At 60.1% G+C, this 54730-nt stretch carries 44 protein-coding genes and 4 tRNA genes (1 of these 48 running past the window's edge); 31 read left to right on the top strand and 17 right to left on the bottom strand.

Annotated features, from left to right (window positions below; translation table 11 throughout):
* The first annotated feature begins 373 nt into the window (after positions 1-373).
* The 5 genes from rpmH to murI all read left to right on the top strand — a co-directional run bounded on the left by rpmH (position 374) and on the right by murI (position 4879).
* Positions 374-508 (top strand): 50S ribosomal protein L34, encoded by a 135-nt coding sequence (gene rpmH, locus B1781_RS22680; protein ID WP_078121847.1) that lies wholly within the window; start codon positions 374-376, stop codon positions 506-508.
* A gap of 55 nt (positions 509-563) precedes the next feature.
* Positions 564-899, top strand: a complete 336-nt coding sequence (gene rnpA / locus B1781_RS22675) for a ribonuclease P protein component (protein ID WP_334223829.1) — start codon at positions 564-566, stop codon at positions 897-899.
* Positions 900-1011: 112 nt separating this feature from the next.
* Complete coding sequence (yidC, locus tag B1781_RS22670) at positions 1012-2667, top strand: membrane protein insertase YidC (RefSeq protein ID WP_078121845.1); 1656 nt, start codon at positions 1012-1014, stop codon at positions 2665-2667.
* Between the two features lie 77 nt (positions 2668-2744).
* Positions 2745-4097, top strand: a complete 1353-nt coding sequence (mnmE, locus tag B1781_RS22665) for a tRNA uridine-5-carboxymethylaminomethyl(34) synthesis GTPase MnmE (protein WP_078121844.1) — start codon at positions 2745-2747, stop codon at positions 4095-4097.
* A complete protein-coding gene (murI, locus tag B1781_RS22660) occupies positions 4094-4879 on the top strand; it encodes a glutamate racemase (protein WP_078121843.1) in 786 nt (261 codons plus the stop codon). The genes mnmE and murI overlap by 4 nt, the downstream gene beginning before the upstream one ends.
* Positions 4880-4914: 35 nt before the next feature.
* On the opposite strand, the gene B1781_RS22655 is transcribed toward murI, so the two are convergent.
* The 4 genes from B1781_RS22655 to B1781_RS22640 form a co-directional block, all read right to left on the bottom strand.
* Positions 4915-6882: a transglutaminase TgpA family protein gene (locus tag B1781_RS22655; RefSeq protein WP_164513515.1), complete on the bottom strand. Its 1968-nt coding sequence runs from the start codon at positions 6880-6882 to the stop codon at positions 4915-4917.
* Entirely contained in the window at positions 6875-7813 is a 939-nt protein-coding gene (locus B1781_RS22650) for a DUF58 domain-containing protein (protein WP_078121841.1), read from the bottom strand. The genes B1781_RS22655 and B1781_RS22650 overlap by 8 nt, the downstream gene beginning before the upstream one ends.
* Before the next feature lie 49 nt (positions 7814-7862).
* A complete protein-coding gene (locus B1781_RS22645; protein WP_078121840.1) occupies positions 7863-8807 on the bottom strand; it encodes an AAA family ATPase in 945 nt (314 codons plus the stop codon).
* A 130-nt stretch (positions 8808-8937) separates the two neighbouring features.
* Positions 8938-9462 (bottom strand): redoxin family protein, encoded by a 525-nt coding sequence (locus B1781_RS22640; RefSeq protein ID WP_078121839.1) that lies wholly within the window; start codon positions 9460-9462, stop codon positions 8938-8940.
* A gap of 112 nt (positions 9463-9574) precedes the next feature.
* Between B1781_RS22640 and mnmG the strand changes: the two genes are divergently transcribed.
* Positions 9575-11449, top strand: coding sequence for a tRNA uridine-5-carboxymethylaminomethyl(34) synthesis enzyme MnmG (mnmG, locus tag B1781_RS22635; RefSeq protein ID WP_078121838.1), 1875 nt, complete (start codon positions 9575-9577; stop codon positions 11447-11449).
* A 28-nt stretch (positions 11450-11477) separates the two neighbouring features.
* Here mnmG and B1781_RS22630 read toward each other — a convergent pair whose 3' ends face one another.
* The 3 genes from B1781_RS22630 to B1781_RS22620 form a co-directional block, all read right to left on the bottom strand.
* Positions 11478-14630 (bottom strand): EAL domain-containing protein, encoded by a 3153-nt coding sequence (locus tag B1781_RS22630; RefSeq protein WP_078121837.1) that lies wholly within the window; start codon positions 14628-14630, stop codon positions 11478-11480.
* Between the two features lie 270 nt (positions 14631-14900).
* Positions 14901-16139, bottom strand: coding sequence for an MFS transporter (locus B1781_RS22625; RefSeq protein ID WP_174575424.1), 1239 nt, complete (start codon positions 16137-16139; stop codon positions 14901-14903).
* Positions 16136-16747, bottom strand: coding sequence for a glutathione S-transferase family protein (locus tag B1781_RS22620; RefSeq protein WP_078121836.1), 612 nt, complete (start codon positions 16745-16747; stop codon positions 16136-16138). The genes B1781_RS22625 and B1781_RS22620 overlap by 4 nt, the downstream gene beginning before the upstream one ends.
* Before the next feature lie 73 nt (positions 16748-16820).
* On the opposite strand from B1781_RS22620, the gene rsmG reads away from it, so the two are divergent.
* From rsmG to B1781_RS22525, 19 genes are all read left to right on the top strand, one after another.
* Positions 16821-17477 (top strand): 16S rRNA (guanine(527)-N(7))-methyltransferase RsmG, encoded by a 657-nt coding sequence (gene rsmG, locus B1781_RS22615; RefSeq protein ID WP_078121835.1) that lies wholly within the window; start codon positions 16821-16823, stop codon positions 17475-17477.
* A gap of 86 nt (positions 17478-17563) precedes the next feature.
* A complete protein-coding gene (locus B1781_RS22610) occupies positions 17564-18349 on the top strand; it encodes a ParA family protein (RefSeq protein WP_078121834.1) in 786 nt (261 codons plus the stop codon).
* A gap of 2 nt (positions 18350-18351) precedes the next feature.
* Positions 18352-19242, top strand: a complete 891-nt coding sequence (locus B1781_RS22605; RefSeq protein ID WP_078121833.1) for a ParB/RepB/Spo0J family partition protein — start codon at positions 18352-18354, stop codon at positions 19240-19242.
* 143 nt (positions 19243-19385) lie between these two features.
* The gene (locus B1781_RS22600) at positions 19386-19763 is read left to right on the top strand and encodes an ATP synthase subunit I (protein ID WP_078121832.1); all 378 of its coding nucleotides are present in this window, start codon (positions 19386-19388) and stop codon (positions 19761-19763) included.
* A 21-nt stretch (positions 19764-19784) separates the two neighbouring features.
* Entirely contained in the window at positions 19785-20651 is an 867-nt protein-coding gene (atpB, locus tag B1781_RS22595; RefSeq protein WP_078121831.1) for a F0F1 ATP synthase subunit A, read from the top strand.
* A 46-nt stretch (positions 20652-20697) separates the two neighbouring features.
* Complete coding sequence (atpE, locus tag B1781_RS22590; protein WP_078121830.1) at positions 20698-20931, top strand: F0F1 ATP synthase subunit C; 234 nt, start codon at positions 20698-20700, stop codon at positions 20929-20931.
* 41 nt (positions 20932-20972) lie between these two features.
* On the top strand, positions 20973-21443 hold the full coding sequence (locus B1781_RS22585; protein ID WP_078121829.1) for a F0F1 ATP synthase subunit B: 471 nt from the start codon (positions 20973-20975) through the stop codon (positions 21441-21443).
* 9 nt (positions 21444-21452) lie between these two features.
* A complete protein-coding gene (locus tag B1781_RS22580; RefSeq protein ID WP_078121828.1) occupies positions 21453-21992 on the top strand; it encodes a F0F1 ATP synthase subunit delta in 540 nt (179 codons plus the stop codon).
* Positions 21993-22006: 14 nt separating this feature from the next.
* Positions 22007-23548 carry a F0F1 ATP synthase subunit alpha gene (atpA, locus tag B1781_RS22575; RefSeq protein WP_078121827.1) on the top strand — a complete coding sequence of 514 codons (1542 nt, stop codon included), beginning with the start codon at positions 22007-22009 and terminating at the stop codon, positions 23546-23548.
* Positions 23549-23619: 71 nt separating this feature from the next.
* On the top strand, positions 23620-24489 hold the full coding sequence (gene atpG, locus B1781_RS22570) for a F0F1 ATP synthase subunit gamma (protein ID WP_078121826.1): 870 nt from the start codon (positions 23620-23622) through the stop codon (positions 24487-24489).
* Between the two features lie 72 nt (positions 24490-24561).
* Complete coding sequence (atpD, locus tag B1781_RS22565; RefSeq protein ID WP_078121825.1) at positions 24562-25938, top strand: F0F1 ATP synthase subunit beta; 1377 nt, start codon at positions 24562-24564, stop codon at positions 25936-25938.
* Positions 25939-25972: 34 nt separating this feature from the next.
* Positions 25973-26395 (top strand): F0F1 ATP synthase subunit epsilon, encoded by a 423-nt coding sequence (locus B1781_RS22560; protein WP_078121824.1) that lies wholly within the window; start codon positions 25973-25975, stop codon positions 26393-26395.
* A 194-nt stretch (positions 26396-26589) separates the two neighbouring features.
* Positions 26590-27090, top strand: a complete 501-nt coding sequence (locus tag B1781_RS22555) for an FKBP-type peptidyl-prolyl cis-trans isomerase (protein WP_078121823.1) — start codon at positions 26590-26592, stop codon at positions 27088-27090.
* A gap of 15 nt (positions 27091-27105) precedes the next feature.
* Positions 27106-28470, top strand: a complete 1365-nt coding sequence (gene glmU, locus B1781_RS22550) for a bifunctional UDP-N-acetylglucosamine diphosphorylase/glucosamine-1-phosphate N-acetyltransferase GlmU (RefSeq protein WP_078121822.1) — start codon at positions 27106-27108, stop codon at positions 28468-28470.
* A 105-nt stretch (positions 28471-28575) separates the two neighbouring features.
* Complete coding sequence (gene glmS / locus B1781_RS22545; RefSeq protein ID WP_078121821.1) at positions 28576-30402, top strand: glutamine--fructose-6-phosphate transaminase (isomerizing); 1827 nt, start codon at positions 28576-28578, stop codon at positions 30400-30402.
* A 412-nt stretch (positions 30403-30814) separates the two neighbouring features.
* Complete coding sequence (locus tag B1781_RS22540) at positions 30815-31876, top strand: bifunctional nicotinamide-nucleotide adenylyltransferase/Nudix hydroxylase (protein WP_078121820.1); 1062 nt, start codon at positions 30815-30817, stop codon at positions 31874-31876.
* 91 nt (positions 31877-31967) lie between these two features.
* Positions 31968-32984 carry an SPFH domain-containing protein gene (locus tag B1781_RS22535; protein WP_078121819.1) on the top strand — a complete coding sequence of 339 codons (1017 nt, stop codon included), beginning with the start codon at positions 31968-31970 and terminating at the stop codon, positions 32982-32984.
* Between the two features lies 1 nt (position 32985).
* Positions 32986-33921 (top strand): diacylglycerol kinase catalytic domain-containing protein, encoded by a 936-nt coding sequence (locus B1781_RS22530; protein ID WP_078121818.1) that lies wholly within the window; start codon positions 32986-32988, stop codon positions 33919-33921.
* Positions 33922-34099: 178 nt separating this feature from the next.
* Complete coding sequence (locus tag B1781_RS22525; RefSeq protein WP_078121817.1) at positions 34100-35704, top strand: cation:proton antiporter domain-containing protein; 1605 nt, start codon at positions 34100-34102, stop codon at positions 35702-35704.
* Positions 35705-35869: 165 nt separating this feature from the next.
* On the opposite strand, the gene B1781_RS22520 is transcribed toward B1781_RS22525, so the two are convergent.
* Positions 35870-37156 (bottom strand): Npt1/Npt2 family nucleotide transporter, encoded by a 1287-nt coding sequence (locus B1781_RS22520; RefSeq protein ID WP_078121816.1) that lies wholly within the window; start codon positions 37154-37156, stop codon positions 35870-35872.
* A 61-nt stretch (positions 37157-37217) separates the two neighbouring features.
* Between B1781_RS22520 and B1781_RS22515 the strand changes: the two genes are divergently transcribed.
* Complete coding sequence (locus B1781_RS22515) at positions 37218-38132, top strand: serine hydrolase (protein ID WP_078121815.1); 915 nt, start codon at positions 37218-37220, stop codon at positions 38130-38132.
* Here the strand turns inward: B1781_RS22515 and B1781_RS22510 are convergent.
* On the bottom strand, positions 38074-39363 hold the full coding sequence (locus B1781_RS22510; RefSeq protein ID WP_334223828.1) for a serine hydrolase: 1290 nt from the start codon (positions 39361-39363) through the stop codon (positions 38074-38076). The two genes, B1781_RS22515 and B1781_RS22510, sit on opposite strands and share 59 nt — an antisense overlap.
* 53 nt (positions 39364-39416) lie before the next feature.
* Complete coding sequence (locus B1781_RS22505; RefSeq protein ID WP_334223827.1) at positions 39417-42302, bottom strand: PEP/pyruvate-binding domain-containing protein; 2886 nt, start codon at positions 42300-42302, stop codon at positions 39417-39419.
* Between the two features lie 426 nt (positions 42303-42728).
* On the opposite strand from B1781_RS22505, the gene B1781_RS22500 reads away from it, so the two are divergent.
* A complete protein-coding gene (locus B1781_RS22500; RefSeq protein WP_078121813.1) occupies positions 42729-43274 on the top strand; it encodes a J domain-containing protein in 546 nt (181 codons plus the stop codon).
* 109 nt (positions 43275-43383) lie between these two features.
* Here the strand turns inward: B1781_RS22500 and B1781_RS22495 are convergent, their stop codons facing one another.
* Positions 43384-43890, bottom strand: a complete 507-nt coding sequence (locus B1781_RS22495; RefSeq protein WP_078121812.1) for a GNAT family N-acetyltransferase — start codon at positions 43888-43890, stop codon at positions 43384-43386.
* Between the two features lie 465 nt (positions 43891-44355).
* Here B1781_RS22495 and B1781_RS22490 point away from each other — a divergent pair, with 465 nt between their 5' ends.
* From B1781_RS22490 to B1781_RS22475, 4 genes are all read left to right on the top strand, one after another.
* Positions 44356-47358, top strand: a complete 3003-nt coding sequence (locus B1781_RS22490) for a type VI secretion system Vgr family protein (RefSeq protein WP_078121811.1) — start codon at positions 44356-44358, stop codon at positions 47356-47358.
* Positions 47359-47378: 20 nt separating this feature from the next.
* Positions 47379-49544, top strand: coding sequence for a T6SS effector phospholipase Tle3 domain-containing protein (locus B1781_RS22485; protein WP_078121810.1), 2166 nt, complete (start codon positions 47379-47381; stop codon positions 49542-49544).
* 10 nt (positions 49545-49554) lie between these two features.
* A complete protein-coding gene (locus B1781_RS22480) occupies positions 49555-50370 on the top strand; it encodes a T6SS immunity protein Tli3 family protein (RefSeq protein WP_078121809.1) in 816 nt (271 codons plus the stop codon).
* Between the two features lie 153 nt (positions 50371-50523).
* On the top strand, positions 50524-52821 hold the full coding sequence (locus tag B1781_RS22475; protein WP_334224005.1) for a Tex family protein: 2298 nt from the start codon (positions 50524-50526) through the stop codon (positions 52819-52821).
* Positions 52822-52857: 36 nt separating this feature from the next.
* Here the strand turns inward: B1781_RS22475 and B1781_RS22470 are convergent, their stop codons facing one another.
* The 6 genes from B1781_RS22470 to B1781_RS22445 all read right to left on the bottom strand — a co-directional run.
* Positions 52858-53490, bottom strand: coding sequence for an ankyrin repeat domain-containing protein (locus tag B1781_RS22470; RefSeq protein WP_078121807.1), 633 nt, complete (start codon positions 53488-53490; stop codon positions 52858-52860).
* Positions 53491-53703: 213 nt separating this feature from the next.
* The gene (locus tag B1781_RS22465; RefSeq protein ID WP_078121806.1) at positions 53704-54282 is read right to left on the bottom strand and encodes an HNH endonuclease; all 579 of its coding nucleotides are present in this window, start codon (positions 54280-54282) and stop codon (positions 53704-53706) included.
* A 71-nt stretch (positions 54283-54353) separates the two neighbouring features.
* Positions 54354-54440 (bottom strand) — tRNA-Thr (locus B1781_RS22460).
* A gap of 5 nt (positions 54441-54445) precedes the next feature.
* Positions 54446-54534 (bottom strand) — tRNA-Leu (locus B1781_RS22455).
* A gap of 48 nt (positions 54535-54582) precedes the next feature.
* Positions 54583-54672: transfer RNA gene (locus tag B1781_RS22450), tRNA-Leu, on the bottom strand.
* A 13-nt stretch (positions 54673-54685) separates the two neighbouring features.
* A tRNA-Leu gene (locus B1781_RS22445) sits at positions 54686-54730 on the bottom strand (it continues 43 nt past the right edge of the window).

Raw genomic sequence — 54730 nt, 5'->3', positions numbered from 1 at the left:
TGCGTCCTCAATCTCGCGAGCGGCGTATTTGATCGTTATACGCTCGACGAGAAGATTCCTGGGAGGATGCTCGTGTAACGCGGCTTAGTTTAGCCTCGTCGCTTCAAGTTATCCACAGGCCAAAACAAAAAAAATCTCACCATTTATCAAGTATTTTTCGACAAGTAAGCATTTACTTACAGCAACCAGGTTCCAGCCTGTACCCGAGTCTGATTAACCCGGTGGAAAGCTGCGTTATACCAACCAGAAATTGACAGCCCTAATCATTTGCTGTAACTTTCCGGCCCCTTTGCACCGGCGGCAATTTCATGGCCGAACTGCTGCAAAACGACACTGTAGAACGCATTACACTGATTAAAATTGGTATTCGGTCATGAAACGTACTTTTCAACCCAGCCGCCTGAAACGTGCCCGTACCCACGGATTCCGTGCCCGCATGGCAACCCGCGGTGGTCGTAAGGTTCTGAGCGCTCGCCGCGCTAAGGGCCGCGCCCGCCTGACTCCCTGATCGGCTGATCAGCCACCGGATCTGAGCGATTTCGGACCGTCGCTTTCCGCGCACGGTGCGCTTGTTGACGCCTACCGACTTCAAGCGCGTCTTTCAGAAACCCTCGCGCGTCGCCGATCGTCAATTCACTGTGCTGGCCAGGGCATCGGTGTCGGACAGCCCTGCCCGTCTCGGTTTGGCGATCGCCAAGAAGCAGGCGCGCCGTGCGGTTGATCGTAATCGGCTGAAACGGCTCATCCGGGAAACGTTTCGTCATCAACAAGCCGCGTTGGCTGGCTACGATTTCGTCGTGATGACGCGAACCACGGGACGCGGCGCTGACAACGAACGGCTTCGTGCATCTCTGCAGCGACTCTTTATGAAAGCCATTGAGGCAAACCAGCGCGGCTGACCCGCCGCAAGATTCCCGGCGCCGGCGTCCCATTGCAATGCGTCAGCCTTTCATCCGGGTTACACTGCCGCCCTTTCCGCGCTGACGTTGCTCGCTAACCAAACTTCATCTTATGGATAACATTCGACTCTTTCTGTTCATGGCCTTGGCCTTCCTCGGCATGTTGTTGTACCAGTCGTGGCAAGAAGACTATGGCCCGAAGCCCGCTGAATACGTAGAGCAACCTGCTTCGACCGCGCCGGGTTCGACGGATGTTCCGACGGCGCCGGCTCCCGGTCTTGATGACAGCGCGGTACCGAACGTTCCCGGTGTGACGAATACTGGTGAGCAGGCGAATGGCAGCCGACTCGTCAAGATCAAGACAGATATGCTCGATCTGCTTGTCGACACGCGCGGCGGTACGATTGTCGAAGCCCGGCTGCAAGACTACCCGGTCTCCGTCGATAAACCCGAGCAGAAGTTTCGTTTGTTGAGTCGCAGCCCCGGTGATTTCTTTATCGCCCAATCGGGACTGCTGGCGAATGACAAATCACGCGGACCGACCCATCAGTCGATCTTCTCGACGACGGCCGACGAATTCGTCATGACGCCTGATCAACCGTCGATGGACGTCGATTTCACTTGGCAGTCGCCAGACGGTGTTGTCATTACCAAACGTTATATCTTCACGCGCGGCCAACATTCCGTTGCCCTTCAGCATCTGGTCAGCAACGGTTCCTCTTCACCGTGGGTAGCACGCGACTACCGTCAATTGCAGCGTGGTGAACCGGCGGATACCGGCAATGCGTTCATGTATACCTTCACTGGCGGCGCCATCTACAGCCAGGAAGAGAAGTATCAGAAGTACGATCTGGAGGATCTTGGCAAAGGCAAACTGGATCGCGACGTGACCGACGGTTGGATCTCAATGATCCAACACTATTTCCTGGCCGCGTTTGTACCGCCGCGTGGCGAGCAGCAGCACTTCTACAGTCAGTCGGCAGGCAACGGTCGCTCGGTTATCGGTACCTATTCGCCCGCTCAATCCGTGGCACCCGGAGCGACTGCTGCGTTCGGCGGCACGATGTTCATCGGCCCGAAACTGCAGGAAGAACTTGCCGGTATCGCCGAAGGTCTCGACCTCACCGTCGATTACGGCTGGTTGGTGTTCATCGCCAAACCTATGTATTGGGTGCTCGAGAAGATCCAGTCGTTTGTGCATAACTGGGGATGGACCATCATCATCTTCACCATCCTGATCAAGCTGGCGTTCTTCAAGCTTTCAGAGACCAGTTATCGCTCGATGGCCAACATGCGCAAGCTGACACCGCGTATTCAGGCGTTGAAGGATCGCTACGGCGACGACAAGCAGCGTATGCAGCAAGCAATGATGGAGATGTACAAGACGGAGAAGATAAATCCACTCGGCGGCTGTCTGCCGATGTTGGTGCAGATCCCATTCTTCATTGCCTTGTACTGGGTGCTGCTCGAGAGTGTCGAGCTGCGTCAGGCGCCTTGGATTCTGTGGATCGACGACCTGTCGATCAAAGACCCGTATTTCGTGCTGCCGTTGATCATGGGCGCATCGATGTTCGTGCAGCAGAAACTCAACCCGCCGCCGCCCGACCCGATGCAGGCAAAGATCATGTTGGCCTTGCCTGTGGTCTTCACGGCGATGTTCGCATTCTTCCCGTCGGGTCTGGTGCTCTACTGGGTGGTCAACAACCTCCTGTCGATTGCGCAGCAATGGGTGATCACCAAACGCATCGAAGAAGGTGCGAAGAGCTGAGGCGCTAACGACGCTCCTTGCCGCCGAGATTGCAGCGGCGGCAAACTTGTCCAACCGCATTTGTTTGGACCGTTAACGTGGCCGATCCCGCCAACGACACGATTGCTGCGATAGCCACCCCGCCTGGTCGGGGTGGCGTCGGCATCGTGCGCGTCTCCGGCAAGAAGGTGGGGGATATCGCGCGCGGTCTGATCGGGCGCCTGCCACAACGCCGTGTCGCTACCTTCTCCCGGTTCCTCGACAGCACTGGCCAATCGATCGACGAAGGCATCCTGTTGTACTTCGCCGCTCCGGCATCCTTTACCGGTGAAGACATCCTCGAACTTCAAGGCCATGGCGGACCTGTGGTCATGGATATGCTGCTGCAACGTGTTGTCGAGCTCGGCGCCCGCCTAGCGCAGCCGGGCGAGTTCTCTCGCCGCGCTTTTCTCAACGACAAACTCGACCTTGCGCAAGCAGAAGCGATCGCCGATCTGATCGATAGCCAGACAGCCGCAGCGGCACGCTCTGCCGTGCGAACGATGAGTGGTCGTTTTTCCGACGAGGTTCATGAACTCGTCGATGAGATCACCGGTCTGCGGATGTATGTCGAAGCGGCGATCGATTTCCCCGAAGAAGAGATCGACTTTCTCGCCGACAGCCATATCACCGAGAAGCTTGATGCCATCGCCCGGCAAATCGATACCCTGCAGAAACGCGCGCGTACCGGCACCCTGTTGCGCGACGGCATGACGCTTGTGATCGCCGGCCTGCCGAATGCAGGCAAGTCGAGTCTGATGAATGCCCTGACCGGCGAGGATAGCGCGATCGTGACCCACATCCCGGGCACCACACGCGATGTACTGCGCGAGCGTATCGATCTCGACGGCCTGCCGGTGCACCTTATCGATACGGCCGGGCTGCGGGATACCGAAGACGAAGTGGAAAAGGAAGGCGTGCGCCGTGCGCGCGAACAGATCGCGCGAGCCGACCATGCGCTGTGGGTGTTCGACGATGAGACCGACCCGGAGGCGAAAGGCCTGGCACACGCCGATCTACCTGCCGAGCTGCCGTTGACCCTGGTGCGCAACAAAACCGATCTCACGGGCATTGCGTCCGGTATCGATCTGAGCAGCCAACCGCCGCAGATCCGCTTGTCGGCAAAGACCGGCGAAGGTATGGCCGAGCTGCGCGACTATCTGAAAAGCCTGGTGCATTTTGAAGGCGCCGACGAAGGCGATTTTAGCGCCCGCCGCCGTCACCTGAATGCCATCGCGCGCGCGGCCGAGTTGATCATGTGCGGCCAGGCAGCGTTGCTCGATGGTCGTGCCGGCGAACTGTTGGCCGAAGATCTCCGCCAGGCGCAGCTTGCACTATCGGAGATTACCGGCGAGTTCACCGCCGATGATCTGCTCGGCGAGATCTTCAGCAGCTTTTGCATCGGTAAATGAACACACCGGCAGCGATCGGCTTTTTCGACTCGGGTGTGGGCGGCCTGAGTGTGTTGCGACATGCGCTCGACAAGGTCTGCGCGATACCGCTGGTATATGTCGCTGATTCAGGCTATGCGCCGTACGGCGACCGCAGCACCGATGCCATCATCGCCCGCAGCAGGCACATCACACGTTTCCTGATTGAGCAGGGCGCAGGTGCCGTTGTCGTTGCATGCAACACGGCAACGGCGGCAGCGATCGACGTGCTGCGCAACGAATTCCCGGTGCCCATTGTCGGCATGGAACCGGCGTTGAAACCGGCCGCTGCGGCAACAGGTAGTGGACACGTCGCGGTACTTGCTACCCAGGGCACCTTCGGCAGCGCGCGCTACGCCAAACTCCGTTCTAACCACGACAAGCAGGTGCATGTACACGAACAGGTCTGTCCGCACTGGGTGGAGGTCGTCGAACAAGGCGATCTGAACAACCCGCGTGTACTCGACGTGATCAACGCCAGTCTTGCCCCGCTGACTTCGACTGCGGTCGATACCTACGTACTCGGTTGTACGCATTTCCCCTTTCTCGAAGCATCGATACGTCGTGTTGTGGGTGAACAGATAACCATCATCGAGCCCGGTACCGCGGTGGTCGAGCAGCTTCGGCGGCGTTTGAATCTGCAGCACTGCGAGAATCAGCGCTCGCCACTGCGCGCATTCACCAGTGGTGAAACCGACCGACTCAATCGTCAATTCGAGACATTGATCGGCGTCGCTATCGAGGCAGACAGGCTACCGGATTAGCCGGCCGGATCCGCCAGCGAATAGCGCCTTACTACCTAGCGAAGTTTGAGCTGCGCCACCCGCTTGTACAGCGCACTGACAAGGCTGCGGTCTGATTGCCTGCCGTAGCGGAGCTTCACATACATCCGATTGATCGCCGCCAATTGATCGGCCGCATCCGGAAACCGCACAATTGCGTTGCTGCATACCGTATCCGGTCCCTGCCAATCGTCGACGGTCAGGCCGGCGCGCCGCAGTTTTCTGACCAGGCGTTGCCAGATTGCGGGCAATGGATCACCGCGCCTTGGCCGCGGCAGTTTGCTGATCAGGTACACGCTACCGACGGCGACCAGTCCGCCGATCAGTAGCGCGATACCGAGCCCTATGCCTTGCAGATCGCTCAAACCGTACTGTCTGAGCAGACTCTGCTGCCGCTCGGCGGTGAAACCTACCACCCAGCGGTGCCAGTTGAGATCCACCGCGTCGGCCATCCAGCGTGCGTTCAGCCATACCACCCGCAGCAAACCGCTGTTGTCACCGCTGAATACAATCTCATCGCCATCCTGCGACAGCCCCGGATCAATTGAACGCTCGACGCGTTCCGGTGCGATCGCCGCGGTCGGGTCTACGCGCCACCAGCCGCGGCCCGGCACCCATACCTCGCTCCACGCATGGGCATCCGATTGCCGTACCACCCAGTGTTCCGCATGTGGATTCTTCTCGCCCCCCTGGTAGCCGACGACCACTCTCGCCGGGATACCGGCCATGCGCATGAGCTGGGTGAAACTACCGGCATAGTGCTCACAGAAACCGCGGCGTGTCTCGAACAGAAAGGTATCGAGCGGATCACCCTCGATCACGCCGGGCGACAAGGTATAAACGAAAGGTTGCTGGCGGAAATACCGCAAGGCCTTTTCCACAACCTGCAACGGCTGATCGGGATCGGACTCGGCCATCCACTGTTTGACCAGTTGCGACACGCGCGGCGCGATCTCATCCGGCAACTGCAATCCACGCAGCCGTTCACCTTGAGTCATAGTCGCAACCCGGTAATCCGGGTCAGATGCCGCGCGGTAGGTGAAGCGTTTGTTGACACGTTGATCGCCGACCAGCGAGAAATCCCTGTTCAGAAAGGTCGACGGTGGTGTGCTGGTGACGATATCCAGACCGAACAGCCAATACTCGCCGGTCGGTTCGAGTGTTACCTCGTAGACGATTGCGTTCGGTGATACCCCTTCGACCTGCTCCGGTCTGACCGGGCGGCGACCAGCGGTCCAACGTCGGCCGTCGGTATGCCACAGTACAGGCCCGCGCCAGTAGCGCGCTGCGGGGGGTGGCACGTCGCCATCAAAGCGTACGCGAAACGCGGTCGCATCCGACTGGCTCAACTCGCCGATGTTGCCCAAGGTCATCTCGCCGCTGATCCCGGTGACGGCACTCGCGGTGTTGATACCCCACAAGGGTGTCTCCAGGCGCGGAAACAACACGAAGATCACCAACGCCAGCGGTAGCGCGCCCCCGGCAACCCTCAGCGTGTAGACGAGTTGCTGACGACTGTCGATGTGCACGCGATTGAGGCCGATCTGCACCGCGAGCAAACCGATCACGCCGCAGAACATATAGATCGCCAGGCCCAGCGTCTGGTTGTAGAGGAACTGCGTGAGCACCAGGAAGTAGCCGAGAAAAATGGTGACATGCATGTCACGCCGCGCCTTCAGCTCGAGCAGCTTCAGCCCCACCATGACCACCAGCAGCGCGGTGCCGGTCAATCGCCCGTCGCGAATGCCGGTGGAGAACACCACCGTCGCCATACCGCCGAGCATCAACAACAGCAACACCCAACGGCCGGGAATCAATGTCGGCCGCGACAGGGCCAGCAAACGCCACAGGGCTGCGCAGTAAAAAGCGCCGACGACCATGGGGCTCAGGTTTGCCGAGTGCGGCGCCACCAGGGCACCGAGCAAGATCACCAGCGTCGCCAACAGGCGCGACGGTATCGGCAGGTTGGCCATCGCATCACGCATCGGCGTAACCATAGGTGGCCAGATGTGAAAGACACTGATGCCGATGAGCCGGTCCGAGCCCCGGACTGATCTTGCCCTCCGGCGTGCTGAGCCCGTAGACATTGCCCTTGCGTTCGGCATCGACGACCGCACGCGTCAGGGCCGAGATACGAGACTCGTTGTCACCGCCCGGTGCGTCTTTCCAGTTGAACCACAGGGGTGCGGCGGCCTGTCCGCTGAACAGGCGCGTGTTCAAACCGCGATCGCGGGCGAAACTCTTCCAATCGATCTGCGAAGGCTGGTCACCCGGGTGATAACCGCGCAAACCGGCAAAGTCGTCGCTACCGCTACCCTGCTCACCGCCTTGGGTATCTTCACCCTGCGTGCCGGGGGGATCCCAGGCATGTCCCGGCTTTGGGTAGATCAGCACCGAGCGATCGCAATCGATATAGCACCAGGCGCGAAACAGGCCGAACGGATATCGCGTGCTGACCACCAGCCGCCCGGGCAGATGGCGACCGCGCGGCAATGTCGGTAAAGGCACGCGTACGTCCGTTCCCCGGCTATCGGCATTGAGATCGACCACGATGGGTTCGCCGTCTTCGAACATCAATTGCAGTGCCGGTCGTGCACGCAGCTGTGTTGTCAGTTCGATGCTGAACAGTGCTTCTTCACCGGCGAACACCGGATTTGCGCCTTTGCATTGCAACTGCAATGCACGCAGGTTGCGCCAGGTGAGATAGATGGCGTTGCTGCCGAGGCCGACCAAGAGAAACGTCAACAGGTGGGCCGGGTTGTTGCCGTAATTGACTGCCCCAAGCAACATCAGAAACAGCAAAAAGCCGAAGATCACGCCGTACTTGGTCGGCAGGATGTAGATCCGCCGACCGCCGATCTCGGCCTTGCCGTTGTCTGATATTCGTTCGATCCGCACCCAGTCGGAAAAATTCATGCCTCTGACTTCCTGCGCAGTGCGCGTCCGCTGGCCGGCGGCGCGACCGTCACGGAACCGCGACGCCCCGGATGAGTTCCTGCACGGGGTTTTTCAAGGTCGGGTCGAGGTTGTTCAAACGATGCTCCGCGACGTTCGGCAATACGGCCTGCACGTCTTCGGGTACCACCTGTGGTCTGCCGTCGATCATGGCCCAGGCGCGTGCAGCGCGCAGCAGCGCGAGACCGGCGCGCGGTGACAGTCCCAGCTCCCAGTGCGGCGCATTGCGCGTGGCCGCCAACAGGGCTTGCACGTAATCGAGCAACGCAGGTGCCACGTGGATCTGATCGACATGGTTCTGCCAGGCCAACAGCGTGGGCACATCGATACGCGGGGTGATGTGCTTCAGCATCACCCGCCGGTCGCCGCCGTCCAGCAGTTGGCGTTCGGCTGCCGCATCCGGATATCCCAGGCTCACCCGCATCAGAAAACGGTCGAGCTGCGACTCGGGCAGACCGAAGGTGCCAATCTGGTTGCGCGGATTCTGGGTCGCGATCACGAAGAACGGGTCCGGCAGTTCGCGCGTTTCGCCATCGGCGGTGACCTGGCGTTCTTCCATCGCCTCGAGCAGGGCACTCTGTGTTTTCGGCGTAGCGCGGTTAATCTCGTCGGCCAATACCAGCTGCGAGAACACCGGGCCCGGGTGAAAGTGGAAACGGCCTTCTTCGCGATCATAGATCGACACGCCGACAATGTCGGCCGGCAGCAGGTCGGCGGTGAACTGAATGCGTTGAAAATCCAGCCCCAGCAGACGTGCCATGACATGGGCGAGTGTTGTTTTGCCGACACCCGGCACGTCTTCGATCAGCAAATGACCACGGGCAAGGACGCAGGCCAAGGCCAGCCGCAGTGCATGGTCTTTGCCGACGATCAGCCGGCCGGCGTCATCGAGAATCTGGCGGAGCAAGGCACCGTCGCCCGGCGGCGCTACAGCGCCAAGAGCAGCGTTCGACATCAGGCTACCTGTGAATGGGTTGATTAGCCTACTATCGGCCGCCGGGCACGAAAATCCAATCGTGCAATCCCCTGCCCGCCGCCCCCGAAACCCTGCAGCTTGCGCTGAATTTATCGTGGAACCCAGCGTTCTACTCGGCGAGCAGGGCCTCGATCTGCGATTCGATCTGCGTGGCCCGGCGGTCGCCGGCGTGGGTCTCGCCGACGAAGACATTGCGAATCACGCCCTGCTTGTCGACCAGGTAGAACGCCGGCCAGTAGCGGTTGTTCAGCGCCCGCCAGTAGGCGAAATCGTTATCCATCATCACCGGGTGATGCAGATCGAACTCCTTGATCTTATCCGCGACTCGTTCAGGGTCTTTCTCGTGTTCGAACTCAGGTGTGTGGATGCCGATCACCTGCAGGGGCTTGTCGGCAAACCGCGCCTCCAGCGAATTCAACCAGGGAAAGGAGCGATAGCAATTCCAGCAGCCGAAGGTCCAGACATCCACCAGCACGACCTTGCCATGCAGGCTTTCGACCGTGAGGGGCTCGCTGTTGAACCACTCTGATGGATTGGGGTTGGTGAACGCCGGCAACGGCAGTCGGTCGACTGCCTGCGCACAGGCCGAGAGCATCAGCACGGCAGCCAGCAGCCACCCGCGTTTGTAAGGCATAGCGAATCTCCTGTCTCAGCAACAAGACCGCCCGCCGATGGGAAACATTGCGCCGGTGACGAAAAACACCGCCACGTCTACAATAAGCGACCGGAATTCAGAGGTTTAAGTCATGTTTCACAGCGAGGCCTACGATGTCATCGTGGTCGGCGGCGGTCATGCCGGTACCGAGGCGGCGCTGGCGGCTGCGCGTATGGGCGTCAAGACGTTGTTGTTGTCGCACAGCATCGAAACGCTGGGAACCATGAGCTGCAACCCGGCCATCGGCGGTATCGGCAAAGGTCACCTGGTCAAAGAGATCGATGCCCTGGGCGGACTGATGGCGCATGCGGCCGACCTCGGCGGCATCCAGTTTCGTACCCTGAACTCGCGCAAGGGGCCGGCCGTACGCGCCACCCGGGCCCAGGCCGACCGCGTTCTGTACAAGGCCGCGGTGCGCACCGCGTTGCAGGATCAGGCCAATCTCGATCTGTTCCAGCAGGCGGTCGACGATCTGATCGTGGAGAACGATCGTGTCACGGGTGTTGTTACCCAGATGGGGTTGAAGTTTCATGCCCGCGCTGTGGTGCTGACGGTTGGGACCTTTCTCGGCGGTCGGATTCACGTCGGCCTCGAAAACTACGAAGGTGGCCGTGCCGGTGACCCGCCGAGTAATGCCTTGTCGCGCCGATTGCGCGAGCTGCCGTTCAACGTCGAGCGCCTGAAGACCGGCACGCCGCCGCGTATCGACAGTCGTTCGATCGATTACTCGGTGTTGGAAGAGCAGCCGGGGGACGATCCGGAACCGGTGTTCTCGTTTCTCGGCGATCGCAGCCAGCATCCGCAGCAGGTGCCTTGCCATATCACGCGCACCAACGAGCGCACGCACGAGGTGATCCGTGGTGGCATGTCGCGCTCGCCGATGTATACCGGCATCATCGAAGGCGTTGGCCCGCGGTATTGTCCGTCGATCGAAGACAAGGTGGTGCGCTTTGCCGACAAGGACTCGCACCAGATATTCATCGAGCCGGAAGGATTGACCAGCACCGAGGTGTATCCGAACGGCATATCCACCTCCCTGCCTTTCGACGTGCAATGGGAGCTGGTGCGCTCGATGCGCGGTTTCGAAAACGCCCGCATCACCCGCCCCGGCTACGCCATCGAATACGACTTCTTCGATCCGCGCGATCTCAAGAGCTCGTTGGAGACCAAGTTCGTCGACAGCCTGTTCTTCGCCGGCCAGATCAACGGCACCACCGGTTATGAAGAGGCTGCGGCGCAAGGTTTGCTCGCCGGACTGAATGCGGCCTTGCAGGTTACGCAGCAGGACGCATGGAGCCCGCGCCGCGACGAGGCCTACCTCGGCGTACTGGTCGACGACCTGATCACGCGTGGCACAGCCGAGCCCTATCGCATGTTCACGTCGCGCGCCGAGTATCGTCTGCTGCTACGTGAAGACAATGCTGACCTGCGGTTGACCGAAACCGGCCGCAGACTCGGCCTGGTCGACGAGCATCGTTGGCAGATATTTGAACGCAAGCGCGAGGCGATCGTGCGCGAGCAACAACGTCTGCGTGATATCTGGGTGCGGCCTGCGCAGATCGACGAGGCAACGGCGACCGCTGTGCTCGGCGATCCTTTGCGCAAAGAGGCGCGTGCGCTCGATCTGATTGCCCGCCCGCAGGCGAGCTATGCCGGTGTGACGGGTCTGCCCGGCGTCGGTAGCGGTTGCGACGATGCTGCGGTACAGGAGCAGATCGAAATCCAGGCCAAGTACGCCGGCTATATCGATCGGCAGTGTGACGAGATCGAGCGCTCGCGCAACAATGAAGCGCTCAAACTACCGCGCGATATCGATTTTGCACACGTCAAAGGCTTGTCGTCGGAGGTGCGTGAGAAACTGGCGCGGCATCGTCCCGAGACCATCGGGCAGGCCGGCCGGATACCCGGAGTGACACCGGCGGCCGTGTCGTTGTTGCTGATTCACTTGAAAAAGAAGTCCGCCTGAGGCGAACTTGGCGGCGCCCGGTGGCCCGTCAGCCGGTACCTGACTTGCGCTGCTCGCCGTCGTGCAACAGGCCCTTGAGTTTGCCGGTGAGTGATTCCCGAATTGCGCGGATCTCGCACAGCAAGCGGTCGACCTCGTCGGTCTGACCGTCGACGTGGCGATCGATCACGCGGCGCGCCAGGTGATGCACGTTCTCGTGCATCTGGCGGATCTCCGGATAGTCGTTGTGTGCGCCGAAGCGCGTACGGCCGTCTTTGTTGAACCACTGGCCGAAACGGCATTCGCTGTGGTCGAGTTGCGGCACGCTGGATGTCTTGCCGGCAAGGTAGTTTTCCAGCTGGCTGACCCAGGCCCGGTGCTCGACCATGGAGAACACCAGCGGCAGATCGGCACGCTGGATCGGCTGTTGATTCTGCCACGATGGATTCGGCACCCAGGTGCCGGCCCAGGCGACGAAATCGTCGGCGGGCATCGGCCGGCCGATACAGTAACCCTGCGCCAGGTCGCAGCCGAGTTGCAGCAGGATCTCGCCGTGCTCGATCGTCTCGACGCCTTCGGCGATCGCCTCGCGGCTGAAGGCCGCGGCCAGCCCCATGATGCCTTCCAGTATCGCGAGATCCTCGCGATCGTCGAGCATGCCGCGCACAAAGGTCTGGTCGATCTTCAATTGATGGGCCGGCAGGCTCTTCAAGTAGCTCAATGACGAGTAACCGGTGCCGAAGTCATCCAGAGCGAATACCACCCCGAGGTTTTGGCCGGCGCGGATCACTTCGGAGATTCGGGCCAGGTCCATCAGCGCCGTGGTTTCGAGGATCTCGACCACGAGGTCGCCGGGGTCGACGCTCGGATGCGCATCCAGCAGTCGTTTGAGCCGGTCGATAAAGTCGGTCTGTTGCAGATGGTAGGCACTGACGTTGACGCTGACCGACACGTCGAAGCCATCAGTCTGCCACGTCTCCATCTGTTGCAGCGCGTGGTCGATAACCCACTCGTCGAGTTCGACGGCCAAGGGATGATTCTCGATCAGCGGCAGGAACTCGTTCGGATAGCGGTATTTGCCGTCACCCAGTGGCCAGCGGATCAGGGCCTCGGCGCCGACGATCTCGCCGCTGCGCATGTTGACCTTGGGCTGGTAGTGCAACGCAAACTGCTCGTGTTTGAGTGCATGGCGGATTTGTTCGAGGCGTTCGACCTGACCGCGCAGACTGCGGTCCTGTTCGGCATCGAACAGGTGATAGCGGTTCTTGCCCTCGAGCTTGGCCTGATACATCGCCTGGTCGGCCTGGCGGAGCAGTTGGTCGGCGTCGACCTTCTCGGTCTGCGGATAGAAGGTGACGCCGAGGCTGGCCGACACCGAACGCACCTCGTCGGCGACGTGCAGCGGCTGCGACGCGGCCTGCAGCAGGCGCGGCAGGATCTCGATACAGGCGTTGGTGTTGTCCAGCCCGGTCAATACAGCCACGAACTCGTCGCCACCGAGGCGCGCAACGGTATCGTCGCCGCGCAGCGCTGTCTTCAGGCGATTCGCGATATCGATCAGCAGGCGGTCGCCGATGTCGTGGCCGAACTCGTCGTTGATCTCTTTGAAGCCGTCGAGGTCGAGATAGGCCACGGCCACCATGCCGCCATGTCGCGCCGAGTGCGCAATCGCCTGGTGCAGGCGATCGCTGAGCAGGATGCGGTTGGGCAGGTTGGTCAGCGAGTCGTGGTAGGCGATGTGTTCGAGCTGTTCCTGGTGCGTCTTGTGTTCGGTAACGTCCGAGGCCAATGCGACATAGTTCTGCACATTGCCGTCATCATCGAGAATGGCGCTGATCGACATCAGCTCCGCAAAAAGTTCGCCGTTCTTGCGCCGGTTCCAGATCTCGCCGAACCAGCGTCCGGTCTGACCGATGGTCTTCCACATGCGGTCGTAGAACTGCACGTCTTGCCGGCCAGAGTTGAGAAAACGCGGATTGCGCCCGATCACCTCGTCACGGCCAAAGCCGGTGATGGTGCTGAACGCCTCATTGACGTCGACGATGTTGCGTTGCGCGTCGGCGATGATGATGCTTTCCTGGGCGTGCTGGAACACGGCGGCGGCCAGTCGAAGGTCATCGTCGGCCTTCTTGCGCTCGGTAATATCGGTACATACGCCTACCCATTTGTAAGCGCGGCCGTTTTCATCGAGCAGGGCCGACGACTTGTCCAGCCACGAGCGGTATTCGCCGGCCTGGGTCGCGATCCGGTATTCGACGACACAGGTTTCGGTATTCCTCTGCCGACAGGCCATGGCGTCTTCAATCGCCTTTTTGTCTTCAGGGTGAACCAGCGTCTGCCATTGATTGTCGCGACGTATCTCGCCGTAGGCGAAACCGAGCATCGTATCGATGTCGCCGAACCAGGTGAGTTTGCCGCTGACCGGATCCCATTCGTAGATGACATCGTAGCTTGCACGCCCGGCGATGCGTAGGCGTTGCTCACTCTCGCGCAGCGCACGTTGCGCATGTTTGTGGGCCGACACGTCGTGAATGATCGACAGCAGCAGATCGCGGCCTTCGCTCTCGATCGGCTTGACGAATACTTCGACGTCACGAATCTCACCGTTCGCCAGGCGATGGGGAAACTCAAAGAAAGAACGCGACTGGCGCAGTGCATCACGCCGTGCCTCGGCAACGCGCGGTGCAGACAGTACGTTGATGTCGTCGATCGTCATGGCGACCAACGCTTCGCGCGGGTAGCCGTAAAACAATACCGCTGCATTGTTGGCCGCCACGATGCGACCGCTGTGCGGCTCGATCAACAGTGTGACGCTCGGGTTGTCGTCGAACAGCCCGCGTATGAATTCCTGGTTCTCGCGCAGTACGTGATTTTTCTCGGCCAGAGCCTTTTCAACGCGATCCCGATAGCGCCGCAACTGCAGGCCCAGTGCGACGCTGGTGGCGACCGCCATAGCACTGAGCAACATCCATACAACCGGAGAGCGGAGATCACCGCTATCACTCACGCTCAACGCACTCTCGTTGCTCGAGATCAGGTTAACCCCGAGGCTGGCAGCCAGCATCAGTAATAAAGCCACGATGAGCGTGACCGCCGGGATGTAGCTGCGCGCAGACGCCAGCCCCGATTCTGCGAGCCCGTCTCTGCGCCCGGACGGATACTGCGGCTCGGCGTCGTTGCTTTTTGGGTGTCGATCGATCATCGCAGAACGGCAGGGTCGGCGTGGCGGCCGGTGGTCGCCCAGGGGGTTGCAAGCCGGTACGGATAGCTCTCTGCCACCTTTTCTACAGGCGACAAGAGGCAGCGACCGCGGCCTTCCGGATTGATGACGTGTCCATGCATGCGTTTCCCCTTGGGTCGATAGGACCCCGCATCCTGAAATATGGCGGCCGCGGAAGCGCGACCTTGAAATCAAATCGCGTTTGCAGGGAATTTTGTTCCTGTCCGCCGACTGACAGGGAGACGGAGAGGATTAATCGGCCGGAGGTACTTCGCGGGCGAGCGAGGTGGTTTCCGCCACCCGTCGACTGCGCAACCTGTTTGCAATCGGCACGGCAACAGCTTCAGGGCCGGGATCGGCAGGTACCCGTCGGGCGAGTGCCAAAGAGCCCGCTGCCATGGCCGCACCCAACAGAAACACCGCCGCGTGAGACTGCAGCCAGATCACGCCGAACACCACCGGGATGACCACGGCTGCGATGTGGTTGATCGTGAACGAGACGCCGGCGGTCGATGCCATGTCCTGCGGGTCGGCGATCTTTTTAAAGTAGCTCTCGATCGCTATCGCCATCGCGAACAACAGGTGGTCGAGCACGAACAGTCCCGCGGCCCACCACGCCGACTCGACGAACGCGTATGACGTAAAGATCACGATCAGTCCAAGGTACTCGATCGACAGTGCGCTGCGTTCACCCCAGCGTTCCACGAAACGGCCGATACGCGGCGCCGCCCAGGTGTTGATCAGGTGATTGATCAGGAACAGCGCGGCGATGTCCGAGGCTGAAAAGCCGAACTTTTCGACCATAAGGAAACCGGCAAAGACAATGAAGATCTGACGCCGCGCACCGCTCATGAAGGTCAGTGCGTAATACAGCCAATAACGCCGGCGCATAACCAGGTGTTTGTGCTGTGGCACGGCGTGCGAGAACCGCGGAAAGGCGCGCCAGCACCAAACGGCCAGGGCGACAGTGCCGGCACCGGCGAGCAGGTAGAGCCAGCGATAGTCGATCGCCCACAGTTCGATACCGACCCAGATCACAGCGAACGCACAGATCGCGGCATACGAGCGCGCTGCAGATATCCGCCCCAACGTGAGCGGTGTTCGCTCGACCGAAACCCACTGCAGCACCAGCGATTTCTGTACGGTGAAGAAGTAGTGGAAGCCCACCGACATCAACACGGTGGTGGCATAGAACGCATACTCTTGCGGAAAGAACCCGGTTAACGCGACACCAATGCCAAGTACGGCGATTGCCAGCACTGCGAAGGTTTGTTCGCGCAGCACAAGCAACACGAACACCGTGGTGAACGCGAGAAACCCGGGCACTTCACGCAGGCTCTGCAGGATGCCGATCTCCACGCCGGTGAAAGCAGCCCGTTCGACCGCAAAGTTGTTCAGCAGGGTCTGCCATGCGGCGAACGACAGGGCCGCGGCGAAACTCAGCAGCCACAGAAAACGTTCGGCGGTCGGTTTCTTGTCGCGATCGTTCACGTCTTCTGCGCGGCTTTTCGCGCAGGCCGCGCCAGGCAGCGTTTCAGCCAGTCATCCAGGTTCGGGTAGTCGCGGGTTACGACGCGTGCCGGCTTGCACCATGACATCACCGCTGCCACGTTCAGGTCGGCAATGCTGAACGCCTCGCCGAGCAGGTAGTCGCGGTCGTGCAGCGATTTCTCGAGAACACTGAATGGCGCCTTCAGCAAGCCGAGGTCGCGTTTTGCTTTCTCCGGCTTGCGCTTTTCCTCCGGTAACACGCGGGTGTGCATCAGCACGCTCAGGAGCGGCGCTTCGACCTCGGTCATGACCCAGAATGACCATTGCCACGCGCGAGCCTCGCCCTCGACCGAGCTCGGCCACAGCAGTCCGGTGTTGTCGTATTTGCGGGCCAGATAGAGCGTGATCGCCATCGATTCCCACAAAACGAAATCGTCGTCGACCAGCGTTGGAATACGACCGTTCGGGTTTAGCGCCAGGTAGTCGGCAGCGCGCAGATCATCGCCGCGAAAATCCAGCGGCACCTGCTCAAAATCGAGCCCCAGCTCATGCATTACCCACAGTGGCCGAAATGCCCGCGATTGAGTGACACCGTAGAGTTTGCGCATGCGCCTTTCTCCGAATCGGATCGATTACGCATCTTAACAGCGGGGGCCCCCTCGGTTTGGTTAGAATTCGCCCATGCGTACACAAGTGAATTATCAGGTTGCCTGGCTGCGCCAGCTGGCCGAAGGGCTCGACGTCATGCATCTGCCGATCGAGAGCGGCCGGCAGGAAACCTTGCTGGCGTTTCTCGGTTTGCTGGAAAAATGGAACCGCACCTACAACCTGACCGCCGTTCGTGATCCACGCCAGATGGTGCCCAAGCACCTGTTGGACAGCCTGTCGATCTTGCCGTGGGTGGACAAAGGCCCGCTGCTCGATGTCGGCACCGGGGCGGGGCTGCCTGGCATACCGCTGGCCATCGTGCGACCGGATATCGAATGCACGTTGCTTGATAGCAACGGCAAGAAGACCCGCTTCGTGCGCCAGGTCGTCACCGACCTGGGTCTGCCGAACGTCGAAGTCGTGCATTCCCGCGCCGAGGCGTTGCAGCGTCCGGGCCACTACGCCTGCATCACGGCCAGGGCGGTCGCGACGCTGGCCGATGTGGTCGCCTGCACCCGAGCGCTGTTGGCGGGCGATGGCAAGTGGCTGGTCATGAAAGGCGCCCGGCCGAACGCCGAGGTTGCCGAACTGCCTTCGCAATACCAAGCGGAGATCCATCCGTTGACCGTGCCGGGCGAGGTAGGGCGGCGCCACCTCGTGGTCGCCTCGCGCGTCCGGTCTACCGGTTGAGTGGCTGTCTTTTTTCCGCTGCGTGGTTATGATTGTCGGTCCGGCCACACGGCGGGCGGCAGAAGACACATCCGAGCGTGACCACCATGGGACGAATAATCGCAGTTGCCAACCAGAAAGGCGGCGTGGGCAAAACCACGACGGCCGTGAATACGGCTGCCGCACTGGCGGCGATGAAACAGCGCGTGCTGCTCGTCGATATCGATCCGCAAGGCAACGCGACGACCGGCAGTGGCATCGACAAGCATGCGTCGGAGAACACCACCCTCGAAGCCTTGATGGGCGAAGTGCCGTTGGCCGATTGCCTGGCACGCAGTGAAGCGGGCTACGATGTGTTGCCATCTAACGGCGACCTGACTGCCGCCGAGGTACAACTGCTCGATGCGCCAATGCGCGAGAAGCACCTCGAGCAGGCACTTGCGCCAGTCAAGGACAGCTACGATTACATCCTCATCGACTGCCCGCCTTCGCTGAACATGCTGACCTTGAATGCCTTGGTTGCTGCCGACGGCGTACTGGTCCCCTTGCAGACCGAGTATTACGCACTGGAAGGCCTGTCGGCACTGCGCTCGACCGTGCAGCAGATCAAGGAACACCGCAATCCGCGGCTCGAGATCGAAGGCATCCTGCGCACCATGCACGACCCGCGCAACAACCTCGATAACCAGGTTTCAGCGCAGCTGATTCAGCATTTCGGCGACAAGGTGTTCCGTACGATCATCCCGCGCAACGTGCGCGTCGCCGAGGCACCCAGTCATGGCTTGCCGGTGATGCTGTATGATAGAGCCTCGCGCGGCGCGATCAGCTACATGGCATTGGCCAGCGAAATGACTCGTCGACACATTCCCCAACCGACCAATACGCCGGCCTGATCATGGTAAAAAAAAGAGGTCTCGGACGCGGACTCGACGCCTTGTTGGGTGCCTCGCAACCTGCCGCTGCTGCGCAGAATGACGTAGCCGCCAACGAAAGCCCGGCAGCGTCAGCTGCAACGAATTCTCTCGCCGTCGATCTGATCCAGCGCGGTCGTTATCAACCGCGGCGCAACTTCGACGAAGACAAGCTGCGCGAACTCGCCGACTCGATCACCGCGCAGGGATTGGTGCAACCGATCGTCGTGCGTCCGATTGGTGAGAAAAAATACGAGATCATTGCCGGCGAACGGCGTTGGCGTGCGGCCCAACTCGCCGGCCTGTCCGAGATACCTGTCGTCATCCGCGAGGTCGACGACCAAGCCGCGATGGCCATGGCGCTGATTGAGAACATCCAGCGCGACGACCTCAATCCGCTGGAAGAAGCCACAGCGTTACATCGCTTGCTCAATGAGTTCGAACTGACCCACCAGCAGGTCGCGCAGGCCGTCGGCAAGTCGCGCACCACGGTGACCAACCTGATCCGGCTGCTCGACCTCGAGGGCGAGGTAAAGGCAATGGTCGAGGGCGGACAACTCGAGATGGGACATGCGCGCGCCCTGCTCGCACTCAGCGGCAAGATGCAGCTGGATGCCGCCAAGCAGGTCGCGGCCAAGGGCTTGTCGGTACGCGAAACCGAAGCGCTGGTGCGCCGTCTTTCCCAACCCAAGCCGGCTGCGGCGGCCGCCGCCCCGGCCGAAGAAGATCCCGATGTGCGTCGCCTGCTGGCCGATCTCACCGACAAACTCGGTGCCAAGGTGGCCCTGCAGCAGGGTGCCGGCGGCAAAGGCCGGCTGGTGATCAGCTACAACACCCTCGAAGAGCTCGAGGGGATTCTCGATCACATCCGCTGATTCCTGAGTAAAAAAATCAGGTAAAAAACGTTAAAAACCGCGGGATTACCCTTTAGGTTTTTTATCAGACGATCGTTTGACCTTATACCGCGGAATTCTTATACTGCGCGCGCTTTCGGTGGCTCGGTCAATAGCACGATCTCATGCAGCAGATGCAGAACCTCGATGCGCATCGAGCCAGACGGATCCTGGTCGCACAGGCGGTTGCCACAATAATCGTCACTCTCGTTGGCCTACTTTTCGGCCTGCGAGCGGGCTTTTTTGCGCTCCTCGGCGGAGCTACAGCGACCATCGCCAACGCCCTGTTCGCTTACTGGGTGTTTGGTCGCTACCGCGCCGGCGAACCCGGCAAGCTGGTTTCCCAGTTTTACGGTGGCGAGTTTATTAAGCTGGCGTTTATCGCCGCGGTGTTTGCGGTCGTGATCATCTGGTTTGATCCGCTAAGTCCGCTGGCTCTGTTTGGGGCCTTTTTTGTAGTACAGGTTTTACCTCCGTTACTGGCGAACCGCATCGCCGGTTGAACGCAAAAGAGAAAAGACAAGATGGCTGGCTCTGAGACGATTACCTCCGGTGAATACATCAAGCACCACTTGACCAACCTGACGTTTGGCAAGTTCCCCGATGGCCACTGGGGTGTCGCGCACAGCGCCGAAGAAGCCAAAGAGATGGGCTTCTGGGCCATCCATCTGGATTCGATGTTCTGGTCGGTCATTCTCGCGGTCGTGTTCGGTTATTTCTTCATGAAGGCCGCCAGCAAGGCGACCGCCGGTGTCCCTGCCGGCCTGCAGAATTTCGTCGAGATGATCATCGATTTCGTCAACGACAGCGTCCGCGGATCGTTTTCGGGCAAGAACGACATGGTCGCACCGCTGGCCCTGACCATTTTCGCCTGGGTCTTCCTGATGAACCTGATGGACCTGGTGCCGGTGGATGTGATTCCGTGGTTGAGTGGCCTGCTGGGTATCCACTTCATGAAGGTCGTGCCGACAACCGATCCCAATATCACCTTCGCGCTGGCGATCGGCGTGTTCATGCTGATCCTCTTCTACAGCATCAAGATCAAGGGTGTCGGTGGTTTTGTCGGTGAACTGACCGGCATGCCGTTCGAAACCAAGAACCCGCTGCTCAAGCCGTTTTTCATGGTTATCAACCTGGTGCTCGAAGGCGTCAACCTGATCGCCAAGCCCGTCTCTCTCGCCCTGCGTCTGTTCGGCAACATGTACGCCGGCGAGATGATCTTCATTCTGATCGCGGTCATGTACAGCGCCGGTTGGGCGCTCGGAATCTTCGGTGGATTCCTGCAGCTTGGCTGGGCGATCTTCCATATCCTGATCATCACGTTGCAGGCGTTCATCTTCATGACGCTGACCATCGTTTATCTGGATATGGCGCATTCTGAACATCACTGATTTCTTTTTTCTTTTAACTACCTGATTGAATTAACGGGAGACAATCATGGAAATGGCACAAGCTCTGCTGGTCATCGCTGCGGCGCTCATGTTGGGCCTGGGCGCGGTCGGTGCCGCCATCGGTATCGGCGTCCTCGGTGGTCGCTTCTTGGAAGGTGCTGCTCGTCAGCCGGAACTCATCCCCATGCTGCGTACCCAGTTCTTCATCGTTATGGGTCTGACCGACGCCGTGCCGATGATCGCTGTGGGTCTTGGCATGTACGTACTGTTCGCCCTTTAACGGATACGAACTGTTTCAACTCGTCTTAACGAGGTTTCGGGATGAATATCAACCTGACACTTATTGCCCAGCTGGTGTCCTTCGCGGTGTTCGTTTGGTTCACCATGAAGTATGTCTGGCCCCCGCTGGTCAAAGCGATGGACGAGCGTAAAGCCAAGATCGCTGAAGGCCTGGCTGCCGCAGAACGCGGTCAGCACGAGCAACAGCTCGCGCAGGAACGTGCCACTGAAGAGTTGCACAAAGCCAAACAACAGGCCGCCGAAATCAAAGCCAATGCCGAAAAGCAGGCTGCGATGATCGTCGAAGAGGCTCGTGACAAAGCCAAAGAAGAAGGCAAACGTCAGCTGGCCGCCGCTCAGGCAGAGATCGAACAGGAAACCAACAAGGCCCGCGAGGTCTTGCGTTCCAAGGTTGCCGAACTGGCAGTCATGGGTGCGGAGAAAATCCTGCGTAAAGAGATCAACGCCGATGCGCATAAAGACATCGTCGAATCTGTGGCTAACCAGATCTAAGGCAAGCTCATGGCTGGAGACGCTACAACCATCGCCAGACCCTACGCCGAAGCCATCTTCGCGCGTGCGGTCGAAACCGACAAACTGGACCTCTGGTCGGACATGCTCGAGCTACTCGCGCTTGCCGCTAAAGATCCGGCGCTATCCGGACTGATCGCCAGTCCGAAACTTGACAAGTCGCAAATGGCCGAGCTGATGCTCGACATCGGCGGTGCCCGCCTCAGTGACGAAGGCCAGAACTTCGTGAAGCTGTTGGTCGAGAACCGTCGTCTTTCGGTGCTACCCGAAATTGCGGCCTTGTACGAGCAGCGCAAAGCCGAGCACGAAGGCACACTCGATGTGCACGTGACCTCCGCTTTCGCGCTTCAGCCGGCGCAGGAAAAGCAGCTCGCCGAGGCACTGAAGAAAAAGCTCGGCCGCGAGATCCGCATCACCAGCGAACAGGACCCCGAGCTCATCGGTGGCTTCCGCCTCACTGCTGGTGACATGGTGATCGACGGCTCGGTGTCCGGACAGCTCGGCCAACTGGCTAACGAATTAGGAATCTAATTGGGTAAGCAACCATGCAACTGAATCCCTCCGAGATCAGCGAGCTGATCAAGAGCAAGATCGAGAAATTCGATCTCACTTCTGAAGCTCACAACGAAGGCACCGTGGTTTCCGTAACCGACGGTATCGTCCGCATCCACGGCCTGGCAGATGTCATGTCTTACGAGATGCTGGAATTCCCCGGCAACACCTACGGCCTGGCGCTCAACCTCGAGCGTGACTCGGTCGGTGCGGTTGTTCTGGGTGACTACAAACACATCTCGGAAGGCGATTCGGTCAAGTGTACCGGTCGCGTACTCGAAGTGCCGATCGGCCCGCAGCTGCTCGGCCGCGTCGTCGACGCGCTGGGTCGTCCAATGGACGGCAAAGGCCCGATCAATGCCGACCTGTCGGCGCCGATCGAAGCCATCGCGCCTGGCGTTATCGAGCGTAAATCGGTCGACCAGCCGGTGCAGACCGGTATCAAGGCTATCGACGCCATGGTGCCGATCGGCCGCGGCCAGCGCGAGCTGATCATCGGCGACCGTCAGACCGGTAAGTCGGCCATCGCAATCGACGCGATCATCAACCAGAAAGGCACCGGCGTTAAGTGTATCTACGTCGCCGTCGGTCAGAAGAACTCGACCGTTGCCGCGCTGGTACGCAAGCTCGAAGAGCACGATGCGATGGATCACACCATCATCGTTTCGGCGCCGGCTGCCGACTCGGCCGCGATGCAGTTCATCGCGCCGTACTCCGGTTGCACCATGGGTGAGTACTTCCGCGACCGCGGCGAAGATGCTCTGATCATCTATGATGACTTGACCAAGCAGGCCTGGGCCTACCGCCAGGTATCGCTGCTGCTGCGTCGTCCGCCGGGTCGTGAAGCCTACCCGGGTGACGTCTTCTACCTGCACTCGCGTCTGCTTGAGCGTGCAGCTCGCGTCAACGCCGACTATGTCGAGAAGTTCACCAACGGTGAAGTCAAAGGCCAGACCGGTTCATTGACCGCGCTGCCGATCATCGAGACCCAGGCTGGTGACGTATCGGCGTTCGTACCGACCAACGTTATCTCGATCACCGACGGTCAGATCTTCCTCGAATCGGATCTGTTCGCTGCAGGTCTGCGTCCGGCCATCAACGCCGGTTTGTCGGTCTCGCGTGTCGGTGGTTCGGCCCAGACCAAGATCATCAAGAAGCTGGGTGGCGGTGTACGTCTGGCACTCGCTCAGTACCGCGAACTGGCAGCGTTCTCGCAGTTCGCGTCTGACCTTGACGAAGCTACCCGTAAGCAGCTCGAGCGCGGTCAGCGTGTAACCGAGCTGATGAAGCAGCAGCAGTATTCGCCGCTGTCGATTGCCGACATGGCGATCTCGCTGTTCGCCGCCAACGAGGGTTACCTCGATGATGTTGACGTCAACAAGGTCGTCGATTTCGAAGCGGCGCTGCACAGCTACATGGCAGCACACCAGGCCGACCTGGTTGCCAAGGTGAATGCTGAAGGTGACTGGAATGACGACCTTGAGTCGGCTTTCCACGACGCTTTGAAAGACTTCAAGGCCAACAACACCTGGTAACAGCATGTTGTCCAGGTGCGAAACGGCAACGTTTCGCACCTTGAACAACCCAACGGGAAGATAGGTTAAACATGGCAGGCGCTAAAGAAATCCGCACAAAGATTGCCTCCGTCAAAAGTACTCAGAAGATCACGAGTGCGATGGAGATGGTCGCGGCGTCCAAGATGCGCAAGGCGCAGGATCGGATGCAGGCTACCCGCCCGTATGCCGAAAAGATGCGTCAGGTTATCGGCCACGTTGCGCTGGCGAATCCGGAATACAAGCACCCGTTCATGCATGCGCGTGAGGTCAAGCGGATCGGTTTCATTATCGTTTCGTCCGACCGCGGACTGTGTGGTGGTCTGAACAGCAACCTGTTCCGTCGCCTGTTGCGCGAGATCCGTACCTTGCGTGATGCCGGCACCGAGATCGAGTTCTGCACCATCGGTACCAAGGCGCTGGGCTTCTTCCGTCGCGTCGGCGGCAAGGTTGCGGCGCAGATCACCCATCTGGGCGACGCACCGCACATCGACGACCTGGTCGGTACGGTCAAGGTCATGCTCGATGCCTACATGGCCGGCGAAATCGACGAGATCCGTATCGCGTACAACGACTTCGTCAACACGATGACGCAGAAGCCGACCATCGAACAGCTGGTTCCGTTGGCAGCGGGTGACGACGCCGAACAGCTCAAGCACCACTGGGACTACATCTACGAGCCGGGCTCGAAAGAAGTCCTCGACGGTCTGCTGACCCGTTACATCGAATCGCTGGTTTACCAGGCGGTTGTCGAGAACAGCGCCAGTGAACAGGCAGCGCGAATGGTGGCGATGAAGTCCGCAACCGACAACGCCGGCAACCTGATCGATGAACTGCAGCTGATTTACAACAAGGCCCGTCAGGCAGCCATCACCCAGGAGATCTCCGAGATCGTGGGCGGCGCCGCGGCTGTATCGTCGTAAGCCAGCGCTTTTGACAACGAATTTAGACTTTAACGATTGTGACGCTGCCCCAGCAGCGAAGAGGAAATGCCAATGAGCACGGGTAATGTCGTGGAAATTATCGGCGCCGTTGTGGACGTTCAGTTCCCGCGCGGTGAAATGCCGAAGGTTTACGATGCACTGAAGATCGATTCGGTCGGCCTTACGCTGGAAGTGCAGCAGCAGCTGGGTGACGGCGTTGTACGAACCATCGCGATGGGTTCCACCGATGGTCTGAAGCGTGGTGTCGAAGTGGCCAACACCGGTGCCGCCATCTCGGTGCCCGTCGGTCAGGCAACCCTGGGTCGCATCATGGACGTTCTCGGCAACCCGGTTGACGAGGCCGGCCCGATCGGCACTGAAGATCGCATGCCGATCCACCGCAAGGCGCCTGAACTTGAAGACCAGGCAGCGACCACCGAGATCCTCGAAACCGGCATCAAGGTCATCGACCTGATCATGCCGATCTCCAAAGGCGGTAAGGTTGGCCTGTTCGGGGGTGCTGGTGTAGGTAAGACCGTAACCCTGATGGAGCTGATCCGTAACATCGCGGTCGAGCACTCGGGCTTCTCGGTATTCGCCGGTGTCGGTGAGCGTACTCGTGAAGGTAACGACTTCTACCACGAGATGTCCGAAGGTGGCGTACTCGATAAGGTAGCCCTGGTTTACGGCCAGATGAACGAGCCGCCCGGCAACCGTCTGCGCGTCGCACTGACCGGCCTGACCATGGCGGAATACTTCCGTGATGAAGGCCGCGACGTTCTGATGTTCGTCGACAACATCTACCGTTACACCCTCGCCGGTACCGAGGTATCCGCACTGCTCGGTCGTATGCCGTCGGCAGTAGGCTACCAGCCGACCCTGGCTGAAGAGATGGGTGTACTGCAGGAGCGCATCACCTCGACCAAGACCGGCTCGATCACGTCATTCCAGGCCGTATACGTTCCCGCGGATGACTTGACCGACCCGTCGCCGGCAACCACCTTCGCTCACTTGGACGCCACCCTCGTACTGTCGCGTCAGGTCGCGGAACTGGGTATCTACCCCGCGGTAGACCCGCTCGACTCGACCTCGCGTATCCTCGACCCGCACGTTGTTGGTCAGGAGCATTACGAAGTGGCTCGTGGCGTACAGGGTGTACTGCAGCGCTATAAGGAACTGAAGGACATCATCGCGATTCTGGGTATGGACGAACTGTCGGAAGACGACAAACTGGTCGTTCAGCGCGCTCGTAAGATCCAGCGCTTCCTGTCGCAGCCGTTCTTCGTTGCTGAAGTGTTCACCGGCGCGCCCGGCAAGTACGTCACGCTGAAAGAGACCATCGCCAACTTCAAGGCGATCCTGGCCGGCGAATACGACCACCTGCCGGAACAGGCCTTCTACATGTGCGGCAACGTCGACGAAGCCGTCGCCAAAGCCGAGAAGAGCTGATCAGCGGGTCTAGACAGAGTTTGGGAGAATCCCGATGGCAATGACCATTCACGTCGACATCGTAAGCGCCGAAGGCCATCTCTTTTCCGGACAGGGAGAGATGATCTACGCGCCGGCCGTGATGGGCGAAATCGGTATCGCGCCTCGCCACGCGCCGCTCGTCACCCAATTGAAGCCGGGTGAAGTGCGGGTCGATCCGGGCAGCGGCAAACCGCAGGAACATTTCTATGTCTCTGGCGGGATGATCGAGGTACAGCCGTTCAAGGTCACGGTACTGGCTGACACCGGTATCCGGGCTGCAGACCTGGACGAGGCCGCGGCCCAGGACGCCAAGCGTCGCGCCGAGGACGCCCTCGCCAACAATGCGGCGGATATCGATCTGGCCAAGGCGCAGGTCGAACTGGCAGAGGCGGTGGCCCAGCTGCGCGCCATCGAGCGGTTGCGCAAGACCCGGTAAGCGCCAACGAGCGATGTTAAGATAGACGGCCCTGGCGGTGCAGATCGCCAGGGCCGTTTTGTTTGCGGTGCCCGTCCGGGCCGCGTTGGCCGATTGACTGCAATCACGCAAACGGGTGAAAAAATCGGCCAGAATTCACCGACATCGACGGCGACACCGGCGTCGCCATCACGACCAGCGAAGATCAGACCACCATGAGCGACGACATCATCAAGCCCGGCAAATATGTAGCTTTGACCTACGGCATCGAAGATGAGGCGGGGCAAGTCATCGAACAGCACGATATCCCGCTGGGATTCGTGTACGGCAGCGACACCGAGCTGATCGGCGACATGGACAAAGCGGTCGCCGGTAAGCGTGCAGGTGACGAGGTTGTAGTCCATGTGCCGCCGGAAAAGGGTTTCGGAGAACACGATCCAAGCCTGACCTTCACCGACGAGATCGATAACGTCCCTCCGCAGTTTCGCGAGCTCGGCGCCGAGGTGCAGATGCAGAACGAGGAAGGTGAGATGAAGACCTTCTTCGTCACGCGTATCGAGGACGGCTATCTGACCGTCGATGGCAATCATCCGTTGGCCGGTAAGGATCTTACGGTTCGCGTGAAGATCACCGAGGTACGGGATGCCAAGCCAGGCGAAGAACAGGTTTCAGGCATCCATGCGGTCGAGATGCCGGGCCACCCCACTCTCAACTAAAGCCAGAGTAGCGCGATGAGTCTTGGCGTTGTGATTCTCGCGGCCGGTCAGGGTACGCGGATGAAGTCCGCCCTGCCGAAGGTGTTGCACCGTCTCGCGGACAAGCCGCTGTTGGGTCACGTGATCGATTGCGCACGCGCCCTCGATCCGGCTGAGATCGTTGTTGTCTACGGTCACGGCGGCGATGCCGTTCGCCAAGCCTTCGCCGATCATGACGATCTACGCTGGGCCGAGCAAGCCGAACAACTCGGCACCGGCCACGCCGTTGCGCAGGCTATGCCTCAACTCGAACGCGCAAGCCAAGTGCTTGTCCTGTACGGCGATGTACCGCTCACGCGCGTCGAGACACTGCGAACCTTGATTGACGAAACCGGCCAGGGGTTCGGCTTGCTTACCGTGACGCTTGCGGATCCGACCGGTTACGGCCGGATCGTGCGTAACGACGGCGGGCGTGTGCAGCGCATCGTCGAACAAAAGGATGCGGGTAACGAGGAGTTGGCCATCGACGAAGTCAACACCGGCATCATGTGCTTGCCGCGCGACGCCCTCGCCCGTTGGCTCAGCGGCCTGTCGAATGCCAATGCACAAGGCGAGTACTATCTGACCGATGTGTTGGAGATGGCAGTCGGCGACGGTTTCGATGTGCAGGTACATCAACCCGCCTCGCCGGTCGAAGCCGAGGGTGTCAACAATCGCTTGCAACTCGCCACGCTTGAACGCGCTTACCAACAGCATTGCGCCACACAGCTGATGCTGAATGGCGTTACCTTGCGTGACCCGGCGCGCATCGATGTTCGCGGCCGCGTTGAACACGGCAAGGACATCGAAATCGACATCAATGTCGTCCTCGAGGGCGACATTCAGCTCGGCAACAACGTGACCATCGGCGCCAACTGCGTACTGCGCAATGTGCGCATCGCCGACGACGTCATGATCCAGCCGAACTGTGTGCTCGAAGAGGCCATTGTCGGGCCAGGAAGCACGATCGGTCCGTTCGCGCGACTGCGCCCCGGGGCCGAGCTGGTCGGCGGCGCGCACATCGGCAACTTCGTCGAAATCAAGAAGTCGATCGTCGGCCAGGGCTCCAAGGTGAATCATCTGAGCTACGTTGGCGACGCGACCATCGGTGCCGGCGTGAACGTGGGCGCCGGCACGATCACCTGCAACTACGACGGTGCCAACAAACACCGTACGGTGATTGAAGACAACGCCTTTATCGGGTCGAACACGGCACTGGTTGCTCCGGTTACCGTCGGCGCCGGCGCGACGATCGGCGCAGGATCGGTGATCAGCAAGAATGCGCCGGATGAGAAGCTGACACTGACGCGCGCCAAGCAACTCAGTTTGAACTGGCAACGGCCGACCAAGAAGAACAAGTAGACGTCCGTCGTTGTCTCAAGGCCATGGCCTTGCCGCAGCACGAAAGATTGTTCGCCGATCAGCATGACCACCCTTTGATCGGCAGGATGCAGGAGAGAGCATGGTATGTGCGGTATTGTTGGTGCGATCGCAGAGCGCAACGTTGTCCCCATCTTGATGGAGGGCTTACGCCGGCTTGAGTACCGGGGTTACGACTCGGCCGGTATCGCCGTGCGTCATCCGGATGCACGTCTACAGCGCATCCGTTCGGTCGGAAAAGTCTCCGAGCTGCAAAACCTGTTGGACCAAAGTGCCGTCGAGGGCAATCTCGGTATCGCCCACACGCGTTGGGCGACACACGGCATGCCGGCCGAGCGCAACGCCCACCCGCACATGAGCGGCGAGCAGGTTGCGATCGTGCATAACGGCATCATCGAGAATCACGCCGCGCTGCGAGCCGACCTGCAGGCCGCAGGCTTCGAATTCAACTCGGATACCGACACCGAAGTCATCGCCCATCTCCTGGCGGGGCTGTTGGCTGAAGGCCAAAGCATCGCCGACGCCACGCGCAATGCGATCCAACGTTTGGTCGGTGCCTATGCGCTTGCGGTCATCAGCCCGGACGACCCTGACCACATGGTCGTTACCCGCGCCGGTAGTCCCCTGGTCATTGGTGTGGGCGTCGGCGAACACTTTATCGCTTCCGATGTATTCGCCCTGCTGCCGGTTACCCAACGTTTCATCTTTCTTGAAGAGGGCGACCTTGCCGAGATCCGGCGCGACGGGGTCAGCATCTTCGATGCCGAAGGCAAAGCTGTTGAGCGTGAAATACGCACCAGCCAGCTTTCCGTGTCCAATGCCGAGAAGGGTCCATATCGGCACTACATGCTCAAGGAGATCTTCGAGCAGCCCGGCGTGATCGCCGAAACCCTCGAAGGCCGTATCCACCAGGGCAAGTTGCTCGAAGAAAGCTTCGGCCACGTCGCCAAAGAACTGTTCGATAAGACCAAGGCCGTGCAGATCATCGCCTGCGGCACCAGCTACCATGCCGGTCTGGTGGCGCGATACTGGTTGGAAGAGGTCGGCGTACCCTGCCAGATCGAGGTTGCGAGCGAGTTTCGTTATCGCAAAAAGCTCGTCTCGCCCGACACCTTGTTCGTCACGATCTCGCAGTCCGGTGAAACGGCGGACACGCTGGCGGCGTTGCGCGAAGCTAAGCAGTCCGGTTACATCGGCAGCCTCGTCGTCTGCAACGTCCCCGAGAGTTCCTTGGTGCGCGAGTCCGACGTCGCCTTGATGACCCGCGCCGGGCCCGAGATTGGCGTCGCATCAACCAAGGCGTTCACAACCCAGCTCGTCGCGCTACGCCTGATGACCCTCGCATTGGCCAAGCGTCGCGGCTTGAACGCTGAACAGGAAAAAGAATGGGTCGACGAGTTGCAGGCACTGCCGCGCCAGGTCGAAGTCGTTCTGAAACTGAGCGAAGCCATCGAAGAAATGGCGCAGTCTTTTGCCGATATGCACAACGCGCTGTTCCTCGGCCGTGGCACCTTCTACCCGATTGCCATGGAAGGCGCATTGAAGCTCAAAGAAATCTCGTACATCCATGCCGAGGCCTATCCGGCTGGCGAACTCAAACATGGGCCCTTGGCGTTGGTCGACGACCGCATGCCGGTGGTGTGCGCCTTGCCTGACGATCCGTTGCTCGAAAAGGTGCTGTCCAACCTGCAAGAGGTGCGCGCACGCGGCGGCGAACTATTCCTGTTCAGTGACAAGAAGATCAAGATCCCGCTCGACCGCTATCAGAACCTGACGTTGGACGATATCTGCCCGGGTACCGCGCCGATCGTGTACACGATTCCGCTGCAGCTGTTGTCGTATCACGTGGCGATTCTGAAAGGTACCGACGTCGATCAGCCGCGTAACCTGGCCAAATCGGTAACCGTCGAATAATGAAGTGAGGCTCGGCAGGGCCTCATCGCTTTCCGACATACAGCGCACTCGTCTGTATTCAGCGAGAATCACAGCGTCTGCGCGAAGCCGTCACTTATCAGTGGCCGGTGGTCATCCTTGTTCCAAGGATCAATACAACGTTCGCGGTTGCATCATGGTGTCGCCTCGCTACTATGCGTTCGGCGTGAACTAAGGTTGTTCGCCTGCAAGTAGGCGCACCGGGAAATGCGAGGGTCGACTACTTTTTTCAGGTGTTGCTATCGATTGCCTGAACGAGACGATGCGCATGCTTGACAATATTTAGTGTGTGATCGACACTAAGTATCAGGTTACGTGCGGACCGCACGTGACTTCGGTAGACGATTCCGGATAGACCGGAATCGTTTCTAACCAGCAAGGGAGGCTTGCTGACATGTCGAAGTCGTTTGATTTTCTGGTCTTTGTTGGTCGGTTCCAGCCGTTTCATTCCGGACACCTGGCGGTGCTGCGCGAGGCGCTGGGCCAGTCGGAACACATCATCATGCTTTGCGGTTCTGCGCGTCAGCCGCGCACGACCCGCAACCCCTGGTCATTCAACGATATCGAGGCAATGGTCCGCGGATCGTTGGAACAGCCTGAAGCGCAGCGTGTGATCCTCTCACCGTTGCTCGACGATCCCTACAACGAAGACCGTTGGCTGGGTCGCGTCCAGTCGATCGTTCGCGATTCGATCAAAGCCTCGATTGGCGATCGGGTTGCGCGCGTCGGCCTCGTCGGTCTGTCTGAAGATGGCGACAGGTATTACCCCAGGCGCTTCCCGCAATGGGTTCCGGTCGGCATCGACAGCGACAACAAGGTGCGTGGTACCGCCATTCGTGAGGCCTTGTTCGGCATGCGGGCAGCACCAACTCCTTCGGGTGCCGCCTATCTGGCGAGCCCCGAAGCACACAGCGCATTGCCGCCGGCGGTCAGGAATCAACTGGTCGATTACTGCGCGACAGAGGCCTACACGCTGATACGCGAAGAAGCTGAGTTCGTCGCGCGCTACCGCAGCGCTTGGGCCGAAGCGCCCTATCCACCCGTGTTCGTCACCGTGGATGCCGTGGTCGTACAATCCGGGCACATCCTGCTCGTCGAACGACGTGCGCAACCGGGTAAGGGGCTGTGGGCCCTGCCCGGGGGATTCCTTCGGGGTGATGAAACCCTGGAGGCGGCCTGTGTGCGGGAGCTTCGTGGAGAGACGCGTCTGAAGGTGCCGGCACCGGTGCTGCGTGGTTCGATCCGGGCTCGCCGGGTATTCGACTGGCCCTATCGTTCGTTGCGCGGTCGAACCATCACCCACGTGTTCCAGTTCGAACTCGAACCGAACACCGAGCTGCCCAAAGTGCGTGGTGGTGACGATGCGCGACGCGCCTTCTGGGCACCGCTTGCGGACCTGGGACCTGAACGCATGTATGAGGATCACTACGCCATCATCCAGGCCATGATCGGCTAAACCGAATTTTGCACGCTATCGGGAACCGATAGCGTCAACCCGGCCGGGGATAGACCCCAGCCTTCACTTCAATGACAGGAGGATTTCCGTCATGTTCAATCTGATCCGCTACGTTAAAAGCGACCCGTCCACGTATCTCTTCCAATACCGTAACGGCGAGGTCGTCCGCGAAGGGCTTGGCCTTTCTTTTTACTACTTCGTGCCCAGCTCCACGCTGGTAGCTGTGCCGATGGTCAGTGTCGACAAACCCTTCATGTTCGCCGAGACCACCGTGGACTTTCAGGAAGTGACAATCCAGGGCCGCGTCGTCTATCGAGTGACTGATCCGGGTCGCCTGTCGCAGATGGCGAATTTTGCGCTGGCGCCGAAAGGTAACGGCTATGCGTCGGAGGACCCGAGCAAACTCGGCGACCGAATCCTCAACCAGGTCCAGGTGATGGTTCGTGCCGAGATCCAGTCGATTCCCCTGGTTGATGCCTTGGTTGCAGGCGACGGCCTGACGCAGGCGGTGAGCCGACGGTTGCAAGAGTCGGCGCGCCTTGAGGAACTGGGCATCGAGGTAATGGATCTGGCCATCCTGGCCGTCAAACCGACCCCGGAGACCGCGCGTGCACTCGAGGCGGAGATGCGCGAGCGAGTGCTCCAGGATGCCGATGAGGCGGTCTATCGCAGGCGCAATGCCGCAGTCGATCAGGAAAGGGCCATCAAGGAAAACGAACTGCAGACCGACATCGCCGTTGCGCGCAAGGAACGCGAGGTGCGCGAGGCCGAAATGGAGGCCAAGCGCTCGGTAGCCGAGAAGCAGCGTGCGATCGAACAAGAGGCGCTCGAAGGCAGCATCCTGCTGGAAGAACAGCGGCAGAAACTGGTCGAAACGACCGCTGCCAACAGCCGCATGCGCGCCGAGGCCAAGGCGTACGCCATCAAGGTCATCATGCAAGCGGTCAGTACCGCCGATCCAAAAGTGCTCGATGCCATCACCAGTTCCAGTATGGGCCCGGAGCAGCTGATTGCCCGTTCTTTCCAGGGCATTGCTGAACGTGCCGACAAGATCGGCCAACTCAATATCTCGCCGGAACTGTTGAGCAGCCTGCTGGGGGACAAATGACATGGATAGCAATGACGCCCGCATAATTCTGGTCACCCGACGTACTCGACTTGAGGAACTGGTTGCCAGGCATAACACCCTTGAGCAGGCACGCTTCTATGTCGAACGCCTCGGCGGGGGATTTGAAGACTACGTCAGTGAGGATGGCACTTACCGCTCTGTGGTCGACCAGGCTGAACGTGATCTCAAGAACTGGGGTCGAGTGCAGCGGCTGGAGCGCACTTTCCTGCCCAACTACCTGTTTGCGGCGAAAGACATCGTCGTGGTCGTGGGGCAGGATGGCCTGGTGGCAAACACCATGAAGTATCTCGACGGCCAACCAGTGATTGCCATAAACCCGGATCCAAAACGCAACGAAGGGGTGCTGCTGCCATTCGGGCCGAGCGAGCTGATCCCGATTCTGCGAGAGACGTTGGGCAAAGGGCGACCGCGCGCCAGCATCAGCCTCGCCGAGGCCCGCCTCAACGATGGTCAGGTACTCCATGCGGTGAACGATTTTTTCATCGGGCCGCGGCGTCACACGACGGCGTCATACCGTATTACGTACGGCGAACGTGAAGAGTTCCAGATGTCCAGCGGCGTCATTGTTTCGACCGGACTTGGCAGCACCGGCTGGGTGCGGAGCATCGTCATGGGTGCGGAACGTATCGCTCAGGCGAGCGGTACATCGATCGAGCAAGACAGGCTGTTGAGCGGCATGCAATGGGACAGTCGTGCCTTGCTGTTCGCGGTCCGCGAACCCTATGCCGGGGTCGCGGCTCAGACCGATCTGGTGATCGGTCGGGTTGATTCGGAGCAACCGCTCTCCCTGGAGTCGGCTATGGCCGAAGAAGGCGTGATCTTCAGCGACGGAATGCTGGATGACGCGATCGCCTTCAATGCCGGGGCACGTGTCGACGTCACGGTGGCTGCACGAACCGGCATGCTGGTGATGTGAAACCGGATCTGCGCCGGTACTTACGGCTTCATCGCCATCGGTGCCGGCGTTCCGATCGGAACGGCGCAGACGATGGTTGTGCGATGCGCTCATCGTCATATGCGAACGTCCGTAGCCAGCGGCGACCGCTTCACCTCGCGGCGGGCTTAGGGGCGCGTCATCTATACTTGTTCCTGCTATGGATTCGATTCTCCTCGCTATTGATCCGCAAGACGCTTTATGGATCGCCATAGCGTTCCTGTGCGGTTTCGTGGCAACGCGTGTCGGATTGCCACCGTTAGTCGGTTTTCTGGGCGCCGGATTCGTGTTGCACGCCGCCGGTGCCGAGGCCGGCGAGTTCCTGCGAGTCACCGCTGATCTCGGCGTTACCTTGTTGTTGTTCTCTATCGGTCTCAAACTGCGCCTGCAGTCGCTGATGCGACCGGAGGTTTGGGGTGTCGCTACCTTGCACCTCGTGGCGGTCATGTTGCTGATGACGGCCTTCGTGATGCTGCTGGCACTGGCCGGTCTGCAGTTGCTCACCGATCTCGACGTTCGCACGGCATTGATCATCGGCTTTGCATTGACGTTTTCGAGCACCGTGTTTGCGGTCAAGATACTCGACGAGATCGGCGCCAGCACAACACGCCATGCCCGCGTATCGATCGGTGTACTGATCATTCAAGACATCGCCGCCGTCGCGTTCATAGCGGTGACCGCGGGCAAGCTGCCGAGTATCTGGGCGCTCGGCCTGTTGTTACTGATCCCGCTGAGACACCTGCTGCACAAGCTGCTGTCGCTGACCGGCCACGGTGAGTTGCTGCTGCTTTTCGGTATCGTCCTTGCTGTTGGCGGGGCCGACGTTTTCGAAATGGTTGAACTGAAAGGCGACTTGGGTGCGTTGTTGGTCGGTATGTTGCTGGCGTCGCATCCCAAGGCCAACGAGCTGGCCAAGGCATTGCTTGGTTTCAAAGAACTCTTTCTTGTCGGCTTTTTTCTGACGGTCGGAATGACAGCCCTGCCCGGCTGGAATGAACTGGTGGTGGCGCTTTGCCTTTTGGCGTTTCTACCGTTCAAGTCGGCATGTTATTTTGGATTGTTCACGCTATTCAAACTGCGTGCCCGAACTGCCTGGCAAGCATCGTTGAACCTCGCCAATTACAGCGAGTTCGGTTTGATCGTCGGCACCATTGCCACGGCGGCGGGCTGGTTGCCACCCCAGTGGCTTGCCGTGTTTGCCATCGCGTTGTCGCTATCATTTGCCATCTCGGCACCCTTGGCAACAAAGGGTGACCGTTTCTATGCACGGTGGCATTCCCAGATCAAACGCTTTGAGCGTCGCGAGCGTCTGGCGGTAGACGCCGAAATCACGTTGCCACGCACCGAGGTCGTTGTCTTCGGAATGGGCCGCGTCGGCACGTCCATCTACGATTCATTGGCTGCCGACCATAACGGCCGCATCCTGGGGGTCGATACCGACGAGCCCAAGGTTGGCGAACACCAAAAGGTCGGACGCAATGTGATTGTCGGCGATGGCACCAATGCCGATTTCTGGTCGCGCGTGCCGGGACTGTTGTCCGAGGTCGATTGGATCATCCTGGCGCTCCCTGCACATAAGGCAAATTTGTCTGCGGCGGAGAGACTGCGCGACCAGCGCTACCGCGGACGTCTCGCGGCCACGATGCGCTACCCGGAAGAGGCCGAGTCGCTGCGGGCGGCCGGCGTCGAGTTCGCCTATGACCTTCATACGGATGCGGGGCGTGGCTTCGTCGAGGAACTGCATCAGCATCGACGCCGTAGTTAGCCGGCTATTTTCATCAGCGAACTTTTCGTCCGGTCCACCTAAACGGAAAAGTACCAGTCGTGACGTGCGAGACGTTCTCGCCGTTGGCCGGATCAATGAGTCGCTTCGCATCCCGCAATGGATCTTCCCTGGATCCCGGCATCGTGTTGCCAGAGGCAGGGAAGTTCAGGCGACCGACTTACTCAGTTCGCGCGCCGCAACTTCGGCTGCCGCCGCACGCACCTTTCGATACTCATAGTGCAGCGCAATCAGCGCAAAGCCCCACACTACACAGACCAGCAACACCAGCCAGCCGAGCTGCACGGCGCCGATCGTCCACGGCAGCCACTGGGTCAGCAACAGGATCAACATCGAGCCCAGCACCTTGAACAGCCGATAACCGAACATGTCGATCCAGGCTTTGGCCTGGTAGATCAGCAGCGGATCGATCGGCACATACAGCAGTTCTTTGGAGGCGCGATTGATCGAATACGACAGACCGCGGTCGGCGATCTTCAACGCCGCACCGGCGTTCAACGACGGTGACGCCATGTAATTCAAGCTGGCCACAAACACCGCCGTGGGCTGGGCCAACAGACCGCCGACCGCGCCGAACAGGCGATGTACCAGCGGCGTGATCAGCAGGTTGATACCGATCGCCACGCCGCTGAGCAGGCTGAAGAAGTCGCCCAGGTAGGCGGTGCGTGCCTCCAGATTCGTGACGCTGGCCTCGACGGCGCTCATAAACTGGTACTCGACCAGCGGCTCTACCATCTGCGCCAACAGCAGCAGCACCGCGATCAGCAGTAGGTAGCGGTGACCCAGAATCGCGCGCCAGCCGCTGTTGTCGGATCGTTCATCGTCGCGCACGCCGCGGTACTCGTGGTACATGCCGGCGCGCCCCATCACCAGTGTGAGCAGCATCAACAGCACCAGGATCAGCGCAGTGATCAGCAGCAGATCCATCGTTTGCAGGCCGGCCTGCTTTATCCAGAACGACGACAGTGCCCCGCCGGCGATACCGCCAAGCAGACCACCGGTCGCAATCAGGCCGTACCAACGTTTGCCCTGCTGCGGCGTGTACACGGTGTTGGTCAGGCTCCAGAACTGCTCGACCAGGATCACGCTCAGGATGTCGACGAAGATGTAAAAGCCAAAGGCCAGAACCCGGTCTGGCGCCTGCATCGCCGGGTAGAAAGACACCAGAATCGCGATGATTGTCGAGCAGGTACCCAAAACAACCTGGATTCGCCCGAAACGCGCGACGATCCGGTAGTACACCGAAATAATCAAGCCGAGGCATAGCGCGGTCGCTATCCATACGTAGGGGAGCTGCTCCGAACTCAAAGCGGTAACGAAAACCGCCCGACTGGCCGGTTTCAGGTGATACAAAGCGGCGATGATGAGGAAGAAATTTATGAACAGCAGCAAAGACTTAAATAAAGTTTTACTACCAAGTTGCGAACTACTCATTGCCTTTAATACACATTTGGATACTATTGCCCGCGGCTTCGGAAATCAGGTACTGCACAAAATGGCGCGACTGCTAATCGTAGTGAGCCTTGCTCTGACTTTTTCCTTCAACGTATTCGCCGATACATCAACCGATACTTACCCAACCCTTCGCCACGCCCGGGACAGTGAACTGCAGACGGTGTTGGAGTCCCGCATCGAGCATCTCAAACTGGGTGCTGCCGTACGTCGCGGTGAACTGGCGGTATCGCTGGTCGACATTACCGACCCGCACCATCCACGCCTGGCCCAGGTCAATGGCGATCATATGATGTATGCGGCGAGTCTGCCGAAGATCGCTATTCTGTTAGCGGCATTCGAGCGTGTCCATGAAGGCCGCTTGAAATTCAATGACGAGAATCGTGAGTTGATGACCAACATGATCCGCTTCTCGTCGAACACCGCGGCGACCGAGCTGATCCATCGTGTCGGCCGCAGCTACATCACCAAGCTGCTTGCCTCGCCCAAGTATCGCCTGTACGACAAGCGTTACAACGGCGGCCTGTGGGTCGGTAAAGAGTATGCGAAAGGTGCGGCCTACAAGCGCGACCCGCTGCACAACCTGTCGCATGGTGCTACCAGCTTCCAGGTGGCGCGCTTCTATTACCTGCTGCAGACCGGGCAGTTGGTATCGCCCAAGCTGTCGCACGAGATGAAGAAGATGCTCGGTGATCCGGGGATCCGCCACAAGTTCGTCAAGGGCCTGATGGAGACGTCACCGGATGCCCAGATCTATCGCAAGTCGGGTACCTGGCGTCAATGGCACGCCGACAGCGCGATCGTCGAGCATGCCGGGCGCACCTATATCGCCGTGGCGCTGGCACAGAATGCCAAGGGCGGCGAGTGGCTGAAGAACCTGATTGCCGAACTCGACACCATCATTCTCGAACGTCCGACGCGGGCCGCAAGCCTTTCAGCAAAGCGTGCAAACGGGTAGCGAGTGCCTGATGCTCGGCGGCTGAGTTTTTCTTCTTCACGTTCGACGTGATAGCGACCATGTAGTAATAGCGTGGCGCACCGGCCGGCGATTCGACGATGGCGACGGAGTTCATCAGGTTCTCGACGTTGCCCTGATATTTGCGACAGACGAAGTCCGGTTCCGGCTTGCAGCGGTACAGCGAGCCGGACTTGAAGAACACGGCCGCATCGCTGAGCGCCGGCGACGAGGCGTAGCGGATACGCCGCTGCGTCATATACAGCAAACGCTTGATCTCCAGGCTCGACCAGGCGTCGACCAGCTTGCCCTGCTCCAACTTCACCAGATAGCGCATCAACTCGTGCGTGGTCGCGACACTGTTCTTGCCGGGTATGGCACGCTTGGCGTTGTGGCTGAAGAAGCTGCCCTGCCGTAGCCGCTCCACGTCCAGTCCGTTGCGCGTTACCGGCTCGGTCAACGCGCCGATCAGCAGCTCGCTCAGTTCCTTGACCGGCGTTTCGCGAAGAAAGGCCTGGGCGCGTGCCGGCTCAACCGGGTAGTCGATGCCGAAATGTCGCAGCAGCACCACCTGCTTGATCACCATGGTCGCCGCACCGTTCGAGCTGGCCGACAGCATCCAGTCGCAGAACGACCACAGGTTCGCGGTGTCGCCCTCGCGCAACTTGCGCCGTGGCATGCGGTTCTGCTCGGGCATCCACATCGGCACCTCGTGATGCTCGGAGTGGATGAAGTTGTCGACCGTCACCTGTGCTTCGCGCAATACCCGTTTGCGCGCCTCGATGTCGTCCGGGTAGAGGTCGGCCAGCGTCTGGAACAACGCCAGGGCGACCATCAATTTGCCGACGCTGCCGGGATTGCGCGGCAATGAACCGTTGTGTTCGATATACAACGGCTTGGCCGGGTCGCTCAGATCGAGCACGCTGATGCTGTAATCCCTGGCCTCCGCGCCCAGCATCGCCGTCACCCGCTTGGTGAGCGCGGCATCGGGTTGCGGTATCTCGAAGTCCGGCTGGTCCAGCAGGCGCAGCTGGATGTCAGCGGTTTTCAGCTGTGCGCCGGGTGGCAGGCGGTTGCCTTTCACCTTGCCCTCTTGGGCGAGACGGAATCCCTCCAGGCGGGCGATGCCGGTTTCGGGGTAGGCATCGATCGGATAGGCGCCCACCGGGCCCGCCGAGGCAGCCAGCAGGGTGAGCGCCAACAGCGGCGCCGTTGATCGGTATGTGATCATCATGTTGTCCTCGTAGGCATCACGTCGGGCCGCCGCGTGGCGGCAGCTCGATCTGATCATTGTGTGGCTGGCGCGGCGCCGAGGTCCACCGGCTGGGCGGCGTCACTTCCCTGCCTGTCCATATTGATCAGGTACTCGCTGCGGCGCGCGCGCAGGCTCTCGACGAACGGGCGGATCTGGAACAGCGCGAGTTGCCCGTCGGCGAAGCCGAACTCGATGTCGGCCGGTGCGGGCAGACCGTCGCTGCCGACCGGCATCGGGAAGCGCCGTTCGACGTCGTCGGCGAGCGCACGCAGCTGCTCGATCTCATTGGCACTGAGAACAACGTCGGCCCCGCTTGCCGGCACCTTGCGGATACCGCCCTGTGGTGCCGGTTCGGCACGCAGCGGCGAACTGGCCTGCGCCAACAGACGCAGTTTGCCGTCACTGCGGCGCACACGCAGCTCTTCGACCGCCTGGCCTTCGACGGCCCCGCCGACGCCCTCGCCCACGGCGATGGTCAGCCATTGGCGGTCGCCGCTGTCGACATCGGTGGTCACCAGCACGCCGGATTTCTGCGATGCGAACGTCTTGAGCAACAACACCGCCGGGTAGACGTGCTCCGGCTGGGTCATGTGTGACTGGCGCCACGCGTAGGCACGCTCGGTAAATGGCGAGGCCCACACCTGGCGAACGGCATCGACTACCGCGTCGAAACCCTGCACGTTGGGTAGCGTCAGGTTGAGCCCGGCGCCGGTAAAGCCGGGCAGATCCTCGACATTGGTGTCGCTGCGCACGAATACCCCGACGTGCTCGGCATCGCCGAACACCTCGATCATCCTGGCGCGCAACGCCTTGCGAAACGCCTCGCCCGGCTCGGCCGCGACAATCCACCCGCGCAGGCGTGCCAGCATGCTGCTGACCGCCTGCTGCTGCGCGGCCGGATCATCGATCGCACGCACCCGCGCATATTCACCAGCCATCCAGTCGAACGCGCTGCGGCCACCCGGCTCGATCGGCTGATCGAGCAGCTGGCGGAACACGCCGAACGGGATTGCCACACCGGGGTTGACCGCCTGCGGATAGTTATTGCGCAGCTCGCCGAGGTTGGCCGCCTTGGGTCCGACGATCCGGCCCGAGTCCCTAGCGCGAATATCCAGCAACGCGAGCGGCTCGGCGCGTGACAGATCGAGCTTTGCCAGGTCCGGCTCGATCACTACGTCTTCGCCGATCGCCTCGCGGCCGAAGATCGCGTCCCATTGGGCACCGTCGGCGCTGATCTCGATTGCGCCGCGCGGGCTGACGGCGAGCACAATCGGCTCACCGACGTGCTTCAACACCGCGGCCACGCGTTGTTCGTCGATCACGACATTGGGGATGCCGAGGTTGCGCGCCAAGAGCTGTACGTGCGACAGCGAACTGCCCTCGCCGCGGGTGAGTATGCCGGCCACCGGCGGCAGCTCCGGCGTGGTCGACGGCAACAGGTAGATGCCATCACGGCGGAACGCACCATCGGCCGGCGGCAGCAGCAACACGCCGCGCCGCAGCCCGGGATTGAGTGCGCGCAGACCGGTACCGACCGCCTCGTCGAACAAGCGGTGGCGCACGCCGACCAGGCGGTTGCCGTCCTGCACCAGGCGATCGAGCAGGCGCGTGTAGGCAAGCAGGGGACTGCCGCGTAGCCGATCGGGAATCAGATGTGCCGCCAGCGGCGTCAGTGCCGTCCAGCGTTGCACGCTCAGACCGAACTGGTACTCCAGCGCGTTCTGCGCCCATTGCGGCACACGCGCGAGATAACGCAGCGCGTTGACATAGTCGCCGACAGCCAGCGTTGCGGCTCGCGTGAGGTCGTTGTTGTGTTGTGCGATCGCCGCACGCTGTCTTTCCGACAGCAGGCCGCTGCCATAGAGCGCATCGCTCAAAGCACCGAGATACGCCAGCTGCGTGGCGCGCGTGGCACCTGCCTGCTGGTCGACAAGCTGGTTGGCGACGGCAAAAACCTCTTGTTCCATGGCGAGGCTGGCCAGCAGCAGGCGCATACGGCTGAGCGGCTTGAGGTCGCTTTGCGTTTCGATCTGTCGCCGCCAGTCGGCCATGGCGCGCGCTGCGATGGTGAGACGTGCCGGCAGGTCGGCAGCATCCTGCAGGCTTCTGACGGTGCTCTGCAATTGCTGTTTGAGGGCGGCGTCGCGCGTGTCGCGCGCCAGAGCGCTCAACTGGCGCAGCGTGGTCAGCGGGGCATTCAGGGTATCGAGCAGGCCGGCCAGGCGCTCGTATTCCTTGCCCAGCGCTTCGCGACCTTTGCTCTTGGCATAACGCCGCACCATGGCGGCATCGCCGGCATCCGGAATGCCATGGATCTTGATGCGCAGTGGGGTGAAGCCGGGGTCGGCATCGGCGATCTCAATCGCCAGCTGGCGCACCTGGCCTGCCACGCGGGGCTCGCCGCCGAGCGGCAGCAAGCGTGCGGCTTCGCGCAGTAGCAGATAGCGCGCTGGCGAACGCCAGCGCGGGTCGCCGCTGAGCGCCAGCATCAGGCGCGCCGCACCAGCCTGTTCATCTTCGGCCTGCAGGGCGCCGCGATAGTAACGCGCCTGGCGGAACACCCAGCCGTCGTCGTTGCTGATCAGGAAACGTTCGAGCAACAGTTGGCGCAGGTCTTCGAGACGTGCCTGGTCGCCCACGTAGTCATCGTCTCGCACATCGGCGAGCAGGTTGGCGATGAAGTAACCGTCGGCGCGCAGTTGTTTGGTCTGTGCGTTCCATTCACCGTGCTGCACGCCGCCGCCATGTTCGCGACAGGCCCCCTCGCCCGGCGCCAACACCGCACCGTCGGCGCAGAACCAGCGGATGCGTTCGAACGGGCCGCGTTGTGCTGACTTCATGCGCTCGATTGCAGCGCGTAGCGCCTGCTGATCTTCGCTGACCTGTGGTGATGTTGCGGTCGCCTGTGAAGACGACATAAGAAAGGCCAGCACTAAAAACGCGGGTGACAAAACATTCCAGCTACGGCTGGTCGACATTGGGATCGCACTCTATTGGGTGAAACAAAACGGACACCGTCAGACACAGACCGGAGAGCTGGGCTTTCGGTTGACTGGCGCGGGCGGCCGCTTGCCGGCGACCGCGTGTGCAGCCACAAGCATAGCAGTCGCCGGGCTGGGTATCCCGGTGAACGACCTCATGGGCTTGCGTACCTATGTCAGCCGTTGGTGTGTAATTTGCCTGCCCCATGATAATCCATCGATTAGCGGGCAATTCTTGTTGTGTTTCTTTCAAACCTTCTATCGATTGTCGCAAACCTCGACACAATACCGGCAACCAAAAGGGGCTCCGCGCAGTGATGTGGTGTATTGAGTACGGCGATGCCATGGGCCCGGAGGTGACGCATGCATGACAACTTCGCGGCAGCAGGCGATGAGGAATGGGTCATCTGGAACGGCGCCAATGGTCTTGTTACCACGGTCAGCATCGGTACCGTAGAGGTTGACGGCGACGGCAGGTCCGCGTGGCTCGATGAGCCTTTCGATATGGTGGGACCCTTCAGTCTCGATGAGCTAGAGGTATCGGGTCACATCAGGTTTGCAGCCTGTATGGTGATGTCGCGCGAGCGGTGGCAGCAAGATCAACAAGCACTGCGCCGGGAGTCGTTGAAAGTGCGCCGGGCCGCTGAAGCGCGAGTAAAGGAACGGTTTGCGCGTTTCTCAAGTGATGAGAGCGGCCACAAAAGGCGCCCCTATCAGTGCAAGCAGGCTAACGAGCAACGACATCGTGAGATCCTGAAGCTGCCGATCGATGGCAAGCTTGAACCGCGCCAGATCAAAGCGGCTTTCCGACGATTGGCACAGAAGGCGCATCCGGATGCCGGCGGCAGTAACGAACAGTTTGTGCGCATCACACAGGCGCGTAACGCTTTGCTCGCGAATGCCTTTTGACTCGACGCGGCATTGGTCTGCCGGATATCCAGGCTCGATCCGGCAAAAGCCTACTGCTAAACCGCTGGCCTGCTAGTTTTGGCCGCATGTTGATGCTGTTCGACAGTACCTATTCGGCCAATGGATTGCATCTTTCAAAAAGATGTATGTCGTAATAGCGTCCATGCTTCGCTACTTCATCTTCGAGCACGCCGACAAACGTAAAGCCGCATCTATACAGAATCCGCATGGAGGCTTTATTGGGAGCGAGCACCGTCGCATACAGTTTTCGAATCTGTAACTCGGAGAAAGCATGCCCGCACATCAGTCGCAACGCGGTGGTCGCGTAGCCTTTTCCCCAATAGGGCTCACCCAGCCAGTAACCTACTTCTGCGACATGTGCGCGCCAGCCGGCCTGCTCGGTCAGTCCAATACCACCGACCAACTGCCCTTCGACTTCGATCACCCTTGTGATCATGCCGGGGGCGCAACTACCCTGCCCGATCCACCAGCGCGCATCCTTCTCTGTGTATGGACACGGAAACGTATCGATCATGTAGCGCGACACGTTTTCGTTATCCGCGAGCGCGACGAGTTGATCAACATCCTGTAGCTGATATTCCCTGAGTTTCAACATTTGATGGATAGCACCCGATCCCAAAGTAGGTTGTCGCTCGACTGTTTCGCATTGCCCATCGCAGGTTCGACCAGTCTCACCGCATAGTCCAATACTACCCGTACGGCGACCTGTATCGTGCATCTAGCCTATCGCTGACATCACCCGATGTATCGCAGGCTGAACGACCGTGCACGGCAATGCTTACCGATATCTACGAAGAGACGCACAAAAGAGATTCAACGCTTGGCTGCCAGTCAGCGTGCCGATCAGCGCCAACAGCGCGAGCGTCGACCACTGACGCATTGTGCATCCGCCCATTGCCGGTTTAGTAACTGCTTTCTGTGTAACGCGAATCTAACTCGCCAACTACACCCGGCGGCGTGATCGGCCAAGGGTCGCTATGCGAAAATCGTCGCACGCAACGAAGACTTGCTCGGCCGCTTGGAACTGCGGCTGCTTCGTAATCAAGGAAAGAGAAACGACATGGATCTGTTGTTTAGCGCGGAGACGCGCTTGTACGAGCTTGAGTGGCCATCGGGTGCGCCGGGCTTGTTGCTGGTGGAAGCCTGGTGGGGGCGCGAGGCGCTGTCCGCCGGTTTCGAAATCGTGATCGACGGCCTGTCGACCGATGCCTTTCTTGAGCTCAAAGCCTTCATGGGCCAGCCGGTCACGCTGGTCACGACCCTGGCCGATGGCACCCCGTCACGCCGCAGCGCCCTGGTGCGCGCCGCCGACAAGCTCGGCGCCGACGGCGGCTTCACCCGCTACCGCCTGACCCTGGTGCCCTGGACCTGGCTGCTTGGGCGCGGCCGCCACAACCGGGTGTTCCAGGAAAAGACCGTGGTCGAGATCATCGACCTCGTGTTCGGCGACTATGCCGCCCATGCCGCCTGGCAGTGGTCCGACGAGGTCGCCGGGTTTCTGTCCGATACCCGCCCGCGCAGCTTCTGCGTGCAGTACCGCGAAAGCGACTACGCCTTCGTCTCACGCCTGCTCGCCGAAGAGGGCCTGGCCTGGTGCGTCGAAGAGGATGAGGCCGCCCCGGCCGGCCACCGCATCCGCCTGTTCGCCGACAGCGTCGCCTGCCCCAGCGATGAGCAATCCGACACCCAAGGCGCAATCCGCTTCCACCGCGCCGACTCGCAAGAGACCGAAGATGCCATCACCGCGCTGGGCAGCCGCCGTCAGCTCGATACCACCGTCATGACGGTGCTCAGCTACGACTACAAGGCCAAGCGCGGCGTCACCGCCCAGGTGCCGACCCACCACAGCTTCGGTGGCGAGCATGCCCCGCTCCTCGAGCACTACGAGCCCGCCGGTCAATACGCCCATGCCACCCGTGGCGAGGCCGACCGCTACCTGCGCCTGGCGATGCAGGCCCGCGAGGCCCGCTACAAGACCTTCTTCGGCCGCGGCAGCGTGCGCACCTTCCGCCCCGGCTTCGCCTTCGACTTGAGCGAATCACCGCTGGACCTGCTCGAAGAGGGTGAGGGCAACGATCAGGCTGGACAGGACACCGGCGACAACCGCCGCTTCCTGCTGACCGAGCTGACCCATGTGGGCATCAACAACCTGTCCGGCGAGTCGATCGACAAGGTCGCCAAGCGCCTGACCGGTCCGCTCGGGGGGGATGACCTGCCGACCGGCGACACCCTGGCACCGATAGCTGCTCCCACCCAGATTCCCAGTGAGCTGCTCGACCTGGCGCGCCAGCGCGGCTACGGCAACCGCTTCGAGACCCTGCGTGCCAAGGTGCCGTGGCGGCCACGCCTGGCCGACGACACCGGTGCCCGCATCAACCCGCGACCCTTGGCCCCCGGCCCGATGACCGCGATCGTGGTCGGTCCGCACGGCGAAGACCGGCCCAACGGCGTCGACGAGATCTGGTGCGATGCGCTCGGGCGCATCAAGGTGCGCTTCCACTGGCAGCGCGGTGAGCGTGCCGACGACCGCCTGACCTGCTGGCTGCGGGTTGCCAGCCGCCAGGCCGGCAACGGCATGGGCTGGCAGTGGCTGCCGCGCATCGGCCAGGAGGTGCTGGTCGACTTCCTTGAGGGTGATATCGACCGGCCGCTGGTGATCGGCGCCCTGTACAACGGGCAGGGCGAAGGTGGAACCATGCCGACCCCGGGCGGCGACAACCACAAAACCGCCGACACCCGCGTATTCGATGAGGCCACCGACCACAGCCCGAGCGGCCAGGGCAACCTCGCCGCTGGCCACAGCCCGGCATGGCACGGTGCAGCCCCGAGCAGCCATGCGCATGCCGCAGCCCTCAGCGGCTTCAAGACCAAGGCGTTCGGTGGTGAGGGCTACAACCAACTGGTGTTTGACGACACCGACAACCAGCAACGCGTGCAGCTCAAGACCACCCAGCACCACACCGAGCTCAACTTAGGTCACCTGGTCCACCAGGCCGACAACTACCGCGGCAGCTTCCGTGGCGCCGGGGCCGAGCTGCGCACCGATGCCTACGGCGCACTGAGAGGGGGGCAAGGCGTGCTGATGAGCACCTGGGCACGACGCACCCCTGCCGAGCCGGCCGGGGACCTGACCGCCGGTATGGCCCTGCTCAACCAGGCCAAAACCCAGGCCAGCACCCTGTCGAACGCGGCCAAGACACACCAGACCGTGCAACTGGCCAACAGTGTCGGCAGCGCAAAGCCCGGCGGCAGCTTCGTCGACCCCAAGCTCGCGCCGATCCCGGCGATGCACCAGACCGCCAGCGGCATGGTCGAGCACAGCGCGCTCAACCCGGCCGAAAACGACGCGGCCAACAAGAACACGAAAGTCACCGACGACAAGGTGCCGCACTTCACCGACCCGGCGATCATCCAGGCGGCCAAGGCCGGCCTGGCCAACGTCGCCGGACAGCACCTGCAGTTTGCCAACGGCGAGACCTTCACCGCGATGAGCGGACAGGACACCGACATCGCCGTCGGTGGCAAGGCACGTATCCACACCGGTCAGGCGATTGGCCTGCTTGCCGGCGCGATCCAACCCGGCGAGGGCAACACCGGCATCACCCTGATCGCGGCCAAAGACCCGGTCGACATGCAGGCGCAGAGCGACCAACTCAAGCTCCAGGCCAAGCAAGACCTAACGATGGTCTCAGCGAGAGCGGATATCGACTTTGCGGCGGCCAAGAGGGTCCACTTGGCCGTCGCCGGCGGGGCGAGCATCACGATCGATGGTGGGATCACCGTGGAGTGTCCCGGGACCATTACCGTGCATGCGAGTAAGAAGAGTTTCAGTGGGCCGACCAGCATGCATTTTGATGTACCCGAGTTCGCGCCGACCGGTGCGTTTGACCGACTGCCGGTGCTCACCTGGGAAGGCAGTGATGACCCTATCGCAAATCGGAACTACCGTGTCACGCTCGATGACGGCCGTGTGTTCGAAGGTAAGACTGACAATCTAGGGCGCGCAGAGATTATCGATGCTGCCCACTTTGCCAATGCCGCAATAGAAATCCTTCCCGACTGAACCCCCCCAAGAGAAAACGCATGAGCAAGGAACGCTACTCTCCCAACAAACGCGTCCGCGACGCCGGCAAGAACGGTGACGTGATCAAGGAATTCGTTACGACGCCCAAAGTCGGCGAAACCGACCAGGTAGATATTCGATTCAAACGCCCAATGCCCGGGATCATCATCCTGGTACACGGTGTCAACGATGTTGGTGAGGCTTACCCGACGCAAGCAGACGGTTTATGTCAGGGTTTGAATATCCGTTTAGGTCGTGATGATCTGACACCCGGTGAATGGGATGTGCCGCGGGCCTGCAAAGACAACCGTGTCGTCAGCCACGAGCGGCGCGCAGAAGCCCAGGGATACAACCCGATCATTCCATTCTACTGGGGGTTCCGCGCAGTCGATAAAGCGACCTACGACGCAGATCAGGCGCGTTACCGCGATGAACTACGGCGTCGCCGGGACGTCAAAGAAGTAGACGCGCCATACGACGCCTACTATGTCGTAGGTGCCAATGATCCCAGCAAAGGCTACGAAAACCAGGATTGCTTCGGAAACCGCCTCGACGAAAACTTCGCGAAGAATGGTGGGGTGTTCGCAAACGCCACGTCGAACCTTGTCGACATGTGGGGACCGGGAGGCAATATCTGGGGAATCGTCAAATGGATCTCCCGCTATGTCATGGATGATCTGAGTCATCCGATGTACGAAAATCCGCATCGAGTCTATTTCGTCTGGGCCGCTCAGCGATTGGCCGATCTAATTGCCGAGATACGTAACCGCCCAAACACCAAAGATGACTCGATAACACTGGTTGCTCATAGCCAGGGAACGATGGTTTCGATGCTCGCAAACTTCCTGGCGGCGAACAGTCCAGACAGTCCCTCGCGCCCGGCCGATTGCCTCATTCTCAACAACTCGCCGTACAGCTTTCAGACCCCTTTTCATGAAGCTTCACAGTCATTTGGTCCGCAACAATCAAAGCGCGCCCGAATCGAAACCTTCGCAAACTTGTGCCAACTCACCTTTGAACAACGTGTCGCGGGCCCGAGCGCAGAGCACCTCGTGGCCAAGGGCGTCGCTGCCAGTTCGGTCAAGGAAAAAGAGGCGCATATGCGCGACAATCACGGTCGCATATTCAACTACTTCTGTCCGCATGACATGACCGTCTCGCTCGACAACGTGGAAGGGTTCGGTTGGCAGGGTGTGCCGCTCGATATTCACGAAAAGTGTGGTGAGGGATTCGGCCAACGCATGTTTCTCGACAACGAGTTCATGCACCTGCAACCTTCGCCCAAGCCTAGAAAGTTGCCGAACCTGAAACGCGCTTTGGCGAAGGTGTTTTCTAACGAAGATGTGCCGACCGGCGCGCTGCGTGATCTGAACGCCGGCATGCTGCCAGACCTCGACTATGAATTCACCCTTCTATCGGGGTGCAACAATATCGGCTCGTCGAACTGGGGAGTTCAAGCGGCGGCGACGCCGGAAACCGGCAGAAACATCCAGCGCGAGGTGGTGCGCAACCCGTTTGAACGGCTGCCGGACCGTCTGACATACACTTCTTCAATGCTGAATGCAGAAGAAATCGAAGAACTCGAGGCAGCTCTCAGGAACCAGGGCAAGGATTGGCAACTGGCATCGGCCAGTCTTTCCTCCGACAGAAAATGGTTTGTCGTCGATCGTTATCTTTCGCGGCAAGAGTTGTATGCCGACGCCAGTTCCACACCCACAGAGGATTCCCATCATTCGGCGATCGTTCTGAACCGAGGGGCATCAAAATGCGTAACGGCATTCGATGTGGCCGTAGGGCGGTGCAATAGCTATGACTTCACGAAGAAAGATGGCGGCGAGTTCTGGCAGAACTTATTGCGAATGGCGGATTGGCGGGAGAGTGGAGCCCCAGATGATGTCAAATACTGGTCAAGTGGTTTGTTGCCAGAGCGCATAAAAAGGCAAATGAACAAACCACTTGCTGTCGCAGGTATCGTCAACGAGATAGTTGAAGTTTCCGATTACGAAAAGATAGTAAAAAATCTCGATACGCGAATTCGCCGATTGCACGATGAGAAATCGAATTGGCCGACAAGAGAATGGGAACAACGTGTGAGTGAGCTCGAGCGCAATCGTCGCAACGCAGAACGTGCACGCAAAGCCCTAGCATCAAAGCACCAATACTTTCCGATTGTTCATACCCCTTGAGAGATTATGCATGGAAACAGCAGAAGTCTGGATTGTTTCAATATGGACGCTTCTTTTCTCCTCAATCGCATTATTGGTTTCGATTCGGACGCAGAAAAAGGCGCTGGCGGCTTTGGGAATTCTCTTAGCAGTTGCTGCTATCGTCCCTATTCTACCTGCCGGGCAATCGTCGTCCCGAAATAAGCCTGCTACACAGGTGATATATCGCTTCGACGACCATCGACACCTGGAACTGACAGGATACGGTTGCGAAGGCGCAATCTATTACGCAGATGAAAAGCATGGTGTTCGGACTGCATACATCGATCAGTTCGCTAGAGTTTTCCTGCCTGATATTGTTCACGCGGATGACGACGGTGATTTCGTTTTCTTGCCCTATTCTGACGCGTCAGGCTTTCTCGTTTCGAAGGATCAGGGCAGGACCTTCAACGATGCCCGGTGGATCGGCACTCGGCCCTGGGCGCGCGAAATCACGCGGATCACCGTGGCAGGCAGGCAGGCTTTTATCGAAGTTCAAGACGGCCGCCTCTTCATGACATCCAACCCTGCAGACAACGATCGTTGGGGAATGGGTGTGATCGATCCTGTAAACGTATTGCCAAACAAAGTGCATCGCGACTATCCCGAGTGGCAGAATCTTCCAACGGAAGTTCCGCCAGTAGAGAACTACAAGGGCTGGACACAGATGCGTTGCGACCCCGATCTGCTAGGTGAGCCGATGGAGACTGCCGGCACGCGTTGGAATCGCTTCCAGCAGCAGGTATCCGATGTCCTCGCCCGAACCATTGCGCTGCCGGTGACCTGGGCTGTGGAGTACTTTGGCTGAGCAACGCCGTCTCTGTTCCCTGGCATTCACTGATTTCGTCATCTTTTCAATCACCTAACCGCCGCGCCATCCCTAGAGTGTCCACCGAGGTTTTACCCTGCTACGCCTTGGTGTAGATTTGCCGTCTTCAAATCTGACGAGGGCCCTTGCGTGCTGCCATCCATCGCTGAACGAATTGCCAATGAGATCGCTGTAAACACCCGGCAGGTGGAGTCGGCAATCGACCTAATCGATGGTGGCGCAACCGTGCCGTTTATCGCGCGATATCGTAAGGAAGTAACCGGTGGTCTCGATGATGCGCAGCTGCGGACATTGGAAGAGCGATTGGGTTACCTGCGTGAATTGGAAGAACGGCGTGCAACGGTTCTGAAGTCCGTCGATGAACAAGGCAAGCTGACCCCCGAGCTTGAAAAAGAGATCCTGTCGGCCGACACCAAGACGCGCCTCGAAGATATCTATTTGCCGTACAAGCCGAAACGCCGCACCAAGGCACAGATTGCGCGTGAAGCCGGTATTGCTCCGCTGGTTGAGGCCATTCTTGAGGATCCGACGCAAGATCCGGAAACTCTCGCGGCTGACTACCTCAACGAAGAAGCCGGTTTTGCAGACATCAAAGCGGTACTCGACGGTGCGCGCCAGATCCTGATGGAGAATTGGGCCGAGGATGCGGAGCTGAGCGGCAACGTGCGCGAATGGCTGTGGGACAACGCCAAGCTCAAGAGCGCAGTCATCGCCGGCAAGGAACAGGAAGGGGCGAAGTTCGCTGACTATTTCGATTTCAGCCAGCCGATCCGGGCCATCCCGTCGCATCGCGCGCTGGCGCTGTTTCGGGCACGCAACGAAGGCATCGTGTTTCTCGATTTCGATATCGATGAAGACGAGAACGGCCGCACTCAACCCGAACGGATGATTGCCGCGCGTTTCGCCATTCGCGATGAAGGTCGCGCGGCCGATGCCTGGTTGCGCGACTCGGTCCGAATGACATGGCGGGTCAAACTGCTGACCCGACTCGACCTGGAATTGAAAACCCGCTTGCGTGAAGCAGCCGAAGGCGAGGCCATCAAGGTGTTCGCCGCCAACCTTCATGATCTACTGCTGGCCGCTCCGGCCGGCCCGCGTGCCACGCTCGGCCTCGACCCTGGTCTTCGCACAGGTGTAAAGGTCGCTATTGTCGACAACACCGGCAAGGTCGTAGCAACCGATACCATCTATCCGCATCCGCCGAAAAAGCAATGGGACCAATCGCTGGCAACGCTTGCGAAACTGGCGGCGACACACAAGGTTCAACTGGTCGCGATCGGCAATGGCACAGCCTCTCGGGAAACCGATCGCCTGGCAGCCGAGTTGATCAAGAAGCATCCGGAACTCAAGCTCAACAAGATCATGGTCAGCGAGGCCGGCGCGTCCGTTTACTCGGCGTCCGAGCTGGCATCGAACGAACTGCCCGATCTCGATGTATCTTTGCGCGGTGCGGTATCGATCGCACGTCGTCTACAAGATCCGTTGGCAGAGCTGGTAAAGATCGATCCGAAGTCGATTGGTGTGGGCCAGTATCAGCACGATGTGAGTCAGACTCAACTGGCGCGCAGCCTCGATAACGTGGTCGAAGACTGTGTGAACGCCGTAGGCGTCGATGTGAATACCGCATCCCCTGCACTGCTCACCCGTGTCGCAGGTCTTTCGAGCATCGTGGCGGACAACATTGTGCAGTTTCGCGATCAGAACGGGGCGTTTGCCGACCGTCAGCAACTGAAAAAGGTGCCGCGCCTAGGCGACAAAACGTTTGAACAGGCTGCCGGCTTTTTGCGCGTAATGGACGGCAGCAACCCCCTGGATGCCTCCGCTGTGCATCCCGAGGCGTATCCCGTTGTTGAACGCATCCTGAAAAAGAATGATCGCAACATCGCCCAGGTGATCGGCGACGGTGCCTTTCTTCGCCGTTTGACCGTCACGGACTACACCGATGACACTTTCGGTGCTCCCACCGTGCAGGACATTGTTGCGGAACTCGAAAAGCCCGGTCGTGACCCGCGACCGGAATTCAAGACGGCCGAGTTCCAGGATGGTGTTGAAACACTGTCTGATCTCAAACCCAACATGGTGCTCGAAGGTGTCATCACCAACGTCACTAACTTTGGGGCTTTCGTCGATATCGGCGTACATCAGGATGGCTTGGTGCATATCTCGGCGATGAGTGACAAGTTCATTAAAGACCCGCGTGAAGTGGTCAAGGCGGGCGATGTGGTCAAGGTAAAGGTCATGGACGTTGATCTGCAGCGCAAACGTATCGGCTTGTCGATGCGGATGAGCGATGAAGCCGGCAAGGGGCAAACTGAACGTTCGCCTCGCCCACAGCGTGAGCGTGCAGACCAGAAACGGAGGCAGCATAGTTCACAGCCGGCACCGCAGGGCGCACTTGCCGCGGCCTTTGCCAAAGCGCGCAAAGGCTGACTCTCTTGCATCGGGCCGGCTAGTTACGGTGTTTTGTCAGCGGGCCGGTTTTGCCAACAGGCGTGCGATTGCGTTCGGCAACGGCGCTATCTTGAACAGACGGTTGAGCAGCAGGTGCGCCGCAAATGCATGGGCGACACCGGCATAGTCGCGCACGCCGATGGGCGCGTAGAGCGGAATCGGCGGTGAGGTAAGCGGTCGCATGCGCCCCTTCATCGTCCCGCCATTCAAGAGATACTTGTAGTCGGCTCTTGGTACGCCGGATCGGCGCGGGCGCAGCCCGAGTCGAGCAAGGGTTCGGAACGCGATTTCTCGCTCATTGACCCAGGCGCTCCATAACAGGTTGTGCCCGGCACGGCATCGAACGTGCGGATCTGCACCATGTGCGACCAGCTTTTTGATCAAGCCTGCGTCATCGTGATGAATTGCGTGTTTGAGCGGGGTCCAGTCTTCGTCGTCGCGGTGGTTCGGGTCAGCGCCATGTTGCAGCAACCAATCGATGACCGATTGGCGATTGAAATAGCACGCCCACGCCAACAGCGAGCGGCCCCGCTCGCTGAGTGCATTTACGTCTTCAATGTTGCTCAACAGGCGTTCGAGTGCGGCGAGATCATCATGCATGATCAGCGCATAGGCCTCGGCAGCCAGCTCGTATGAACCGCTCGACATCGGTTATGGAACTATCGGTTACAACTAGGAAGTTTTATCGGCAGATGCGCCGCCCGCTAGACCGACAATAGGCAGACCTGAGAACCCGCTTCCCTTGATTCCACCGATCTTTTTCACAGATCAACAAAGAAGCGGCAGAGGGGCTCTCTTTGAAGAACCCGACTGCCGCTCGCATCCTGAACAGTTGTCAGGAACCGAGTGCCTATCTCGGCTTCAGTTCACTTTCGCCCGCCGCACGCGCGCCTGAAGAAAGGCGGCCTGGTCAGCCAGGATATTCCTTCCTTTCAACAGCAGATGCTCCGCATAGCACGGCGCATACGGCACGGCGATCAACTGCACGCCCCATTCCTCCGGCGTACGAGCGCCTTTAGCTGCATTACATACCGCACAAGCTGTCGTTGTGTTCGACCACGTATCAAGACCGCCGCGACTTGTCGGCACGATGTGATCTCGCGTCAGCTTCTGCGTTGCGAACGCGTTGCCGCAGTACTGGCAGAGATGTCGATCGCGGGCGAACAACGCACGGTTGGTCAGCGGCGGCTGGTATTGCTTGCTCCAAAGGCGTGGTTGCACGTGCATCCGCGTCAACAGGATGCTCGAGATCTCGACCTGCGAACGTTGACCGGTGCGTGCGTTGACGCCACCGAACAACAGGCGGGTATTTTCACCCAGCAGTGCGAGCACCCGATCGGTTGTAATCAGGTGCACGGCACGCTCGATGTCGATCCATGCGTTCGGATTGCCTGCGATATCCAAGGCCAGCACTTTCGCCGGGGTCTGGCAGCCGTCCATGTCGGCGCTACTCCTGTGTTGTGGAGGTCGTTGTTTCGTATAGTCGAACGAGTCGGAATGCTGAACGTTGCTGGAGCCGGGTGTGAGATTCGAACTCACGTGGGTTTCACCCTCCTGATTACAAGTCAGGTGCAATCGACCGACTATGCGAACCCGGCGCGATTGGTACGTAGGGCGGGGCTCGAACCCGCGTGAGCCTTGCGGCTCGCCAGCTCCTCAAGCTGACGTGTATACCGATTCCACCACCTACGTAAAGATGTTCGGCGATGCTTGAACAGAATGCGGCGCATCGCCTTTTGTTGGTGCCGCCCCCGAGATTCGAACTCGGAACAGGGCTCTCGCCCAACTGATTCCTGAGACCAGCGTGTATGCCAGTTCCACCAGAGCGGCCTGAAAACAGAAGTGGTAGGGACGGCCCGAGTCGAACGGGCATAGAGCGTGTGCTCAA

The sequence above is a fragment of the Thiosocius teredinicola genome (genome assembly GCF_002009425.1).
Classification (GTDB): domain Bacteria; phylum Pseudomonadota; class Gammaproteobacteria; order Chromatiales; family Chromatiaceae; genus Thiosocius; species Thiosocius teredinicola.
Note: the sequence above shows the minus strand (reverse complement) of the source record. Positions and strands in the feature narration are given on the sequence as shown.

Bases quoted from the DNA above. Each gene is read 5' to 3' on its own strand.
- B1781_RS22535 (WP_078121819.1), top strand. From the start codon at position 31,968: ATGTTCAATCTGATCCGCTACGTTAAAAGCGACCCGTCCACGTATCTC.
- B1781_RS22520 (WP_078121816.1), bottom strand. From the start codon at position 37,156: ATGAGTAGTTCGCAACTTGGTAGTAAAACTTTATTTAAGTCTTTGCTG.
- murI (WP_078121843.1), top strand. From the start codon at position 4,094: ATGAACACACCGGCAGCGATCGGCTTTTTCGACTCGGGTGTGGGCGGC.
- rpmH (WP_078121847.1), top strand. From the start codon at position 374: ATGAAACGTACTTTTCAACCCAGCCGCCTGAAACGTGCCCGTACCCAC.
- B1781_RS22600 (WP_078121832.1), top strand. From the start codon at position 19,386: ATGCAGCAGATGCAGAACCTCGATGCGCATCGAGCCAGACGGATCCTG.
- B1781_RS22555 (WP_078121823.1), top strand. From the start codon at position 26,590: ATGAGCGACGACATCATCAAGCCCGGCAAATATGTAGCTTTGACCTAC.
- B1781_RS22495 (WP_078121812.1), bottom strand. From the start codon at position 43,890: ATGTTGAAACTCAGGGAATATCAGCTACAGGATGTTGATCAACTCGTC.
- B1781_RS22610 (WP_078121834.1), top strand. From the start codon at position 17,564: ATGGGACGAATAATCGCAGTTGCCAACCAGAAAGGCGGCGTGGGCAAA.
- mnmG (WP_078121838.1), top strand. From the start codon at position 9,575: ATGTTTCACAGCGAGGCCTACGATGTCATCGTGGTCGGCGGCGGTCAT.
- atpG (WP_078121826.1), top strand. From the start codon at position 23,620: ATGGCAGGCGCTAAAGAAATCCGCACAAAGATTGCCTCCGTCAAAAGT.
- B1781_RS22655 (WP_164513515.1), bottom strand. From the start codon at position 6,882: ATGCGTGATGCGATGGCCAACCTGCCGATACCGTCGCGCCTGTTGGCG.
- B1781_RS22500 (WP_078121813.1), top strand. From the start codon at position 42,729: ATGCATGACAACTTCGCGGCAGCAGGCGATGAGGAATGGGTCATCTGG.
- B1781_RS22540 (WP_078121820.1), top strand. From the start codon at position 30,815: ATGTCGAAGTCGTTTGATTTTCTGGTCTTTGTTGGTCGGTTCCAGCCG.
- B1781_RS22560 (WP_078121824.1), top strand. From the start codon at position 25,973: ATGGCAATGACCATTCACGTCGACATCGTAAGCGCCGAAGGCCATCTC.
- B1781_RS22505 (WP_334223827.1), bottom strand. From the start codon at position 42,302: ATGTCGTCTTCACAGGCGACCGCAACATCACCACAGGTCAGCGAAGAT.
- B1781_RS22525 (WP_078121817.1), top strand. From the start codon at position 34,100: ATGGATTCGATTCTCCTCGCTATTGATCCGCAAGACGCTTTATGGATC.
- B1781_RS22470 (WP_078121807.1), bottom strand. From the start codon at position 53,490: ATGTCGAGCGGTTCATACGAGCTGGCTGCCGAGGCCTATGCGCTGATC.
- B1781_RS22585 (WP_078121829.1), top strand. From the start codon at position 20,973: ATGAATATCAACCTGACACTTATTGCCCAGCTGGTGTCCTTCGCGGTG.
- yidC (WP_078121845.1), top strand. From the start codon at position 1,012: ATGGATAACATTCGACTCTTTCTGTTCATGGCCTTGGCCTTCCTCGGC.
- B1781_RS22605 (WP_078121833.1), top strand. From the start codon at position 18,352: ATGGTAAAAAAAAGAGGTCTCGGACGCGGACTCGACGCCTTGTTGGGT.
- B1781_RS22465 (WP_078121806.1), bottom strand. From the start codon at position 54,282: ATGGACGGCTGCCAGACCCCGGCGAAAGTGCTGGCCTTGGATATCGCA.
- B1781_RS22510 (WP_334223828.1), bottom strand. From the start codon at position 39,363: ATGATGATCACATACCGATCAACGGCGCCGCTGTTGGCGCTCACCCTG.
- B1781_RS22515 (WP_078121815.1), top strand. From the start codon at position 37,218: ATGGCGCGACTGCTAATCGTAGTGAGCCTTGCTCTGACTTTTTCCTTC.
- B1781_RS22640 (WP_078121839.1), bottom strand. From the start codon at position 9,462: ATGCCTTACAAACGCGGGTGGCTGCTGGCTGCCGTGCTGATGCTCTCG.
- B1781_RS22530 (WP_078121818.1), top strand. From the start codon at position 32,986: ATGGATAGCAATGACGCCCGCATAATTCTGGTCACCCGACGTACTCGA.
- glmS (WP_078121821.1), top strand. From the start codon at position 28,576: ATGTGCGGTATTGTTGGTGCGATCGCAGAGCGCAACGTTGTCCCCATC.
- glmU (WP_078121822.1), top strand. From the start codon at position 27,106: ATGAGTCTTGGCGTTGTGATTCTCGCGGCCGGTCAGGGTACGCGGATG.
- B1781_RS22485 (WP_078121810.1), top strand. From the start codon at position 47,379: ATGAGCAAGGAACGCTACTCTCCCAACAAACGCGTCCGCGACGCCGGC.
- B1781_RS22480 (WP_078121809.1), top strand. From the start codon at position 49,555: ATGGAAACAGCAGAAGTCTGGATTGTTTCAATATGGACGCTTCTTTTC.
- rsmG (WP_078121835.1), top strand. From the start codon at position 16,821: ATGCGTACACAAGTGAATTATCAGGTTGCCTGGCTGCGCCAGCTGGCC.
- atpB (WP_078121831.1), top strand. From the start codon at position 19,785: ATGGCTGGCTCTGAGACGATTACCTCCGGTGAATACATCAAGCACCAC.
- B1781_RS22620 (WP_078121836.1), bottom strand. From the start codon at position 16,747: ATGCGCAAACTCTACGGTGTCACTCAATCGCGGGCATTTCGGCCACTG.
- B1781_RS22580 (WP_078121828.1), top strand. From the start codon at position 21,453: ATGGCTGGAGACGCTACAACCATCGCCAGACCCTACGCCGAAGCCATC.
- atpA (WP_078121827.1), top strand. From the start codon at position 22,007: ATGCAACTGAATCCCTCCGAGATCAGCGAGCTGATCAAGAGCAAGATC.
- B1781_RS22645 (WP_078121840.1), bottom strand. From the start codon at position 8,807: ATGTCGAACGCTGCTCTTGGCGCTGTAGCGCCGCCGGGCGACGGTGCC.
- B1781_RS22650 (WP_078121841.1), bottom strand. From the start codon at position 7,813: ATGAATTTTTCCGACTGGGTGCGGATCGAACGAATATCAGACAACGGC.
- atpD (WP_078121825.1), top strand. From the start codon at position 24,562: ATGAGCACGGGTAATGTCGTGGAAATTATCGGCGCCGTTGTGGACGTT.
- B1781_RS22490 (WP_078121811.1), top strand. From the start codon at position 44,356: ATGGATCTGTTGTTTAGCGCGGAGACGCGCTTGTACGAGCTTGAGTGG.
- B1781_RS22630 (WP_078121837.1), bottom strand. From the start codon at position 14,630: ATGATCGATCGACACCCAAAAAGCAACGACGCCGAGCCGCAGTATCCG.
- atpE (WP_078121830.1), top strand. From the start codon at position 20,698: ATGGAAATGGCACAAGCTCTGCTGGTCATCGCTGCGGCGCTCATGTTG.